Origin of the sequence: Nocardia sp. NPDC019219, from assembly GCF_040632645.1 — a bacterium.
GTDB lineage: Bacteria > Actinomycetota > Actinomycetes > Mycobacteriales > Mycobacteriaceae > Nocardia > Nocardia sputorum.
On record NZ_JBEYCG010000010.1, the window covers coordinates 172739 to 229928 of the forward strand.

Here is a 57190-nt window from a genome sequence, read left to right on the forward strand (position 1 = left end):
CTTGACTTCCGCGCCGTCGGAGGCGGGCGGCTCGTACCGGAACACGCCGTCCTCGCCCTGCGTGCCGAAGCTCTTGGCGAACCCTTCGAGTGCTTTGCCGAAGTCGCTGGGCACCAACCACACCTTGTTGGCGTCACCGCGCGCGACCATGGGCAGCGTCTGCATGTATTGATAGGCAAGCAGTTCCGGCGTCGGTTTGCCGGATTTGATGGCGGCGAAGACCTTTTCGATGGCCTTGGCCTGGCCTTGCGCCTGCAAGTAGGCGGCGGCGCGCTCACCCTGCGCCCGCAGGATGCGGCTCTGCCGTTCACCTTCGGCGGCCAGGATCGCCGACTGCTTGGCGCCCTCGGCGGACAGGATCTGCGCCTGTTTCGAGCCCTCGGCCGTCTTGATCTGCGATTCGCGCTGGCCCTCGGCGGTGAGGATCATGGCGCGCTTCTCGCGGTCGGCCTTCATCTGCTTCTCCATCGATTCCTGGATCGAGGGAGGCGGATCGATGCTCTTCAGCTCGACCCGCGCGACGCGCAGACCCCAGCGCCCGGTCGCCTCGTCCAGCACGCCGCGCAGCTGGCCGTTGATCGCGTCGCGGGAGGTCAGGGTCTGCTCGAGCGTCATGCCGCCGACCACGTTGCGCAGCGTGGTGACCGTCAGCTGCTCGACGGCGGCGATGTAGTTGCTGATCTCGTACACCGCCGCCTGCGGGCTGGTCACCTGGAAATAGACCACGGTGTCGATGTGCAGGGTCAGGTTGTCCTCGGTGATCACCGGCTGCGGCGGGAACGACACCACCCGCTCCCGCAGATCCACCTTGGCGCGGACCCGGTCGGCGAACGGCACCAGGAATGTCAGCTGGCCGGACACGGTCCGCGAATACCGGCCCAGCCGCTCGATCACCGCCGCCTCGGCCTGCGGCACCAGCGCGATCGACTTGAAGACCACCACCACGACCAGCAAGACGAGGACGGCGGCAACGATCAGTACAGCCATCAAGGCCCCTTCCAGACGACGGCGGTAGCGCCGTCGATCTTCATGACATACACGGTCGTACCCGGTTCATAGACTTCGCTCGTATCCATCGGCCGCGCGGTCCAGACCTCCCCGCCCAGCTTCACCTGACCGGAGTGCTCCGCGACCCGTTCGAGCACCAGGGCGGTCTTCCCCGGCAGGGCGTCCACGTTCGTCGGCGTCGGCGGCGGAGTTCCGAAGCGACGCCGGATGATCGGGCGCACGCCGAGGAACAGCACCGCCGAGACCACTGCGAAGACGATGGCGTCCACCACCAGCGAGGTGTCCGCCGCCGCGCTGACGCCCGCGGTGCCCAGCGCGGCGACACCGAGCATCAGCAGCGTGAAATCGCCGGTGAGCATCTCCGCCGCCGCGAGCAGAACGCCCGCGACCAGCCAAAAAATTGCGGCCACACGACCACTGTAGTGCGCCGATCATGATATCGGGCGCGACCTCGGCGAGTACTCCGGAGGAATTCCGCGAGCGGACGCGCGGTCACCCGGGTGCGGCGAAAGCCATAGCGGCGGTGCTAGCTTCAGGCAGGTGAGCGGGCGTGACAGGTATGGCGACATCTTCTCCGGACATCCTCGATCGAAGAAAAGGGCGGTGCCCACGGTCACCGCGGAACGCGACCTGGTCGTCGAAGACGCCGCGACCGGATTCTGCGGCGCGGTGGTCGGATTCGATCGCAGCTACGACGGCGAGTTCGTGAAACTGGAGGACGCCCGCGGCGCGGTGCGCCTGTTCGCACTGCGCGAGGCCGCGTTCCTCATCGACGGCGAGCCGGTGACGCTGGTGCGGCCGGCGGCCGCCCCGCCGAAGGCGCCCACCCGCTCCGCCTCCGGGTCCACCCGGGTCGAGGGCTTGCGCGCCCGGGTCGCCCGCGGCAGCCGGATCTGGGTGGAGGGCGTCCACGACGCCGCGCTCGTCGAGCGGGTGTGGGGCCACGATCTGCGCGTCGAGGGGGTGGTCGTGGAGCAATTGGAAGGTCTGGACAACCTGGCCGCGCGCCTCACGGAGTTCGAGCCGGGCCCGGGCAGGCGGGTCGGCGTCCTGGTCGACCACCTGGTGACCGGATCGAAGGAAACCCAGCTGACCACCGGCCTCGGCCCGCACGTCCTGGTGACCGGTCACCCGTTCGTCGACGTCTGGCAGGCGGTGCGCCCGGATACCCTCGGCATCGCCCGGTGGCCGCAGGTGCCCCGGGACGAGGACTGGAAGACCGGCGTCTGCGCCCGTCTGGGCTGGGGCACCCCGCAGGACGGCTGGCGGCGGGTGTACGGCGCGGTGACCTCCTTCCGCGATCTGGAGGCTCCGCTCATCGGCGCGGTCGAGCGCCTCATCGATTTCGTCACCGAGCCGGACCAGCGCGGCAGGCACGGTTAGCCGCCGGGCGGTATCCGCGCGGACCCGCTCCTCGCCGACGGCGCGGCGCCCGCGGTTTCCGCGCTGCTCACCAATGCCCTTGCGCATGGATGCCCACCGGTAGCGCCCACCCCTTATGCTCGATAATTATGTGCTCTCCAAGTGCGACGCTGACGGTGTGGGCGAGCTCCTGGCTGGCCGGCCGCAGTGCGCCCGACGACGTTTTGGCCGCCTTGCACGCATGGGCGCCGAAGCACACGATCGCGGCGGGCGACCCGCTCACCGGCGGACGCACCGACCTACCCTGGTCCGCGCACGGTAACCTGCCGGGCAGCGGAGTCATGGCGTTGCTCAAGGTGATTCGCGAGACGATGGCCCAGCCGGGGGCACAGTTGCGGTTGGTGCTCCCCGTCCCCGGAGACGTGCGTGGAGTTCCCGCGGGCACGGCGTTCGCCGCCGACGCGATCGAGGCGGAGGAGGGCATCCTGATCGGCGTGCCGGGCGCCGACGGCACCGGACTCATCCCCCGGTGGACCGACGACGACACCCTGCAGTGGACCGTCTACAGCACGCCCATCCCGGCGGAGCCCGGGCCCGACATGTCGCTCGGCGAGGCCGAATACGCGATGCGCGAAGCGGTCCGCGACGCCGCCGACGCGTTGATGAAACTGCACACGACCTCGCTCGGCACGATCGATTCCGATCCGCGCGAGCTCATCGAAGCCGAGCTCGCCGACTACTCGCGGCACGACTATCCCGAGTCGATCCCGCTGCGGGCCAGGCGCATCCTGGACACCGCCGATCATGTCGCGGCCATCCTCACGGTGGCGCAGCGAGAGCCCGCGTCCGCACCCACCTCCGCCAGCGCGATCGGCGCGCAGGAATCGCTGCTGCGGCCGCTGTGGGACGCGATCCGCGCCGCGCGTCTGGTCGCCGTGCACGCCTCCGCGCGCGGAAGTCGCTGACCGATGTCTCGGGCGGTGTGACATGCGCTTTTCCCGTCGTCGCCGCACGGCCGCCCTCGCTGTTCTGCTCGGGCTGACGCTGCACGCCCCGGCGTCGGCGATCGTGGGCGGCGCCGACGCGACGACCGCGGAGTATCCGTGGCTGGCGGCCATCGGCACGCCGTTGTTCCTCACCCGCGCTTCCGGCCAGTTCTGCGGCGGCGCGCTCATCGCGCCGGATCAGGTGATCACCACGGCACACTGCGTGGCCCTCGCGCAGCCGCTGGCGCAGACGCTCACCGCCACCTTCGGCCGCGACGACCTGCGCGGGCGCGAGGGAAATACGGTGCACGTCAAGGACATTCGCATCCATCCGGATTTCCGGGCGACCGTACTCGACGTGACGACCGCCTATCAGAACGATATGGCGATCCTCGTTCTGGACGAGCCGCAGCCCGGTCCCACGATCCCCGTCGCGGCCGCCGCTTCGGGCACCGGAACGATCCTGGGCTGGGGCGCGACCTCGGAAACCGACGAAGCCAACACCCGGTTGCGCGCCGCGAACGTCCCACTGGCCACCGACGGCGAGTGCGCCGCCGCCTATGGTCCGGCCTTCGACCCGCACACCATGCTCTGCGCGGGCACTCCGGCCGCCGACACCGCCCAGTACGACAGCGGCGGACCGCTTCTCGTCGACGGGCGGCTCGCCGGTCTCACGTCTTGGGGCGTCGGCGCGGCGCGCCCCGGGTTCCCCACGGTTTACACCCGGGTGACCGCCACGAATTTCTGAGTGGCCGGCACGGCGGGACTCAATGCTGCGGCGGTTGGTACTGCTGCTGCGGAGGATACTGCTGCTGTTGCGGGTACTGCTGATACTGCGGTTGCTGCTGCGGCTGGTAAGGCTGCTGATATTGCGGCGGGGCAGGGTACTGCGGCTGCCCTGGAAGACCCTGCTGTGGAGGATAGGGCTGCGGATACTGTTGCGCCTGCGGATACTGCTGGTGCTGCTGTTGCTGGGACTGGTTCTTGCCTCGCTTGCTCAGCCAGACGATCAGGCCGATGACGACGGCAACCACCCCGACGCACAACAGCAGACCACCGATGGAGAAGCCGCCACCGCCTCTGCTGCGGCTGCGGCGCCTGGCCTCGGTGGTGTCGAGAGCCACGGTCCATACGTTCGCGTCGGACCAGGCATGCGGATCGAGCACGGCGGCGTTGGTCAGCACGTCGGCATAAGTCATAGAGAGTTCTCCCCCCGGAGAAGTCGATTCGGCTAAAGGTCGCAGGCGATGCTACCGGGCCTGCTTCCGTTCAATTCCCAGTGCTGGGACGGCGCGGCACCGCGCAACAGCCGACGACGCACGGGGCGCCGTCGCGCGTGCAGCCGTAACCGGGGACCGCTCCGAGGCGCCGCGGTTCGGCGCCGCGCAACTGCTCGGAGACCAGTTCGACGACCAGCTTCGCGAAACGTGGGTCGCTTCCCGGCGTCGCGGCCCGCGCGAAGCCCATACCGAGTTCCGCGGCCTTCTGTGCGGCCTCGTTGTCCAGGTCCCAGATGACCTCGAGATGATCGGAGACGAAGCCCACCGGGCAGACGACCACGGCCTGCACACCCTTCGCGGCGAGATCGTCCAGGTGGTCGATGATGTCCGGCACCAGCCACGGCACCTGCGGCGGCCCGGAACGAGACTGCCAGACGACGTCGTAGTCGGTGAAACCGGTTGCCGCGGCGCACAATCGGGCAGCCTCGGCGACCTGGCGGCTGTAGAGCCTGCCGCCGTCGGCGGGCGGTCCCGCGGCGGCGTCGGCCGACAGCGGGACGGAATGGGCGGTGAACACCAGTCGTGCGGCGGCGCGCTGCCCGGCCGAGAGCCGCTCCAGCGCAGCGCGTATGGCGTCGGCGAACGCCTCGATCAGCAGCGGATGGTCGAAGTACTGGCGCAGCTTCAGCAGCTCCGGCGCGCCCGCGCCGAATGCCGCACGCGCCCTGGCGATGTCCTCGTGGTACTGCAGGCATCCCGAGTATCCGCCCCACGCCGACGTCGGGAAGACCAAGGCGGACTCGACGCCGTCGGCGGCCATCCGCGCCACGGTGTCCTCCACCATCGGATGCCAGTTGCGGTTGCCGAAGTACACCGGCAGTTCCAGGCCCGCGGAGGCCAATTCGGTCTCGACCGCCGCGATGATGGCGCGATTGAGCGCGTTGATCGGTGAGACACCGCCGAAGTGCAGATAGTGCTCGGCGACCGCTTCGAGACGCTCGCGCGGCACTCCCCTACCCCGGGTGACGTTCTCCAGGAAGGGCATCACATCGTCGGGACGCTCCGGACCGCCGAAGGACAGCAGCAGCAGCGCGTCGGCGGTCCGGACCACGGTATCTCCCATCCGATCGGCTCAGTTGATCGCCATGTTCTCCGGGAACCAGGTGTTGTGGCTGGCTCCGCCGTCGACGTAGATGATCGAGCCGGTGGTGCCCGGCAGCCAGTCCGACAGCAGCGCCACGATCGACTTCGCCACCACCGTGGGGTCGTCGACATCCCAGCCGATCGGCGAGGCGCCGTCCCAGTAGGTGTTGAGCTGGTTGAGCTTGGCCGCGTCGTCCGTCGCGGTGCCCGCGATCGCTTTGGCGGCCAGCGTCTTGATCGGGCCTGCCGCGATGAGGTTGGAGCGAATCTTCTTGGCGGTGCCCACTTCCCGCGCGACGTACCGGTTCACCGATTCGAGCGCCGCCTTCGCCACACCCATCCAGTTGTAGTAGGGCATCGCGGTGCGCGGATCGAAGTCCATGCCGACGATCGAGCCGCCCTCGTTCATCACCGGCAGCACCGCGCGCGACAGCGACGCGTAGCTCCACGCCGAGATCTCGAACGCCTTGGCCGCGTCGGGGCCCGGTCCCTCGAGGAACGGCCGGGCCTCCGGACCCATCAGGGTGCGGGGCGCGAACGCGATCGAGTGCAGCACTCCGTCGATCCCCTCGGGAGCCAGTTCCCGCAGCTTGTCGGCGAGACCGGCGAGGTCCTCTTCGCTGGTGACGTCGAGCCCGATGGCCGGCGGGACCTCCTGGGGCAGGCGCTTGGCGATCCGGTCGATCAGCCGCAGCCGCTCCGGGATGCCGGTGATGATCACCTTCGCGCCCTGCTCCTGCGCGACGGCCGCCGCGCGGAACGCGATCGACGCATCGGTGATGATGCCCGTGACCAGGATGGTCTTGCCTTCGAGCAGTCCGCCCATGAGTTCTCGGTTCTCCTGAAATTCGAATGTGGGGTTGGCCGCGGGCGGCCGGGAGCGGCCGCCGCGCTACGCGTTCGGAATGGTCAGTGGCCCATGCCCATGCCGCCGTCCACGGGGATCACCGCGCCGGAGACATAGGCGGAATCCTCGGAGGCGAGGAAACTGACGACGGCCGCGATGTCTTCCGGCTGTCCGAGCCGCTGCAGGGGGATGAACTTCTTGGCCATGTCGCGCATCTCGTCGGGCAGGTCGGCGGTCATGTCGGTCTCGATGAAGCCCGGCGCGACGACATTCGCGGTGATCGAGCGCGAGCCGAGTTCGCGGGTGATCGAGCGGGCCAGACCGATCACACCGGCCTTCGAGGAAGCGTAGTTGATCTGGCCCGCTTGCCCGCTCATGCCGACCACCGAGCCGAGGAAGATCATCCGGCCCCAGCGCGCACGCAACATGGCGCGGTTCGCCCGCTTGGCGCACCGGAACGCGCCGGTCAGATTGGCGTCGAGCACCTTGGTGAACTGCTCCTCGGTCATCCGCATGAGCAGCGTGTCGTCGGTGATGCCCGCGTTGGCCACCAGCACCTCCACCGGACCCTGGTGCGCCTCCACCTCGGCGAAGGCACCGTCCACCGACTCACCGTCGGTCACATCGCATTTCACACCGAACAAGCCGTCCGGCACCCCCGACCCACGATGCGTGACGGCCACCTTGTGACCGTCGGCAAGCAGACGCTGCGCGACCGCGAGTCCGATGCCGCGGTTACCGCCGGTCACCAGGACCGACCGGGATGTGAGGTTCGACATGGGGTTCAACCTACCTGGTCGGATCGATCGCTCACGAGCGGGCTGCCCCCTCTGTCGAACCGACACCGAGGTGCCGGAGCATTGGTGAAACGCCACAACGACACCACGACTCGACGCCATGAACGCCGACCGGCCGGGACCACCCACGAAGGGAGGCCACCGACCGGACGATGGTCCTGCGCGATCCGTGCCGCTACGGCAGCCGCTGGCGATACAGCAGGCCGGTGATGACGCCCGTCGCGATCACCAGCAGTCCGAGCAGCAGCCACGGGCGGCTGGCGTCGCCTCTGGTCAGCTCGTACCCGATCTGCTGCTCCAAGGTGTCGTAGACCTTGGTCAGCTCCTGCAGCGACGAGGCGGTATAGAACTCCCCGCCGGACAGCCGTGCGAGCTCGCGCATGGCGTCGTCGTCCACCGCGACGCGCACCCGGTCCTTGCTGCCGTCTTCCCGCGGGATCTCGACTTCGCCCCAGCTGGTGCCGAACGAGATCGTCGAGATGGGGACGTTCTTGGTCTTGGCCAGCCGGGCCGCGACGTACTCGTGGCGCGGATTGTCCACGTCCTCGAACGCCGGGACCGTCTGCTTCCCATCCGACATCAGCACGATGCGCGCAGGCGGCGGCTCCTGCGCACCGCCCAGCACCGTCGCGAGCGTCTCGATCGCCTGCAGCGCGGTGAGGATGCCTTCACCCGTCGCCGTGCGTTCGGCCAGCCGGACGTTGTCGATCGAGGCCTTCACGCCCTCGTGATTGGTCGTCGGCGACACCATCACCGAGGCGGTGCCTGCGAAGGTGACGAAACCGATGTTCACGCCTTCGGGCAGTCCGTCGACGAACTCCTTGGCCGCCTTCTTGGCGACCTGGATGCGGCTCGGGGCGACGTCGGTCGCCTCCATCGACAGCGACACGTCCATCACCAGCATGACGGTCGCGCGGTTGCGCGGCACCTTCTTGACCGCGGTCGGTCCCGCGGCGGCGACGGTGAGGAACACCAGGCCGACCAGCAGGAGCGCGACCGCCACGTGGCGGAACGGGCTCGGGCGCGACGGAGCCACCTTCTCCAGCAGCTCCATGTTGGTGAACTTCAACATGTGCTTGCGCCGGTTGCGCTGCACCAGCACATAGCCGAGCGCGATCAGCGCGATGACGGCGAGGAATCCGAGCCAGATCTGTGCGGTGAAATGCGAAATACTCACTGACGTGGCACCCGCCCGGTCGGGGCGCCGAAGCTGTGGCGCCGGGTGGACACGAACCGGACCACGTCGGCGATCCAGTCCCGATCGGTTCGCAAGGTGAGCACCGGAGCGCCGCAACTGCGCAGGGCCTGCTCGACCTGCTCACGGTGGCGCTGCGCGGCGGCCGCGAAATCGGCGCGCAGCGTGGCGGTCACGCTGAACTCGCGGGTGCGCCCGGTCTCCGGGTCGTGCAGCACGACGTCGCCCATGTCGGGCAGCGACAGGTCGCGCGGGTCGAGCACCTCGACCGCGAGCAGGTCGTGCCTGGCCGAGATCGCGCGCAGCGAACGCTGCCAATCGATGTCACCCAGGAAATCGCTGATGATCACCGCGAGTCCGCGCTTGCGCTGCGGGCGGCGCAGCGATTCGATGCCGCCGCGCAGGTCGCCGCGCACACCGTCGCGCGCGTGCGGCGTGGTCGCGATGCTGCGCAGCAGCGACTGGGCGTGGACGCGCCCGCCGCGCGCGGGGATGCGGGTCAACCGTTCGCCGGTGGCGACGACCGCGCCGATCCGGTTGCCGCCGCCGCTGGTCAGGTGGGTGATCGCGGCCGCGGCGGCGATGGCGAGATCCCGCTTCTGGCAGGCCGCGGTGCCGAAGTCGAGGCTGGCCGACAGATCGACCACCATCCAGGTTTCCAGTTCCCGGTCGGCGATCATCTGCCGCACGTGCGGATGGGTGGTGCGGGCGGTGACCGACCAATCCATCTGGCGCACGTCGTCGCCGGGCTGATAGGCGCGCGCCTCGCCCGGCTCGGAGCCGGGTCCGGGGATGAGACCGAGGTGATCGCCGTGCAGCACGCCGTCGAGCCTGCGGCGCACGGTGAGTTCGAGGGTCTTGAGCGCGACGGTGAGCCTGGGGTCGGTCAGCTCCCCCGCGTGGAAGGACGGCGGTGCGTGGGACGGCGACATCGACACTGGTGCGACCGGATCCGAGGCCGAGGTCACTTCGGCGGGAGGGTGCCCGCGGGCTGCGACTGCTGCCCGTTAGGCGGCTGGGGAACGGCCTGCTGTTGCGGCGGCTGCGGAACCTGCTGCGGCGCGCCCTGCGCCGGGGCGGCGGGCACGCCGGGCGCGACGGCCTGCGGGGCGACCTGGGGCAGCCCGACGGTCTGCAGAACGCGCTTGATGACGTCCTCCGGGCTGATCTCGTCGGCGAGCGCGTCGTAGGACAGCACCAGACGGTGGCGCAGCACGTCCGGGATCACCTCGACGACGTCCTGCGGCACCACGTAGTCGCGGCCGCGGATCAGCGCGACCGCACGGGCCGCGGCGATGATGCCCAGGCTGGCGCGCGGCGAGGCGCCGTAGGAGATCCAGCTGGCCACGTCCTGCATCCCGAACTCGGCCGGTTTGCGCGTCGCCGCGATCACCCGGACCACGTAGTCGACGAGGGCGTGGTGCACGAAGGTGTTGGCCGCGACCTTCTGCAAACGGATCAGATCCTCCGGCTGCAGGATGCGGCTCGCCTCCGGCGGGGTGACGCCCATCCGGTAGATGATCTCGCGCTCCTCCTCCACCGAGGGGTAGTCGACGACGACCTTGAACAGGAAGCGGTCGCGCTGCGCCTCGGGCAGCGGGTACACGCCCTCGCTCTCGATCGGGTTCTGCGTCGCCATCACCAGGAACGGGTCCGGCATCGGGTAGGTCTTGCCGCCGATCGACACGTGCCGTTCGGCCATCACCTCGAGCAGCGCCGACTGCACCTTGGCGGGCGCGCGGTTGATCTCGTCGGCGAGCACGAAGTTCGCGACGACCGGACCGAGCTCGGTGTCGAACTCCTCGCGGCCCTGCCGGTAGATGCGGGTACCGATCAGGTCGGTGGGCACCAGGTCGGGCGTGAACTGCACGCGGGCGAACGAGCCGCCGACCACCTTGGCGAAGGTCTCCACGGCGAGGGTCTTCGCGATGCCGGGAACGCCTTCCAGCAGGACGTGACCACGCGCGAGCACGCCGACGAGCAGTCGTTCGACCAGGCGATCCTGGCCCACGATCACCCGCTTGACCTCGTAGATCGCCTTCTCCAGGGTCTGGACGTCACGCTCGAGGGTGCTGGGCGTCGAGACCGGCGTATCCTTCGCCGAGTTCGCTCCGCTCACACCGTCCGTCGAAGTCACCAACATCCCCGCTTTCGCCTTGGTCCTGTGCGTGCTGCCACAACTATTCCAGGTAATCACGGCCGATGCCGCAACCGGACCCGACAGAATGGGAATTCGACGGTCCGGAGCCCCCGGCTCGACACCCGGAATGTCCGCCGATCAGTCGACGATGCGCACCGCGAACGGCATGATGCCGCCCTCACGGACCGGGGACACCTTGACCACGTCGCCGCTTTCCGGCGCCTCGACCATCTGCCCGTCGCCCAGATACAACGCCACGTGCTGGCTGCCGTTCGGTCCCCAGAACAGCATGTCGCCGCGCTCACGGTCGCCGACCGGCACGCGCGTGCCCGCGTTGTACTGGTAGCCGCTGTAGTGCGGCAGCGCGACTCCGATGCCCGCGAACGCGTAGACCATCAGGCCGGAGCAGTCGAAGCCGACTTTGCTGTAGTCGCCGTGGCTGTCGGCGACGCCGCCGTCGCGGATGCCGAGGGTCGGACCGTCTTCGTCGCCGCCGCCCCAGGCATAGGTGACGCCCAGCTGTGACATGGCCCGATCGACCACGATCTCGATTGCCGACGAGCCCCCGACCGGGGGCGATTTCGGTCGCGGCGCGCTGCGGCGCGGCGGCGGCGCGTCCTCCAGCTGGGTGTGCGGGCGTTTGCCGGTGCCCAGTTCGGCGGCGCGGTCGAGCGCGGCGCGGTCGGCGGCCGCGCGGGCAGCGGCCGCGGCGGCAGCGGCCCGCACCGCGGCCTCCTCCGCCTTGCGCATCGCGTCCCAGGCCAGGAACGCGTCGCGCTGGCCCCGCAGACCCGCCACGTTCTGCCGCGCCTGATCGAGCCGGCCCTGCGCGTCCTGGCGTCGTCGCAGCAGGTCGTCGCGCTGGGCGGCCTGCCGGTCGAGTTCGGCCTTGGCCGCGGCGACGGCATGCTCGGCGTCGGTCTTGCGCGCGGCGGCCGTGGCGGCGGCCGCGTCGGCGTCCGCCTTCGCCCGCCGGGCGGTGGAGTTCTTGTTGCCCTGATCGATCTGGGCGCGCCGCAGGCCGTCCAGCACCTGCTGACGGTTCTTGGAGACCAGATCGAGCAGCTGGGCCCGATCCAGCGCGACCGCAGGGGTGGCCCCCGCGAGGTAGGTGACCATGGAGTCGGAGCCAGGGCGGGTGTAGACCTGGGTGGCGAACTCGTCGAAATCGCGGCGCGCCTGGCCCACCCGGACCGCGGCGTCGGCCAGGGCCAGCTGGGTGTCGACCACCACGACAGCGGCCGCGTCGGCGGCGTCGCGCGCGGTCTGCAGGTCCACCAGCGCCTTGTTGACGTCTTCCCGGCGCTGCGCGACGGCCTCGTCGAGCCGCCCCAGCTCGTGGTCGGCCACGGCGACCTGGTTGATCAGGGTGCCGATCTCGGCGACCCCGGCGTCGACCTGCGCGCCCGCCTGCGCGATCTGCGCGTCGCTGGGATTCGGCGGAGGAGGGGGCACAGCAGCGACCGGCCCGGTCGTGACCACTACGGCGACCAAGCTCAGCAACCCCACAGCGATCGATAGTCGGCGCCGGTGGGTCAGCCCGCCGATGTTGCGCATCACACCTCCAAGGGACCGGATTCCGGCAATCCTCTACGGCATCAGGCGAACCATCACGCACTGTGGTCGACAGATGGCCTCTGGAAACACATATTCCCCATCAGGGACCATTCGAACCGTATGACACTTACGTCACCGACGAAACGGCATCAAGCAGGGGGACGCGCGCAATTCTTCGTTTGCTTGAAATTTGCTACATTGAGCACCGGCTTCCCGGCCGCATAAGAGACCAACCGCCCCGGAAGTTGGCTACGTAGATACCATCGGCCCGTTCACCCCCCAGGTGGGGTGCCGTGCGTCTTCGCATCCAGCGAAGGCGCGTTCCCGTCCCACCAGCGCCGGGTACGCGGCGCCGCTACGGCAACCGCGCTGCCTCGAGAATCGAATCGGCCGGGAGCGACGTACAGAAGTGGCGTCGCGCGAGCTCAGAGAGTGCGGGCGTCGGACGATTCGCCGTCCGGGGCACGCCGATCACTCCCCGTACGCAACGCACCCGTGCCGTCCCCCGCCCGCCGGGTTTTGACCCAGTACAACCCGGCGATGACCGCCACGGTCCCGCCCAGCAGCGCGCAGGTGATCGCGGTCCAGGACATCGTCTCCGGCGTCTCCAAGCGGGCCGCGAAGATGCTCGCGGCCTCTCCGCTCCGGCCCTGTGTGCCCTTGGCGGCGTCCTCCGCCCATTCCAGCCGCACGCGGCTGATCGAGTCGCTGTAGGTGCCGACCCAGTCGTCGCTGAAGACGACCACGGTGCCGTGCTGCGTCTTGCCCACCTCGGTGGCCAGGTCCCGTAGGCTCGAGTCGTGTCCTGGATTGCCGGGGACGACCACGATGCTCAACGGAATTCCCTGCGAGCGCGCCTCCGCGGCGATGGCCGCCAGTTCCGCTTTGTTCTTCCCGGTCAGCGTCGCGACGTGATCGTCGGCCAGATCGGCGTTGAGCGAGCGCACGGTGTCGGTGGTGACATTCGGTGGCAATTCGGCGGCCATGGGGGTGAAAACCGAGTTGAGCGGGGCGGTCATCTTCCATCCGGTCTGTCGAGCCGCATCGGCAACCGAAGCGACGGGCATCCAACACTGCAGGGCGAGCAAGACCCCCCTTGCTGGCTCGAAAGCACAGTACGCGACGGAGTGTCGCATCCCGCGCGCACGGCACGCCGAACCGGCCCCCTGGCGTTTCACAGGACAAGCGTACTGTTAAGGTCGTAGGCGCGAGGAACCGGCGCTCGAGCGGCGCCGGAGCACCTCCGAAGACTCGGCCGCCGGCACAGCCCCGCCGGTGGCCGCCCTCACAGACGAGTGGAGCTGACGTGACGACAAGTATCGATACTTTCGGCGCCAAGGGCACCCTCGAGGTGGGAAGCAACTCCTACGAGATCTTCCGCCTCAACGCCGTGCCCGGCACCGAGAAACTCCCGTACGCACTGAAGGTCCTCGCGGAGAACCTCCTCCGCACCGAGGACGGCGCCAACATCACCGCCGATCACATTCGCGCCATCGCGAGCTGGGATCCCTCGGCGCAGCCGAACACCGAGATCCAGTTCACGCCCGCCCGCGTCATCATGCAGGACTTCACCGGCGTGCCGTGCATCGTCGACCTGGCCACGATGCGCGAGGCCGTGGCCACCCTGGGCGGCGACCCGGACAAGGTGAACCCGCTCGCTCCCGCCGAGATGGTCATCGACCACTCCGTCATCATCGACGTCTTCGGCCGCGCCGACGCCTTCGAGCGCAACGTCGACATCGAGTACCAGCGCAACGGCGAGCGTTACCAGTTCCTGCGCTGGGGCCAGACCGCGTTCGACGACTTCAAGGTCGTCCCGCCGAGCACCGGCATCGTGCACCAGGTCAACATCGAGCACCTGGCCCGCGTCGTCATGGTCCGCAACGGCCAGGCCTACCCCGACACCTGCGTCGGCACCGACTCGCACACCACCATGGTCAACGGCCTCGGCGTCCTCGGCTGGGGCGTGGGCGGCATCGAGGCCGAGGCGGCCATGCTGGGCCAGCCCGTCTCGATGCTGATCCCGCGCGTCGTCGGCTTCAAGCTGACCGGCGAGATCCAGCCGGGCGTGACCGCGACCGACGTGGTGCTCACCGTCACCGACATGCTGCGCAAGCACGGCGTGGTCGGCAAGTTCGTCGAGTTCTACGGCAAGGGCGTGGCCGAGGTGCCGCTGGCCAACCGCGCCACCCTGGGCAACATGAGCCCCGAATTCGGTTCCACCGCGGCGATTTTCCCCATCGACGACGTGACCGTCGACTACCTGCGCCTGACCGGCCGCTCCGACGAGCAGGTCGCGCTGGTCGAGGCGTACGCCAAGGAGCAGGGCCTCTGGCACGATCCCGACACCGAGCCCGCCTACTCCGAGTACCTCGAGCTGGACCTGAGCACCGTGGTGCCGTCCATCGCGGGCCCGAAGCGCCCGCAGGACCGGATCCTGTTGTCTGAGTCGAAGATCGCGTTCCGCAAGGACATCCACAACTACACCAACGACGCGGAGAGCGGCCCCGCCGCCGACACCCCGCACAGCAAGCTGGACGAGGCCGTCGAGGAATCCTTCCCGGCGAGCGACCCGGCGGTGCTGTCGTTCGCCGACGACGGCGCCGAGCCGCTGGTGTCGGCCGCCAACGGCGCCGAGGGCCGTCCGTCCAAGCCGGTGACGGTGCGCAGCGAGGAGTACGGCGACTTCGTGCTCGACCACGGCGCCGTCGTGGTCGCCTCGATCACTTCCTGCACCAACACCTCCAACCCGTCGGTCATGATCGGCGCGGCCCTGCTCGCCCGCAACGCGGTGGAGAAGGGCTTGGCCCGCAAGCCGTGGGTGAAGACGTCCATGGCGCCGGGTTCGCAGGTCGTCAACGGCTACTACGAGAAGGCCGGCCTGTGGCCGTACCTGGACAAGCTGGGCTTCAACCTGGTCGCGTTCGGTTGCGCCACCTGCATCGGCAACACCGGCCCGCTGCCGGAGGAGATCTCCAAGGCGGTCAACGACAACGACCTCACCGTCACCGCGGTGCTGTCGGGCAACCGTAACTTCGAAGGCCGTATCTCCCCCGACGTGAAGATGAACTACCTGGCCTCCCCGCCGCTGGTCATCGCCTACGCGCTCGCGGGAACCATGGACTTCGACTTCGAGAACGACCCGCTGGGCAAGGACACCGAGGGCAACGACGTCTTCCTGAAGGACATCTGGCCCTCGCCGCAGGAGATCCAGGACACCATCGACCGGGTCATCAGCCGCGACATGTTCCTCGAGGACTACAAGGACGTGTTCCGGGGCGACGAGCGCTGGCGCAGCCTGCCCACGCCGGAGGGCAAGACCTTCGAGTGGGACGCCGAGTCGACCTACGTGCGCAAGCCTCCGTACTTCGAGGGCATGCCGCAGACCCCGGAGCCGGTCACCGACATCAAGGGCGCCCGGGTGCTCGCGCTGCTCGGCGACTCGGTCACCACCGACCACATCTCCCCGGCGGGCAACATCAAGCCCGGCACCCCGGCCGCCCAGTACCTGGAGGCCAACGGCGTAGAGCGCAAGGACTACAACTCCTACGGCTCGCGCCGCGGCAACCACGAGGTGATGATCCGCGGCACCTTCGCCAACATCCGGCTGCGCAACCAGCTGCTCGACGACGTCTCGGGTGGTTACACCCGCGACTTCACCCAGCCCGGTGGCCCGCAGGCGTTCATCTACGACGCCTCGCAGAACTACCAGGCCGCGGGGATTCCGCTGGTCGTGCTCGGTGGCAAGGAGTACGGCTCGGGCTCCTCGCGCGACTGGGCCGCCAAGGGCACCAGCCTGCTGGGCGTGAAGGCCGTCATCACCGAGTCGTTCGAGCGCATCCACCGCTCCAACCTCATCGGCATGGGCGTCATCCCGCTGCAGTTCCCGGCGGGCGAGTCGGCCGCGTCGCTGAAGCTGGACGGCACCGAGACCTTCGACATCGAGGGCATCACCCAGCTGAACGAGGGTGTCACCCCGAAGACGCTGAAGGTCACCGCCACCAAGGAGAACGGTGACAAGATCACCTTCGACGCGGTGGTGCGGATCGACACCCCCGGTGAGGCCGACTACTACCGCAACGGCGGCATCCTGCAGTACGTGCTGCGCAACATGATCGGTGCTTGATCGCGCCACTTCGGCGGCGCGGGTCCGCGCCTCCGAGGTCTAGTGTTCGCGAGAACCCCCGCATCGGTGGACCGCCGATGCGGGGGTCCGTGTTTCCCCGCTGGAGGATTCCGTGCCCAAGGTCAGTGACGATCACCTCGCCGCCCGGCGCAGCCAGATTCTCGATGGAGCACGCCGTTGCTTCGCCGAGTACGGCTACGACGGCGCAACCGTGCGCCGCCTCGAGGAGGAGATCGGGCTATCCAGGGGCGCCATTTTCCACCACTTCCGCGACAAGGACGCGCTGTTCTTCGCCCTCGCTCAGGAGGACGCCGAACGCATGGCCGACGTCGCGGCCAACCAGGGCATCGTGCAGGTGATGCGCGACATGCTCGCCCACCCGGAGCAGTTCAACTGGCTCGGTACGCGTTTGGAGATCGCGCGACGGCTGCGCACCGACCCCGAGTTCCGCGCGGGCTGGACCCAGCGTTCGGCCGAACTCACCGCCGCCACCCTGGCCCGCCTGGAACGCCGCAAGGCCGCGGGCGCGCTGCGCGACGACGTGCCCACCGACGTTCTGCTCGGTTACCTGGACCTGGTCCTCGACGGACTCATCGCCCGGATCGCCTCCGGGCACACCAACGAGAACCTCTCGGCGGTGCTGGATTTGGTCGAGGCGTCGGTCCGTCGCAAGCAATGAGCGCTGCCCCGCCGCCGCGGGTCCTCGGGTGGCGGAAGGTGCTCAGTACGTCGTATTGATGTACTCGGCGGCGTGCGTGGTCCACGGGACGTTCGTCCCGGGCATGTGCTGATGGTTGTAGAGGACGTGCTGGCCGTAGGGCCACGGGGTGAGGTAGCCGACGACGCCGCGGACCGCCGCGGTGTAGCGGTCGAGGTTGCCGATCGGGTCGCGCAGCAGGATCTCCAGCAGTTCGGCGAAGATCAGCGGCGCGACGTCGCCGATGCGGGCGCCCTCCACGAAGGAGAACGGCGAGATGCCCACGTCGATGACGCGCAACGGCGAATTGCCCGGTGACGCGGTGATGATGTCGCCCGGATTGGCGTACTCGCGCACCGCGACCGAGGCGGGCCACGCGCCGCGCTGCCCGTGCAGGCCGAACGTATTCGCCGGGCAGAGATTCGCCACCGACTGCCCGGCGCGGCGCAGGGGGTTGGCGATGTTCACCACGAAGGCGATTTCCAGCGGCGTGCCGTCGGTGTTCTTGTACTTCCCGGACTGGACACCCTCCAGGATGCGGCTGGCGCAGATGCCGCCGAGCGAATAGCTCAGCAGGCCGCAGACGTTCGGCGAGTCCTGGATCGCCTTCACCCCGGCGGCGACTCCGAGCCGTACCGAGGTCTCCAGCGAAGGTCCCCACGCCTCCGGGACAGGGCCGACAGAAGCGGGCCAATCCGGTTCGAAGCAGCTGAATCTGCTGGTGTCGAGCAGTTTCGTGACGTCGTGCAGCATGCCCGCGGGCGTTCCGCCGGAGTTGCGCGGCTCGCCGGTGCCGCGGAGCGTGATGATGTCGATCATCGTGTCCTCCTTGCACAACCGCGCCGACCCCTTCGGCACGGAATCCCAAGGTAGACCCGCCGCGGCGCGTTGACACGAGTATCGGGCTACCTCATCGAGGCACGAGTTCTCCCATGTAGAGCGCGATTCAGTGCGGAGACGGGTGCGTGAGCTATCGCGATTACGCGCCCGGTTCCATGCTGCTGAGCAGGATTCGCGCGATTCGGTCCAGTTCCCGGCGTTCGCTCGCGGTGAGCACCGACAGCAGCCGGGTCTCGTTCGCGGTGTGCTCGGTGACCACGGTGTCGACCAGTTCGCGCCCCGGTTCGGTCAGGGCGACGCGCACCGCCCGGCGGTCGTGCGCGTCGGCCACGCGCCGCACCAGCCCCGCCGACTCCAGGCGATCCAGCCGTCCGGTCATGCCCGCACGTGACAGCATCAACGTGTCGGCGAGGGCCGAGGGGTTGAGTTCGAACGGCTCGCCCGAACGGCGCAGCGCGGCAAGCACATCGAACTCGCCGCGTTGCAGGCCGTGCTTGCCGAACACCGCCTCGATCTCCCGCTGGGCCACCACCAGCAGCCGGCCCAGCCGTCCGACCACGGCCATCGCCTCGAGATCGAGGTCGGGGCGTTCCCGTTCCCACTGCGCCACGATCGCGTCCACGGCGTCCGTCTTCCGCTCGGTCATGGACAAGATTCTATTCGGTGGGATATAGTTCGGTATCGAATTATCAGCGGACGAACTAATGGAGACCCCGATGCACACCCCCACTGCTCGCAAGGACGTCGCGATCCGCCAGCCGCAGGACGCGGAGACCCTGCGCACCACATCGGTCACCCTGCGCCTGCTGATCGACGCCGAGGAGGCGGGCGGCGGCCTGAGCACACTCGAGGTCAGCATGGATCGCGGCGCGGACGGGGCGGCGCCGCATTACCACACGCGTTCCGACGAGCTTTTCTACGTCGCCGAGGGGGAACTGCAACTGCTGGCCGGTGACCGCATCGTCACCGTCGGCGCGGGCGGGTCGATCGTTGTCCCGAAATTCATGCCGCATGCCTTCGGCGCCGCGCCCGACAGCACGGCGCGCATCCTCATCGCGCTCACCCCGGGCGTGCAGCGATTCGAGTACTTCCGGCTGCTGGAGCGGATCGCCGCGGGAGAATCCACGATGACCGAACTCGCCGCCGCGCAGGAAGAGTTCGACAACCACTTCATCGACGCTCCCGCCTGGTGGGCGGAGCGCAACGCGAACCGGGGCTGACTTCCAGCGAAGCTCGGAACCGCGGACACACAACCGGATTCGGGCAAGCCGATCAGACGCGACGCAGATCGGGGCGAAGGACATACGATGCCGTGCACACCCGGCCGCCATGACCCCACCGAGCTGCGCGAATGTACAGATGCACAGCCGCCAATATCGGGCTATGGACACCGTCCGTGCACCGCGTGCGAATAGCTCCTTGATTGCGCTGGAGGTATTTCCAGCCTACCGGAAATCTTTCGGCCCTCGCCGCTTTTGGATCGGAATTCGGTTTGCCACGGGCCGGGAAATCTCGCGATCCGAGCCGGTAGCGCCCCTCGCCGCGATATGATCGCTCACACGCTTGGGGGTCGTGGCAAATCGTGAGCAGATCGGAGAAACGGCTATGACCGACGCAATCCACCCTCCCGGTACGACGCCGAAGGCTGACCGCGTTCCTCCGCTCCAGGGCCTGCTGGTCGCGGAATCCGACCGGCAGATCAGCGTGCGCGTCGCCGAGGGAACGTGGACCTTCAGTCGGTCCGATGTCCTGCGCGTGATCGATTCCGCGGCGCCGCACGCCGATCAGGACGGCCGCCCGGTGCTGGTGGACATCCGGGCGGGCGCCACCGCCGATTTCACCCGCAGGCTGCGCATCGATCTGGTCGATCGGCCGATGACCATCCCGGAGTCACCGTCGGAGGCGCTCGGCGACGAGCAGCTGCGTCAGCTCACCGAAACCTGGGCCGACCGGCTGCAACTCGTCGATTCTCCGGGCGCGGGCGGGGCGACGTTCACCTACTGCCAGACCAAGACGATCAACGGCAGCGACGACGGCATCAACTGCGACAGCCTCGACTGAGCGGCAGGCCGATGGCCGCACGCCGGCGCGGTTCGGTCCTGATCGTGTCCGAATCCGATGATCTACACGCCACCGCGATGGCGGCGACCCTGCGAGAACACCACGGGCTCGGCCCGATCCACCTCGACCTGCGTGATTTCCCCCGGGAGTCCGGCAGCTTCCGGCTGGACCGGCTCGGCACCACGCGGTCGCTGTCGCACCTGATCGGCCTCGACGACGTCCGGTCGGTGTGGTGGCGGCGCCCGCACCCCGCGCGGGTACCCGCGAGCGTCCGCTCCTCGGACAACGATTTTCGCCAAGCCGAGTGCGACGGATTCATCCAGGGCCTGCTCTGGTCCATCCCGGCTTACTGGGTCAACGACCCGGGCGCCGACCGCACCGCGGGACGCAAGATCGTGCAACTGGAGACGGCGTTGCGGGCCGGGTTCGCGGTGCCGGAGACTCTGATCACCAATGATCCGGACGAGGCGCGCAGCTTCGTCGAATCCCGTCCCGGCCCGGTCGTTTACAAGCGCACCGGCACCAGCCGAGCGGAGTTCGCCGAGACCAGGATCATCTCCAGGGACGATTTCGGCAGGCTGGCCGCGATCCGTTCGGCGCCGACCACCTTCCAGGACTACGTCGACGCCACCTGCGATCTACGCGTGGTCTGGGTCGACGGCGTCGAATGGACCGTGCGCATCGACTCGCAGGCGGGCGTCGGGAAGGTCGACTCCCGCCTGGACACGTCGGTCGATTTCGTGCCCGGCCAGCTGCCCGCCTCGGTGAGCAAGTCGCTGGCCACCCTGATGGGCGCGCTCGGATTGTCCTTCGGCGTCCTCGACATTCGGCTCGGCCGCGACGGCGAGTACTACTTCTTGGAGGTCAACCCGCAGGGCCAGTTCGCCTACCTGGAGATCAAAACCGGACTGCCGATCTTTCGCAGCCTGGCCAACCTGCTGGTGGACGGTGACGGCATGGTGGCGGGCTACTGAGCACAACCGCCATCCCGCGCCGTCGGCAGCGGAAACCCCGGTAGGCGAGATTCATTCATCGCGTCGAGGCAGGACTCCCGCGCTGCCCCGGCACGCGCCGACACGGTCACCGGCTTACCCGGTTGCCCTTCAGGCGAACAACGCCGACGGCAAGTCCGCGCCGACCCGCCGGGCGGCCGCCTCGGCGGTTCCTAGGGGAACGGACGGCGGAACCATCATCCGTGACAGCGGGCTCCGCACCGCGAGGCCCCTTCCGCCGGCCACGTGTACGGCACCGTGCGACGGGTTCCTCGCGGCGCGAATTCCGCGCGCCGTGGCGGTGCTATTGACCCTTGCGGCGATTGGCTCCGCCCCGGCTGCGGAGCTGCACATGCGACTCCACGAGCACGTTGTGGATGAAGCCGTAGGAGCGGCCGGTGGACCGCGCCAATGACCGGATGCTCGCACCCGCCTCGTATTGTTTCTTCAGCTGGGTCTGTAGGCGGTCGCGTGACTTCCCGGTGACGCGTGTGCCCTTACCCAATGTGGCCTTGCTTTGTGGCCTGTCGCTCATGGCTTCCTCCGAGTCGCCGAGCAGCGTCTTTCCAGGCTAAGCACTCAGCAGGCCGTGATCAACGGGTTCCTGTGATGAAACTCACGCGAGCTGAATAAGTTCCAGGTATTCGGCCGACCAATGGTCTTCTGTCCCGTCCGGAAGCAGGATCACGCGTTCCGGAGACAGCGCCTCCGCTGCGCCGGGGTCGTGGGTTACCAGCACCACCGCGCCCGCGTAGGTGCGCAGGGCGTCGAGCACCTGCTCCCGCGACACCGGGTCGAGGTTGTTCGTCGGCTCGTCCAGCAGCAGCACGTTCGCCGCCGAGGAGACCAATCCGGCGAGTGCGAGCCTGGTCTTCTCACCACCCGACAGGGTGCCCGCCGGCTGCTCGAGTTGCGGACCGGAGAACATGAAAGCGCCGAGCAGGCCGCGCAGATCCTGCTCGCCCGCGTCCGGCGCGGCGTGGCGGATGTTCTCCCACACGGTGGCGTTGTCGTCCAGGGTGTCGTGCTCCTGGGCGAAGTAGCCGATCTTCAGGCCGTGCCCCGGCACCAGCCCGCCCGCCGTCGGCTGCTCGACGCCGGCCAGCAGGCGCAGCAGCGTCGTCTTGCCCGCACCGTTGAGTCCGAGGACGACCACCCGGCTGCCGCGATCGATCGCGAGGTCGACGCCGGTGAAGATCTCCAGCGAGCCGTAGACCTTGGTCAGGTTCTCGGCCATCAGGGGGGTCTTGCCGCAGGCAGCGGGCTCGGGGAACTTGATCCGGGCGACTTTGTCGGCCACGCGCACGTCGTCGAGCTCCGCCAGCAGGCGATCGGCGCGCTTGGCCATGTTCTGCGCCGCAGTCGCTTTGGTGGCCTTCGCGCCGAGCTTGGCCGCTTGGGCGCGCAGCGCACTGGCCTTCTTCTCGGCGTTCGCGCGTTCGCGGCGCCTGCGCTGCTCATCGGTCGCGCGCGCGTCGAGGTACTTCTTCCAGCCCATGTTGTAGACGTCGGCCTCGCCGCGCACCGCGTCCAGGAACCACACCTTGTTCACCACGTCGGCGAGCAGGTCGACGTCGTGGCTGATGACGATCAGTCCGCCGTCGTGGTTCTGCAGGAAGCCGCGCAGCCAGGTGATCGAGTCGGCGTCGAGATGGTTGGTCGGCTCGTCCAGCAGCAGGATGGTGTCGGAGCGCCCGCCGCTGCCGTCGGAAGCGGCGAACAGGATGCGCGCCAATTCGATTCGGCGCCGCTGGCCACCGGAGAGGGTGCGCAACGGCTGGCCGAGGACCCGGTCGGGCAGGCCGAGACTGTGGCAGATGCGCGCGGCCTCGCTCTCGGCGACGTAGCCGCCGAGTGCCGAGAAGCGCTCCTCGAGCCTGCCGTACTTGCGGACGGCCTTCTCGCGCTCCTTGTCGTCGGCCACCTCGGCCATCAGCGCCTGCTGCTTCTCCATTTCCCGGATCAGCGTGTCCAAGCCGCGGGCGGACAGCACCCGGTCGCGAGCCAGCACGTCCAGATTGCCCTCGCGCGGATCCTGCGGCAGGTAACCGATGTCGCTGGAGCGAAGGATCTTCCCGGCGTACGGCTCACCCTCACCGGCCAGGATGCGCAGCGTGGTGGTCTTCCCCGCGCCGTTGCGCCCGACCAGCCCGATCCGGTCGCCCGCCTGCACCCGCAGCGCCGGTCCCGGAGCGGACAGCAGGGTGCGGACTCCGGCCCGGACCTCCAGGTCGGTCGCGGTGATCACAAACTTCTCCTCGCGGATCGTGGTGCTGGACGCGTGCTCGATTGTGCGACCCGACGCGCACAAGAACCACCGATTTTACCTGGGACCAGTGGTGGTGCCCCATCCCAGCACCCCGCATGTGACGGCGGTAACGGCCCGTACGATCGCCTGCGCTAGCGTGCGATGCCATGAGTACCGATCTATTGGGCAAGAGCGCTCTGGTCACGGGGGCCAGCCGTGGCATCGGCAAGGCGGTCGCGGCGGAACTGCTCGGCCGCGGCGCGAACGTGCTGATCACCGCGCGGAAGAAGGATCCGCTGGAGGAGGCCGCCGCGGAGCTGCGCGAACTGGGTCACCAGGGCCAGGTCGTCGCCCTGGCCGGCAACTCGGGTGTCGCCGCGGATCGGGCGGCCGCGGTCGAGCGCGCGGTCACGGAGTTCGGTTCGCTGGACGTGCTGATCAACAACACCGGCATCAACCCGGTCTACGGCTCCCTGATGGACGCCGACCTGGACGCCGTGCGCAAGATCTTCGACGTGAACGTGGTCGCGGCTCTCGGCTACATCCAGGAGGCCTACCGGGCGTGGATGCGCGACCACGGCGGCGCCGTGGTCAACGTGGCCAGCGTGGCGGGCATCCGCTCGACCGGCGTGATCGCCGCCTACGGCGCGTCCAAGTCCGCGCTGATCCATCTCACCGGCGAACTCGCCTGGCAGCTGGGGCCGAAGATCCGGGTGAACGCCGTCGCCCCCGGCGTGATCAAGACCAAGTTCGCCGACGCGCTGTACTCGGCCGACGAGGAACGCGCCGCGAGCGTGTACCCGATGAAGCGGTTGGGCAGCCCGGAGGATGTGGCGCGCTTGATCGGATTCCTGGTTTCGGACGAGGCTGCGTGGATCACCGGCGAGACGGTGCGCGTGGACGGCGGATTGCTCTCCACCGGCGGTATCTGACCGGCGACAGCGCCGCTACCGGAACGCCAGCGCGCCGAGCGTGTCGGCGTGCCGGTAGCGCAGGTATTTCTCCACGGTTGGGGCGTCGACCGCGCCGGTGGCCGTCGCCAGCGTCACCACCACGAATTCCTTCTCGGTGCCGTCCTTCCACTTGCCGGTCGCATAGCCCTTGATGTACGTGCCGGGACGCAGGGTGAGGTCCGCGTCGGTGAACCGGTCTTTCGCCGCGGCCGCCTTGCCCTGGTCGGCCATGCCGAGGACGAACTGGGTGAGCATGAGCGCGCCGCCCTCGGCGCGATACACCAGCTCCGCCGCGTAGACGCAGCCGAGGCCGGTGAGCTTGCCCGCCGCTTCGATCGGATGGCAATCGGCGTGATCACGGCCGTCGACCCAGTCGGCGTGCAACTCGACGCGATCGAACCGGAAGTCCCAGTCTTTCGCGTATTCCGTGTAGCTCAGCCTGCCCGACGAAGGGCGCGTACCGCCCGGCGTGGGCCGCGCGGGTCGAGTGCTGGTGACGCCGCCCGCGCGGGTGGTCGCCTCGGCGGACGTGGCCGCGGCCTGCGCGTGCCCCGGCACCCGCGAATGCGCCGACACGCCGATCCCGACCGCCACCAGCACGGCGACCACGCCGACCGCCAGCGCGACGATCACGCCGGTTCCGCGCCTGGGCGGCGGAGGTAGGGGCGGCGCCTCCCACGCCTGCATCGGGTACGCGCTCGGCGGGGACATGCTTCCCCAGTCCGGCGCGTGCCGCGCCTCGTCCGATTTCCCGTAATCCGCTCGGCCGCCGCCGAATCCGGAACCGGACGGGTAGGTCATCGCGGTCGCCCTCCACATTCCCGGCAGCCGTCCCACCCCGTGTGGGCCTCCCCGGAGCTGCCGGACCGACCCTACCGGATCGGGCTCGTCCGATCGTCGCGGCTCAGAGCCGCGCGGGCTGGAGCCAGTCCTCCCGTCCCGCGACCGGGGGAGCGGCAGGCTCCTCGTCGATGCCGAAGCGCCGGTGCAGTGCGCGCAACGGGCCGGGCGCGTACCAGTTCCAGTGGCCGAGCAATTCCATCGCCGCGGGCAGCAGGAAGCCGCGCACCAGGGTCGCGTCCACCAGGACGGCGAGCGGAAGCCCGATACCGAACGCCTTCATGAAGGTGATGTCGGAGGCCAGGAAACCGAGGAAGACCAGCGAGATCAGGACCGCCGCGGCCGTGACGATCCGGCCGATGCGCTCCAGCCCGGAGGTGACGGCCAGCGCGTTCGATCGGGTGCGCTGGTACTCCTCCCGAATGCGCGCCAGCAGGAAGACCTGGTAGTCCATGGCGAGACCGAACGCGACGCCGAACAGCATGACCGGAACCGTCGGCGGCAGGTCGCCGGTGACGGTGAAACCGAGCAGCCCGGACAGGTGCCCGTCCTGGAAGATCCAGACCAGCGCACCGAAGGTCGCGGTGAGGCTCAGGAAGCTGAGCACGACCGCCAGCAGCGGGAGCACGACGCTGCCGGTGAGCAGGAACAGGACCACCACCATGATCAGCACGACGAAGGCCAGCGCGTAGGGCAGCGCCGAGATCACCGAGCCGATGGCGTCCGCGTTGGCCGCGGCAACGCCGCCGACCAGCACCGGCGAGGCGGCGGGCGTCGCGCGCACGTCATCGGCGATCCGGTCCAGCACCGTGGGATCGGTGGTGTCCGGGACCACCGTGAGATAGGCGGCGTTCGCGGCGCGGAAGCGGCCGTTGGCCTCGGTGGGCGCGGCGAGCAGCCCGCCGTGGCTGTAACTGCCGGTGGCGGTGTCGACCCGGCGGACGTTCTCGATCTCCGACAGTTCCCGGGCGTAGGCGTCCAATCCGGCGGCGCTGTAGGCGCTTTCGGGCAGTACCGCGAACAGACCGTTCTGCTCGGTGGCGGAGAAGTCGCGCTGGATGGTCTCGGTGACCTGGCGATTGTTCATCGACTCCGGCAGCGACCGTTCGTCGGGGAAGCCGAGCTGCACGCCGAGGAACGGCGCGCCCAGCACGAGCAGCAGGGCGGTCACCGCCAGGCCGATGGGCACCGGCCGCATCATCACGAACCGCGCCAGGCGGTGCCAGGCGCCCTCGCCGGGCGCGGGGCGAGCGGCGCGCAGGAACCACCACAACTGGCCGTTGTCGATCTTGGTGCCGAGCAGGAACAGGATCGCCGGCAGCACGGTCAGCGACACCGTCGCGGCGATCACCGCGACGGCCAGACCCGCGTAACCCATCGACCGCACGGCCAGCAGCGGGAAGAACAGCAGGCCCGACAGTGCGACCGCGACGGTGACGGCGGAGAACAGGACGGTCCGGCCCGCCGAGCGCATGGTCGCCGCCACCGCGGCGCCGGGCTGCTGACCGGCGACCAGTTCGTCGCGGTAGCGGCTGATGATCAGCAGGCTGTAGTCGATCGCCAGGCCGAGCCCGAGCAGGGTGGCGACGTTGGTCGCGGTGGCGGCGAGATCGGTGACGCTCGCGATCAGCCACAGCGCGCCCATCGTGATCATCACCGTGATCATCGCGACCACCAGCGGCAGGCTGGCCGCGACCAGGCCGCCGAACACGAGCAGCAGGGCGACCAGCGTGATCGGGAAGGCGATGGATTCGCCCAGCACGACGTCCTTCTCGCTCTGCTGCACCGTCTCGTGCAGCAGCATCGCGTAGCCGCCGACCCGCACCTCGAGCGGGCCGCGCGTGCCGCCGAACCGGTCGGCGAGGTCGCCCACCCGCTTGTCGACCTCGGCCTCCTCGCCGAGGATGCTGGCCACGATCAGGCCCTTGGTGCCGTCGGTGCTGCGCAGCGCGGGCGATTTGTCGGTCCAGTAGGACGTGACGCCCGCGACGCCGGGCTCCGACTTCAGCTCGGTGGCCAGGTTCGTCGCCGCGGTGGCCGCGGCGTCGTCGTCGACCGATCGGCGAGTCTGCACCAGCAGCACGAAATTCGGGGTGGCCTCGCCGAAGGTGTCGCGCAGCACGGCGGTCGCCCGGCTCGATTCGCTGTCGGGGTCGATGTACCCGCCGCCCTGCACTTTGTCGAACAGCGTCGCGCTCAGCGTGCCCATCGCCAGTGCGAGCACCACGAACACGGCGAGGATCCACCGGCTGCGCCGCCTGGTCAGTTCGAACACTGCGTCTACCCCTAACTCGTTCCGGTCGTGCCGCTTTCGCTCTCGGACGCCAGCGGTCGCCGGTCGGCAACCTGCCCGGCGCGCCATCCGCGGCGCACCGGTGCGCCGACACCTGACACTCGGCACCGGAGCCGGATGCGTGCGCCAGCGCCCCGGCATCCTAGCAACGCGCGACAAACTACGGTGAGCGCGAACACATTCCATCGGCACACGGCCCGGCCACGACCGGTCCTGCCGAGGCGCGGCCGCACTCCCGGGGACGCTCGGCCCGCACCGACCGGCCGCGCGGGTGCGCGTCGAAGTCGCCCCCTCTTCGTGGTCACCGACTGCGGTCTGGACACCGATCCGCGCCGGTCACGTTTCGGCACGCGGGCTTGGCACTCCGGAGCACCGCGAAGCCGGATCCTCCGCCCCTTCCCGTGTGGGCGGTACCCGCGTCGAGTGCGCAGATGAGAGGCTGCCACCATGCCTCGCATCGCATCACCGCGAACCTCAGGCCCGTGACGTGACACCCGACTTGGTCGTCTGCGGTCTCGGCCCGGCCGGTCGCGCCCTCGCGCACCGCGCCGTGGCGCGCGGGCTCACGGTCACCGTGGTGGATCCCGCGCCGGAGCGCAGGTGGACCGCCACCTACGCGGTGTGGGCCGACGAACTGCCGGAGTGGCTGGCGCCGGATGTCGTCGCGGCGACGGTGCCCCGGCCGCTGGCCTGGGGAACGCGCGCGCACCGGGTGGACCGCCCCTACGTCGTGCTGGACACCGGTAGATTGCAGACCGCGCTGGGGCTGGCCGACGCGAACGTCGTCACCGACCGCGCGGCCCACATCGCTCCCGAACGGGTGACCTTGGTCTCCGGTGCGACGATCACCGGCGCGAGGGTGATCGACGCGCGCGGCCTGGCCCGCTCACCCGCCCGGGCCGAGCAGACCGCCTACGGCGTCATCGTGGACGCGGAACGCTGCGGCGGACTCGACCCGCTGTTCATGGACTGGCGGCCGGACAACGGCGCCGCGCCCGGCGCGCCGCGCTCGTTCCTCTACGCCGTCCCGTTGGACGCCGAGCGGATGCTGCTCGAGGAAACCTGCCTGGCCGGTCGTCCCGCGTTGACCGGTGCGCAACTGCGCGCGCGCTTGCGGCACCGGCTCGATGCCAGGGGCATTCGATACACCGGCGAGGAGCCCGTGGAACACGTCCGATTTCCGGTGCAGGGCGGCCGCCCCGGGCCTCGGAGATTCGGGGCGGCGGGCGGATTCCTGCACCCTGCGACCGGGTACAGCGTCGGCGCCACGCTGGCTTCCGCCGACGCGGTGGCGGCGGGACAGGACGTGTGGCCTGCCGCAGCACGCGTCGTCCACCGGCTGCGCGGTGCCGGGCTGCGCGCCCTGCTCGCGCTGCCGCCCGATGATCTCCCGCTGTTCTTCGACACCTTCTTCGCGCTGCCCCCGGCGACCCAACGCGCGTATCTGTCGGGCCGCACCGACCTCGCGGGCACGGCCAAGGCGATGAGTGCGCTCTTCGTGGCGTTGCCGGGGCGGCTACGGCGGCGCGTCGCGGCCGCGACACTCGGGGTTCCGGTTCCCGCGCGAGGTCGAGGGGCTTCGGCCATGATGGGTGTATGAGATCGATCTGGAAGGGCTCGATCGCATTCGGGCTGGTGAATGTTCCGGTGAAGGTGTACACCGCCACCGAGGACCACGACATCCGGTTCCATCAGGTGCACGCCAAGGATGGAGGCCGGATCAAATACGAGCGCGTCTGCACCGTGTGCGGTGAATCCGTCCAGTACACCGAGATCGACAAGGCCTACGAGTCCCCGGACGGCGACAAGATCGTCCTCAGTGACGAGGACTTCGCGAAACTGCCGGTGGCCGAGAAGCACGAGATCCCGGTGCTCCAGTTCGTGCCGTCCGAGCAGATCGACCCGATCCTGTTCGAGAAAAGCTACTACCTGGAACCGGATTCCAGCACGCCGAAGGCCTACGTCCTGCTGGCGCGGACGCTGGAGAAGATCGAGCGCACCGCCCTGGTGTATTTCACGCTGCGGCAGACGACGCGGCTGGCCGCGCTGCGCGTGCGTGAGGGCGTTCTGGTGGTCCAGACGCTGCTGTGGCCGGACGAGGTCCGCTCCGTCGACTTCGAATCCCTCGACGGTGTCGCCGACCCCAGGCCGCAGGAGATCAAGATGGCCGAGACGCTCGTCGAGGCCATGTCCGACGACTTCGATCCGGAGCAGTTCACCGACGAGTACCAGATCGAATTGAAGCGCTTGCTCGACGAGGCGATCGCCAGCGGCACCGGCAAGGTGCCCGAGCAGCCGGAGCTCGCGCCGAGCGGGATGGACGCCGAGGTGGTCGACCTGGTCGCCGCCCTGCAGCGCAGCCTGGAGGCGAGCGGGCGCAGGACCGCGGGTGGCGACGGCGCGGAGCCGAAGAAGACCGCGAGGAAGGCCGCGGCCAAGAGCGCCGGAGCCAAGAGCGCCGGAGCCAAGAGCGCCGCCAAGAGCACCGCGTCCAAGAGCGGCGCCTCGAAGAGCGCGGCCACCAAGAGCACGGCGAAGAAGATGCCTGCGAAGAAGGCGGCAAAAAAGGCCCCGACGCGCAAAGGCGCCTGACGACCGCGGAGCGGAACCGCAGTGCGGCGGCGCGTCAGCCCTCCGCCGCGAGCTGCCTGCCCTCTTCGAAGAACTCCAGCAATGCCGCGACGGTGTTCACCGCGCCGCGCGGCCTGCGCGCGCCGAACGGCGCGTTCCAGAAATCGCCGGTCCGTGGCGTCCATGGTCCGATGTAGGCGTACGGGCCGGGATGGGCGTCGTCTCCCGGCGAGACCCCGTAGTTCACCTCGTCGAGCGTGCTCGACAGATCGAAATGCTCCGGCCACAGCACCGGCGTCACGCCGGAAGCCAGGCAGCGCAACGCCTTGTCCCCTACCGCGAGCCAGTCTTCGATCAACCCGGCCGCCGAGGGATCCACCTCGATCGTCGCATCGGGGTCTACGCCCGTGGTGTCCGCGTACACACCCTCCGGCGGCCCAGGTTCGAAACCCGCAGCCCGGGCGAGTTCTCGATAGGTTCCCTCCAGCAGGACCCGCCCTTCCGGCCAGACCAATTCCGCTCCGACAACCGAGACCGGCCACCGCACACCCCCGAAGCCTCCCCGCACGACGCCCAACCGGATGGTGCCGAACTCCCGGAATTGCGGCCCAGCGATCAACAACTCCGCGACCGCGTGCAACCCGGCGCGCGATCGCCGATACGTCACCTCGTCCACCACCGCATCATCTCCGCTGTCCCATACCTCGCGCAGGGGTTTCCGACGGGTGGCGCCCGGCTTCGCCCATTCACTCTCGGATGCCGGCACGCTTGCGATTCTCAGCCAGAGGCGAAGGCGTTCGGCAGCACCAGCGGAGCGCCCGGGATGTGCGACGAACGAAGCAATTCGGCCTTGTCGGCTTGATCGGGTGGTCTCAGTCGACAAGTGCACCGCCCGACAGATTGACAACGGTTCCGGTCATGACTCCAGCGCGATCTGAAGCAAGGAAAGCGGCAGTCTCTGCGACTTCGGAGAGCGTGGGCAGCCTTTTCAGGAGCGTCCCCTGCGCCATCGCCCCGCCTTCGAGCAATTCCTGGACCGATTCCCCCGCCGCTGCCGCGGTCTGGACGAAGAGATCCTTGGTGTAGGAACCCGCCGCCGGGGCGTCGACGACAGCGTGTGGACGGATGTCGATGACCCAGATGTTGCGGGGTGCCAGCTCCGCGGCCAGACCCCGCGCGAATGCTTCCTTGCCGGCCGCGCTCACGGCGTGCCCGAGGATGCCGCCCACGGCCAGTTTGGCGCCGGGCTCGGACAAGGTCAGAATGACGCCAGGACGCTCGCGACCCATGTGCGGTGCCACAGCCTTGCTTGTGATGAACAGCGTCCGCAGAAAGCCGTCGATCGGCCGCATGAACTCCGCCAGCGAGAGGTTCGCCAGCACCGTCCCCTGGTCGTGCATCACGCTCACGGCATTGAGGGCGATGTCGATGCTCCCGCCCGCCGCCGCGATCGCGTTGGCGTGGTTTTCGACCGCCTGTTGATCGAGAACGTCGACTCGCGCGGTCTCGACGGTCCCGCCCGTGGCGGCGATATCCTCCGCCACGGCGTCGAGCTTCGCCTGCGTTCGCCCGGCGAGGAAGACCCGCGCGCCTTCTCGGGCGAATACCCGTGCGATAGCGCCGCCGATTGCGCCCCCGCCGCCATAGATCACAGCGTTCTTGTCCTCGAGCAGCAATCCACTCATGTGTGTCCTCCGGAGTTCTGCAGCCGCACCACGAATACCAATACGCAACCATTGGTTGCGCATAACCGTAACCGACGCACCCGACGATCCGCAACCTCTTGTTGCGCAATGGTCGCGCGCGGGCTGTGGTAGCCGCCCGGCGGATCGGCATCACGGGCTCCCGGCCACAGAGATGTCTCGCCGGCAACGCGGGCGCGGAAGCCGGCGTGAAGGCGTCCTGATGGTCAGGAAGGCCGGGTGATGCCCTCGCTGCCGCCGAAGCTGGCTTCCTCGTGGCTGACGAGTCCGAGCAGCGCCAGCGGCCGCGGTGTCACCGCGATGGTCAGGTAGGAGACCGTGATCGCCCAGCGGTTCACGGCTCTCGGCACGGCGAAGGTGTGATAGGCGCGCGTCACCGCCTTGGCGGGCAGACCGGAGAGGCGGATGCCCATCGGGTTGGCGACGGCGAAGCCCGGCCCGAGGTCGACGACCAGACCGAGGTCGCGATGCTTGTAGTCCACGGCAGTGCCGATGCCGAGACTGGCGGCGACGTTCCTGGCCAGCGTCTTGCCCTGCCGCGAGGCGTGCTGCGCCGTGGGCGGCGTGATCCGGCCCGGCTTGGTGAGGTCGGGCACGGCCGCCGCGTCCCCGCCCGCGAAGACGTCCGGATGGCCGGGCACGGCCAGTTTCGCGTCGACGACCAAGCGCCCCTTCTCCAACGGCAGGCCGAGCGTGCCGAGCACCGGCGCGCCGGTCACGCCCGTCACCCAGGCGACGGTGTGCGTCGGAACCACCGTGCCGTCGGTGAGCACGACCGAGTTCTCGTCGAGTTTCTTCAGCGAGGTCTCCAACCGGATCTCGATACCCCGTTTCCGCAGCACCTTCAGCACCTTGTCGCTGAGCCGCTCGCCGACTTCGGGCATCACCCTGGGGGCCATGTCCAGCAGAAGGAAACGCACTTCGGCGGGGTCGAATCCGCGCCGGGCGGCGTACGCGTCGGCGAGGGCGCGCAACTGCGCGATCAGCTCGGTACCCGCGTACGACGCCCCCACGACGACCACGGTGCGGCGGGCCCGCCGTACTTCGGCGTCCTCTTCGTCGTCGGCGAGTTCGAGCTGGCGCAACAACTGCTCACGCAGGTACAGCGCCTCGGCGACGGTCTTGAGCCCGCGCGCGTGCTCCGCCAAGCCGGGTATGTCGAACAGCCGGGTGACCGATCCGGGCGTCAGCACCAGCCGATCCCAGGACAACTCCCGGGGCGGGTACTGCTCACCGGCCACCGTGATCGTCTTGTTCTGCAGGTCCACCGACCGGACGTTCGCGACCACGAGCCGGACCCGCGGCAGCGAATCGGCCAGGGAGATGGCGACGAATCGGGGGTCGATCAGTCCGCCCGCCACATCCGGCAGCAGCGGGGTGTAGAGCATGTAGTCGTTCGGGGTGACGAGGACGATTTCGACGTCCCGTTTCGCCTTCGCCACGATGCGGCAGAGCTTCTGGGCGCAGGTGAACCCGGCGAATCCACTCCCCACGATCACGACCCGCTGCGGGCTCGCGGTGTTCCCATCCGACACGGAGACCTCCTCGACGTCAGCTCTCCGACGCGATTCCCGCCCAGACCGTCCCGAAACCGCGCTACCGGCCGCTCGTGACTCGGCGAACTCCGCCGAACCGGCATTCATCGGTGGTTTGGCGTGCCGGGAGGGTGGTAGTGCGTCGGTGTCAGCTGCTCGAATCGGCGATTGCGCGAAAGGAGCACAGCATGGGCCAGGTCAATCCGATCCAGGTGCAGAAGTACCTCTCCGGTCTCGACTATCCGTGCGACCGCGAGGGCATTGTCTCGGCAGCCCGGGACAACGGTGCGGACAAAGACATCCTCAACGCCCTCGAGGCGATCCCCGACCGGACTTACGACGGCCCGAACGCGGTCAGCCAAGCCGTGTCGTGAACGCCCGCGACCACGGATCCCGGCGGCTACGGCCGGACCGGATCCGCGGTCGCTCGCGCCACCCCCTGAGCCCCGCACGCTGCAACCGGGCAGCGGACCCGCATGGCCAGGCACTCGGAAGGAGAACGCAGTGGACGCATTGACATTTCTGCGCACCGACCACGAAGGCGTACTCGGGATTCTCGAGTCCCTGGAACGTGGCCGGGGCAGCGGCGACGCAGAGGTCCGCGCTCGTGGTGATCTGGTGACCACCCTGGTGATCGCGGAATCGCAGCACGAGGCGATCGAAGAGCAGTTCTTCTGGCCGGAAGTCCGGCGGACGGTCCCGGACGGCGACGAACTCGCCGATCGGGCGATCGGCCAAGAGGACCGGGCCAAGAAATTGCTCCAGCAGCTGAAGAACTCGCAGGCGGGCAGCTCCGAGTTCGAGCAGGCGCTGACCGAGTTCATTCCCGCCGCGCGCGCCCACATCGAGTTCGAGCAGTCCGAGGTATGGCCGGTGTTCGCGGACGCGATACCACCGGAGACGTCCAACGAACTGGGGCGCAAGATGGCCGCGGCGAAGGCCATGGCACCGACCCGGCCGCATCCAGGCGCGCCGTCGAGCCCCGGCTATCTGAAGACCATGGGCATGGTGTCCGCGGTCGTGGACAAGATCCGCGACCTGATCAGCGGCAGGCGCTCCCACTACCCGCCGACCGCACCCCCGTCCTGACTCCCGGCGCAAAAGCGCCGACGTGCCCGCGACCGGCGGTCGCGGCGACTCGGCGCGCTGACTTCCGGAACCGGGACTCCAGGGCGAGCAGGGGTCGGCGGCGACGGTCTCGGCGACTTCGCCTCGGTCTACGGCTACCAGTGCTTCGACTGGCAGGTCACGCTCGTCGCGACGCGGATCATCATCGCGGGCATGCAGGGCATCAGCTCTTCGGCAACTGGTTGGCCCGGAAGTATTGCGCCGCTGAGCTATCCGGCGGTCGACGTGCAGGCGGTCAATCGCACGCTCGCAGCACGGGGAATCGCGCTGCCGAGATCGGGGAACGGCGGAGCGCTGGGACCGAGGACCTCGATGGCCCGGCGTTCGGCTTCGGCACGGGTGGCGCCCCACGCCCATCCGTGTCTGCCGTCGGCGCCGCGCACCACGGACCCGCAGGCGTTCCAGAACTGCACCACCGTCCGGCAGTCGGCGACACCGCATTGAGCGCGAGCCGCGGTGTCCGCAGCGGCGGCGCTCGCATAGTCCACCGCCGAAGTGACGGCGCCTGTGCTGGAGGAAAACGCCAGCGCGCCATAGTAGGTCGCCGCACGCGCTTCACCCGCAGGAGCGCCGACCACGGCGCAGGTGGCGGCCGACACCGCCGCGAGCCCGAGGGCAGCCTTGTGCGGCACCGACATGTGAGGATCCTCCCCGTCTCTCGTCTGTGGGGTCAGATCATCGCCGGACTCGTACGCTTTGTCCAAAAGCAAGCTTCCCACCGTGGGCAGGTCCGTGATACCGGCGCGGTAGGCGCTCGTCTGACGAAAGCCTTTCGCGCCGAGCAGCGGTCGGTGCGGCCGTGCGGATGGGTAGTGACCGGTAAGGGTCGCCGGTGACCGGACCACTACCACTGCACGCGGCAGATATGACGCAGCCGCCGGAGCACCTTGTTCAGGCACTGCCCGGCGGCTGCTACCAGCTCTGGCGATTACACCGTGAACCCGAGGGCGCGCAACTGCTCGCGGCCGTCCTCGGTGATCTTGTCCGGCCCCCACGGCGGCATCCAGACCCAGTTGATCTTCAGGTCTTCCACCAGCCCGCTGCGCACCAGCGCGTTGCGGGACTGGTCTTCGATGACGTCGGTCAGCGGGCAGGCCGCCGAGGTCAGCGTCATGTCGAGGACCGCGATGTTCTCCTCCTCGACGCGCAATCCATAGACCAGGCCCAGGTCGACGACGTTGATGCCCAGTTCCGGGTCGACGACGTCGCGCATCGCCTCTTCGATGTCCTCGAGCAGCTTGATGTCCTCCGCGGACAGCTCGGCCGGTTCGGCGGCCGACGCGGCCGGTTCGGTCGTGTCGGTGGCCGGTGTGTCACTCATGACGCTTCCCCGTTTCCCATCGGACGGTGTCAGTTCTCTTCCGCGGCGCCGGCGGGCTGCTCGGGGCCGATCCTGAGGACGGCGTCCTTGAACGCCATCCACCCGAGCAGCGCGCACTTCACCCGCGCGGGGTACTTCGAGACACCCGCCAAGGCGATGCCGTCGCCGATCACGTCCTCGTCGCCCTCGATGGTGCCGCGGCTGGAGATCATCTCACTGTAGGAGTCGACCACCTTCAGCGCCTGTTGCACCGGCAGCCCGATGACCTGGTCGGTGAGGATCGAGGTGGCGGCCTGGCTGATCGAGCAGCCCTGCCCGTCGTAGGAGACGTCGGCGATGTCACCGTCGTCGTCCAACCGCACGCGCAAGGTCACCTCGTCGCCGCAGGTCGGGTTCACGTGGTGCACCTCGGCCCCGAACGGCTCGCGCAGCCCCCGGTGATGCGGGTGCTTGTAGTGATCCAGGATCACTTCCTGGTACATCTGCTCCATGCGCATGTCTTATGCAACTCCGAAGAAGCTCTGTGCCTTCCGCACGGCGGCGACCAGCGCGTCCACCTCGGCCACGGTGTTGTAAACCGCGAAGGAGGCACGCGCGGTGGCGGCGACGCCGAAACGCCGGTGCAGCGGCCACGCGCAGTGGTGGCCCACGCGGATGGCGACGCCCTCGTCGTCCAGGATCTGCCCGACATCGTGGGCGTGGATGCCGTCGACGACGAACGCGACCGCACCGCCGCGATCGACGTTCTCGCCGGGCCCGATCACCCGCACGCCGTCGATCCCGGCCAGTCCTTCCAGCGCCGCGCCCACCAGCGTGTGCTCGTGCGCCGCGACCGCGTCCATGCCGATCTCTTCGAGATACCGCACAGCCGCGCCCAATCCGACCACCTGCGAGGTCATCGGCACACCGGCCTCGAAACGCTGCGGCGGCGGCGCGTAAGTGCTGTGGTCCATGAAGACCGTCTCGATCATGGAACCGCCGGTGATGAACGGCGGCATGTCCTCCAGCAGCGCGCGGCGACCGTAGAGCACGCCGACGCCGGAGGGACCGAGCATCTTGTGACCGGAGAACGCGGCGAAATCGACACCGAGGGAACGGAAGTCGACCGGCATGTGCGGCACCGACTGGCAGGCGTCGAGCACGACCAGCGCGCCCACCGCCTTCGCCCGGCGGACCAGCTCCTCGACCGGAGCCACCGCGCCGGTGACGTTGGACTGGTGGGTGAACGCGATCACCTTGGTGGCGGGCGACAATTCCAGCGAGTCCAGGTCGATCCGGCCGTCGTCGGTCACGCCGTACCACTTGAGCGTGGCGCCGGTGCGACGGGCCAGCTCCTGCCAGGGCACCAGATTCGCGTGGTGTTCCAGCTCGGTGACGACGATCTCGTCGCCCGGCCCCACGTGGTGCGGAAACCGGTCGTCGGCGAACGCGTAGGTCACCAGGTTCAGCGACTCGGTGGCGTTCTTGGTGAACACGATCTCACCCGCGTCGACGCCGACGAACCGCGCGATGTCGGCCCGCGCGCCCTCGTAGGCATCGGTCGCCTCCTCGGCCAGCTGGTGCGCGCCGCGGTGCACCGCCGAGTTGCTGGTGATCAGGAAGTCGCGTTCGGCTTCGAGCACCTCGATCGGCCGCTGCGCGGTCGCGCCGGAGTCCAGATACACCAACGGTTTCCCGTCCCGGACCGTGCGGTTCAGGATCGGGAAGTCGGCCCGGATGCGGGCGACGTCGAGGGTGCGGACCGTAGCGGTCATATCAGGCTCCAGCGGTAGCGGTCTGAGTGAAGCGGACGTAGCCGTTGGCGTCGAGTTCCTCGGCGAGTTCGGGGCCGCCCTCGGCGACGATGCGGCCGCCGACGAAGACGTGCACGAACTGCGGCTGGATGTAGCGCAGGATGCGGGTGTAGTGCGTGATCAGCAGAACGCCGCCGTTCTCGCGCTCCTTGTAGCGGTTGACCCCTTCGGAGACGATGCGCAGCGCGTCGACGTCCAAGCCGGAGTCGGTCTCGTCCAGGATGGCGATCTTCGGCTTGAGCAGGCCGAGCTGGAGGATCTCGTGGCGCTTCTTCTCGCCGCCGGAAAAGCCCTCGTTCACGCTGCGCTCGGCGAAGGCGGCGTCGATCTCCAGTTCGCTCATCGACTCCTTCACCTCCTTGACCCAGTGCCGCAGCTTGGGGGCCTCGCCGCGCACGGCGGTGGCGGCGGTGCGCAGGAAGTTCGACATCGAGACGCCGGGGACCTCGACCGGGTACTGCATGGCGAGGAACAGGCCCGCACGCGCGCGCTCGTCCACCGACATCGCCAGCACGTCCTCGCCGTCGAGGGTGATCGAGCCGGAGGTCACCGTGTACTTCGGGTGACCGGCGATCGCGTAGGACAGCGTCGACTTGCCCGAGCCGTTCGGGCCCATGATGGCGTGCGTCTCACCGGATTTCACCGTGAGGTTCACGCCCTTGAGGATCTTGATGGGCTCGCCGGACTCGTCGGGGTTGGCGACCTCGACGTGCAGGTCCTTGATTTCCAGGGTGGTCATCGAATTCGGATTCCTTTGCCAGGTATGGGGGTCGTTGATCAGGCGCCGATGGCGGCGAGTTCGGCCTCGATGGCCGCCTCCAGCCGCTCCCGGACCTCGGGCACCGCGATCTTCTGGATGATCTCGTGGAAGAAACCGCGCACCACCAGGCGGCGGGCAGCGTCCTCCGGGATGCCGCGGGCGCGCAGGTAGAACAGCTGCTCGTCGTCGAACCTGCCGGTCGCGGACGCGTGCCCGGCGCCGACGATCTCGCCGGTCTCGATCTCCAGGTTCGGCACCGAGTCCGCCCGCGCGCCGTCGGTGAGCACCAAGTTGCGGTTCACCTCGAAGGTGTCGGTGCCCTCGGCGGCGGCGCGGATGAGCACGTCGCCGACCCACACGGTGCGGGCGTCGCCCTTCGGCGAGTTCGGGTCGCCTTGCAGCGCACCCTTGTACAGCACGTTCGACTTGCAGTTCGGCACCGCGTGGTCGACCAGCAGGCGCTGTTCGAAGTGCTGGCCCGCGTCGGCGAAGTAGAGGCCGAGCAGTTCGGCGTCGCCGCCGGGTCCGTCGTAGCGGACGTTGCCGGTCAGGCGCACCAGGTCGCCGCCGAGGGTGACCGAGGTGTGCCGCAGCGTGGCGTCGCGGCCCAGCTTGGCGTGGTGGGCGGTGGCGTGCACGGCGTCGTCGGCCCAGTCCTGCACGGCGACGACGGTCAGCGAAGCCGAATCACCGAGCACGAATTCGACGTTCTCGGCGTAGGTTCCGCTGCCGCGCTGGTCGATGACCACGGTGGCCTTGGCGAAGCGGTCCAGCCGGATCTGCAGGTGGCCGTAGGCGGTCTTGTCCTCGCCGGGGCCGGTGATCGTGACGGTCACCGGTTCGGCGACCTCGACCTCCTTGCCGACCGACACGACGGTGGCTTGCTCGAAGCCCGAATACGCCTGCGCGGCAACGCGATCGGACGGCACGCCGCCTTCGCCGAGCCGGGTGTCGGCGCGGTCGACCGTCTCGACCGTCACGCCCTCGGACGCGGCGACCTCGACGGTCGCGCGGCCGTCGCGGACCGCGCTGCCGTCCTGCAGTCCGCGCAGGCGGCGCAGCGGGGTGAACCGCCACGCCTCGTCCTTGGCGGAAGGCACCTCGAAGGCGTTGACGTCGAACGAGGTGAAGACCTCGCCCTTGTTGATCGCGGGGGTACGAGCCTCGGCGGCTTCGGCGACGTTCTCGACGGCCATCAGCCGACGGCTCCTTCCATCTGCAGTTCGATCAGGCGGTTCAGTTCGAGGGCGTACTCCATCGGCAGTTCCTTGGCGATCGGCTCGACGAAGCCGCGCACCACCATCGCCATCGCCTCGTCCTCGGTGAGGCCACGGCTCATCAGGTAGAACAGCTGGTCCTCGGAGACCTTGGAGACGGTCGCCTCGTGACCCATGGTCACGTCGTCCTCGCGGATGTCGACGTAGGGGTAGGTGTCCGAGCGGCTGATCGTGTCGACCAGCAGCGCGTCGCACTTCACCGTCGACTTCGAGCCGTGCGCGCCCTTGTTCACCTGGACCAGGCCGCGGTAGGAGGCCCGGCCGCCGCCGCGCGCCACCGACTTCGACACGATGGTCGAGGAGGTGTGCGGCGCGAGGTGCAGCATCTTGGCGCCGGTGTCCTGGTGCTGGCCCTCACCGGCGAACGCCACCGAGAGCACCTCACCCTTGGCGTACTCGCCGGTCATCCAGACCGCGGGGTACTTCATGGTGACCTTGGAGCCGATGTTGCCGTCGATCCACTCCATGGTCGCGCCCGCCTCGGCCTTGGCCCGCTTGGTGACCAGGTTGTAGACGTTGTTCGACCAGTTCTGGATGGTGGTGTAGCGGCAGCGGCCGCCCTTCTTCACGATGATCTCCACCACCGCGGAGTGCAGCGAGTCGGACTTGTAGATCGGCGCGGTGCAGCCCTCGACGTAGTGCACGTACGCGCCCTCGTCGACGATGATCAGGGTCCGCTCGAACTGGCCCATGTTCTCGGTGTTGATCCGGAAGTAGGCCTGCAGCGGGATGTCGACGTGCACGCCCGGCGGCACGTAGATGAACGACCCGCCCGACCACACCGCGGTGTTCAGCGCGGAGAACTTGTTGTCGCCCGCGGGGATGACCGAGCCGAAGTACTGCTGGAAGATCTCCGGGTGCTCTTTGAGCCCGGTGTCGGTGTCCAGGAAGATCACGCCCTGGGCCTCCAGGTCCTCGCGGATCTGGTGGTACACGACCTCGGACTCGTACTGCGCGGCGACACCGGCGACCAGCCGCTGCTTCTCCGCCTCGGGGATGCCCAGCTTGTCGTAGGTGTTCTTGATGTCCTCCGGCAGCTCGTCCCAGGAAGCGGCCTGCTTCTCGGTGGAGCGGACGAAGTACTTGATGTTGTCGAAGTCGATGCCATCGAGGTTGGAGCCCCACAACGGCATCGGCTTGCGATCGAAGATGCGCAGGGCCTTCAGCCGCTGTTCGAGCATCCATTCCGGCTCGTTCTTCTTCGCCGAGATGTCGCGGACAACCGCCTCGGACAGACCTCGTTGCGCGCTGGCGCCGGCCACATCCGAATCGGCCCAGCCGTAACCGTATTTACCCAGCGAGGCGATGGCCTCTTCCTGGGTGAGCGGTTGCACCTGGTCGGTGGTCGTCGTCATTCGGCACTCCTTCCGGAGTCGTTCGTTCGTACCGCTGCGGGCTGTGCAGCGGTTGGTGCTGACGTTCTGGTGCGGTCGGCGGGCAGCACGAGCAGCGGCACATGCGTGGTGCACGCGCAGTCGCCGTTGGCGATCGTGGCCAGCCGCTGCACGTGGGTGCCGAGCAGCTCGCGGAACGCCTCGAGCTCCGCCGCGCACAGCTGCGGGAACTCCTCGGCGACGTGCGCCACGGGGCAGTGGTGCTGGCAGATCTGCACGCCCGCGCCCACCTTGCGGGTGGTGGCGGCGAACCCCGCGTCGGTGAACGCCTCGGCGATCTCCTCGGCCTTGGCCTCGGTCTGTTCCGTGGTGTGCTCGCCGACCGGTTCGATCCCGGCCACGATAGTGCGTGCTCGTTTGCGGGCGAACTCGGTGATGGCCTGTTCGCCGCCGATCTCCCCGAGCTGCCGGATCGCGGCCCCCGCCAGATCGTCGTAGGCGTGACCGAGCTGGCCTCGTCCGGCGGCGGTGAGCTGGTACTGCTTGGCCGGACGGCCCCGGCCTTTCTGCTGCCACGGTGCCGATCGACCTGCTCGCGCCTGACCGGACTCGATCAAGGCGTCCAAATGCCTGCGCACACCCGCCGGTGCCAGGCCGAGCCTGTTCCCGATCGCGGTGGCGGTGATCGGTCCTTCCTCCAGCAGCAGCTGGACGATGGCCGCTCGGGTGTGCCCTTCGCCGCCGACCGTCGCGGGGGCAGCAGCCGACCCGGCGCCGGTCCGGCGACCAGCCCCTTCGTCGTTCCTCCGCAAACCCACGGTTTTCACAACATCAGTGTGGCGGAATTCGTTCCCGAAATCTAATAAGGGTGCCCTGAGTCAGCGGCCCGATCGACCTGCGGGTATTCCGGCGCCGTGGACAGTCGCGCGCGGACAGCCCGGACAAGTGTCCACCCTCGAAACGCCGGCTCCGCACCCCTCTCCCCCGGCTGACCTGCGCAGAGAAAATGCCGAGCGGAACCGAGCGGGGGGCGGGCGCGGGAAGCCCCGGCTTCCGGCACCGCAGCCGCGGCGTGGTCGACGTAGGGCGGCGGCGGCCCGCAGTGCTGTTCGTCACAGGCGCTCAGCGCACCGCGACCAGTTTCATCGGCGTCTCCAGCAGCGCGTCCACCGCCTCGTCCCACGCCGCCGTCGCGGTGGTGACCAGCGACGGATCGAAGCGACCGGCCGCGACGAGTTCGAGCACCTCGGGAATGACCGGGCGCACGTGCGCGCGGCCGGTGTGGAAGGTGCAGCAGCGGGTGTACATGTCCAGGATCGGCAGGGCCACGTCCTGCAACTGGACGCTGACGCTCGTGCACCAGCCGTCGTAAGCCGTGGCATCGATCGCCGCGCGCAGCGCCTTGGCCCCGCCCGCCGCCTCCACCACGATCGGGAAACGCCCGACCCGCGCGGCGCGTGGGCCTTCGATCGCGTCGGCCCCGAAGGATTTCGCGATATTCAACCGCTCGACGGAGTCGTCGAGATAGACGACGCGGGCGGAGCCGAGCGCCACCGCGAGCCCGGCGGCGTACAGACCGATGGACGGCGCGGCTGGGCCGCCGATCACCAGCACTTCGGCGGCGGGATCCGCCGCCAATTGCGGTCCGACCGAGCGGTAGGCGTCGGGAATGTTGTCGCTGGCACTCGCCACCGCGGCCGGGTCGACGCCGGAAGGCAGCCGCACCAGCATGGCGTCGGCGTGCGGCACCAGCGCCAGGTCCGCCCACAGCCCGCCCCAGTCCAGCCCGCCCATGGGGCCGAGACCGAAACTGGACAGGCGCGGATGGCTCGCGCAGTTCCCGGTCCGCCCGCGCGCACAGGACCGGCACGCGCCGCAGGAGATCTGGAACGGCACCACCACCAGGTCGCCCACCGCCACGCCGCGGACTTCCGGCCCGGCCTCGACCACTTCGGCCACCCCTTCGTGCCCGAACGGATACGGCCCGGGCAGCGGGAACGCGCCGCGCAGGACGGCCGGGTCCAGGTCACAGGTGGCCAGCGCGACCGGCCGCACCAGCGCCTGGCCGGGTCCGCTCAGCACAGGTTCCGGATGTTCTTCCCAGCGCATCGCGCCGGGACCGGCCAGCATCAGACGCTTCATCGTCCGAGTGTCGCTAGAACGTTCTTTCTAGTCAACGGTTTCACCCGCATCGCCCCGCTGTGCGGCCATTTCCGGAAAATTTCCGGATGAGGTCGCCCTGCCGGGCTCACTTTCGACCGAACCATCCCCCGCCGCGACGGCGCCGCCGATCCCCGCCGCCGCGAACGTCGACCTGATGAGCCGCTCCATCGACTTCGCCACGGTGCGCAGCGGAGCGTCCGACTGCCGGATGCGAGCCAGGATCGTCGCGCCCTCGTAGGCGGCGACCACCGTGGCGGCCAGCTCCGCCGCCTCCTCCCCGCGGAGTCCGAGTTCGGCGAGCAGTCCGGCGAACGCCTGCTCCATGGTGTCGAAGGCGCGCACGCACGCCGAGCGCACCGCTTCCACGTCACTGCCGCCGTCCAGCGCGGGCGTCCCGATCGGGCACCCGTCGGTCCATTCCGAGTCCGCGAGCTTGCCCGCCATGAATTCGAACAGCGTGGCCAACGTGGCGAACACGTCGGTCGGCGCCTGCCGGATCATCCGGCCGGTGAGCACGCCCGTCCCGGTGATCGCCGCGACCGCGATCTCCTCCTTGCCACCCGGGAAGTGGTGGTAGATCGAGCCGTACGGCAGTTCGGCCGCCTCGCTCAACGCCTTCAAACCGAACCCGTGATACCCGTGCCGCGCCAGCAGCCCGGACGCGGCCACCTCGATCCGCCGCCTGGACTCCGAAACCATGCGTCGATTGTGCCGCGTGCGCGGGACGGGTCCGGGCGGAACGAGCGGGGTCCGTTCGCGGTGGAGGAGCCGAGCCGCCTACAACTGCTTTACGACGGCGCCTTGTTCGTCGAGGATGGCGATGGATGGTGTGCCGTCCATAGCTACGCGCAACCGTATTCGCGGCCGCCCTTGCGGATCGCACAACGTCAGCCCGGTGCCGTTCTCACTGTCGGCGAACAACCGCAGACCCATGGCATGAGTCGCCAGGTGGATGGCATCTCCGTTCGGGTAATCCGACGAGGCCTGAATATTGCCTGCCGCGCAGCCGTTTACGCGCTGTCGACGAGGTCGCGCTCAGTGGGCGGCGGATGCCTGCAGGACCGAAGCAACTGGTTCGGCGGGGCGCTGGAGCAGGGTTTCCAGCTCGCTTGCGGTAGCGGCGAATTCCCCGCGGCGCGCGGCTCGGAACATGCCGAGCAGCATGGCCGCCCGGTCCTCGGGGACACCGTGAGCGACCAGGGAGGCGGCCCATTCGGCGTCCTCGACGACGACGCGGCGGATCGTTCGTCCGGTCCGTTCGCCGAGGAGGGCGGCGATGTCGTCGAGGTCGAGGGCGTCCGGGGCGGTCAGGGGCGGAGTCGGCCCGTCGAAGCGGCTCTCGTCGGCGAGGATGATCGCCGCCGCTTCGGCGAGGTCGGCATGGGTGGTCCAGGAGACGGGGCCATCGGCCGGGGCACGGAGTTCACCGGTGTCCAGCGCAGTGCCCAGCAGGAGCGGGACGGTGGCGGCGTAGAACCCGTTGCGCAGCGCGGTGAACGGTGTGCCGGTCGTTGCCAGATACCGCTCGGTCGCGGCGTGGTCCGGCATGGGGGCGAACAGCGAATCGGCGGCGGCGGCCTGGTGGCTGGTGTACAGGATGCGCCGGGCGCCCGCGGCGCATGCGGCGTCGATCGCCGCGACGTGCGCTGCGACGGCCGCCTCCCCGGTGAGGTCGGCCGAGACGATCAGCACTCGGGTCGCGCCTTCGAATGCCTCGGCCAGGGATCGCGGGTCGGTGAAGTCGCCGCGCCGCACCCGCACTCCGCGGGCGGCCAGGTCACCGGCCCGGTCGGTGTCGCGGACGCTGACGCCCACTCGATCGGCCGGTACCCGTTCCAGCAGCCGCTCGACGATCTGGGAGCCGAGGAGTCCGGTGGCTCCGGTAACGATGATCATCACTTCTCCTTATCAACGTTATTATCGTTGTTAGCAACAGCGATAGTAGCAGCGGTTAGACTTGCCGCATGGCGGAGTCGAGATCGAGCGGCGCGAGCAGGCAGGAGACGCGGGAACGCATCGTGGAGGTGGCGGCGCGGCTGTTGCGGGAACAGGGTCCGCACGCTGTCACCACCCGCGCGGTCGCCCACGCGGCCGGCATGCAGGCGCCGACCATCTACCGGTTCTTCGAGGACAAGGACGCCTTGCTCGATGCCGTCGCCGAACACGTTTTCGCCACATACGTGGCCGGCAAGACGCTCGTCGAGCAGGAGGACGACCCGGTGGTCGATCTTCGCGCCGGATGGGACATGCACATCGACTTCGCCCTGACCAACCCGGCGGTCTTCGCGATGCTCGCCGATCCGCAGCGCGGGAGCGCCTCACCGGCGGCGGCCGCCGGGCTGCGGGTGCTCCGCGATCGCGTGCGCCGCGTGGCGGCGGCCGGTCGGCTCCGGGTCGGCGAACGCCGCGCCGTCGAGCTCGTCCACGCCGCCGGGACCGGCGCCGCGCTGGCCCTGTTGTCCGTCCCGCCACAAGAGCGTGACCTGGGGCTTGCCGAGGCGATGTACGAGGCGGTGACCCACGTAATACTGACCGAAGACCCCTCCCCCGCCACGCGCGACACCACCGCGGCCGCGCTGTGCGGCGCACCCGAATTGCCGATGCTCACCGACGCCGAACGCGCCTTGCTAGCGGAATGGCTGCGACGCCCCGAGGAGGACTCCATCAGCACCGCCGACCCGCGTCATCCCCGCTGACATCGACACGACAGACCGGGATGCGCGCACCCACTAGGCTGCGTTGCGTGGCGGTACTGGAGGGCGCGCGGCGCAGGACACTGGCTTTCGGGCGCCGGGCACTCGGACTCGACGTGCCCGCGGCCGATCACACGATCGCGGTGCTGCACCGCGACGAGTCCGAGGTGCCCGGTCTCGATCGCAAGGAGCTGGCGCAGCTCGACCGGATCCGCCTGATGGGCGCGACCGGCACGGTGCTGATGGCGATCAGCGCACTGGGCATCGGCGCGCAGCCGGTGCACCAGAACCCCACCTCCGGCGTCCGCGTGCTCGGCATCTTCGCCCGCGCCCACACCGGCTCGCTGGCCATGTGCATGACCGGCACCGTCGTGGTCGTGCTGGCCTGGCTGCTGCTGGGCCGGTTCGCAGTCGGCGGCATCGGCGGCTCCCCCGTCCACCGGCTGACCCGCTCGCAAATGGATCGCACGCTGCTGCTGTGGCTCATCCCGCTCAGCGTCGCTCCCCCGCTGTTCAGCAACGACGTCTACTCGTATCTGGCGCAGAGCGAGATCGCCGCGCGCGGCATCGATCCCTACGAGGAAGGGCCGGTCGCGGGACTGGGGATCGACAACGTGCTCACCAACAACGTCCCGACCATCTGGCGCGACACCCCCGCGCCCTACGGTCCGCTGTTTCTCTGGATCGGCCGGGGCATCGCCGAACTGACCGGGGACAACATCATCGCGGGCGTCTGGGTGCACCGGATCCTCGCGCTGGGTGGCGTCGCGCTGATCGTCTGGGCGCTGCCCCGGCTGTCGGCGCGCTGTGGCGTCGCGGCGGTGAGCGCGCTGTGGCTCGGCGCGGCGAACCCGCTGGTGCTGTTCCATCTGGTGGGCGGCGTGCACAACGACGCGCTCATGCTCGGCCTGATGCTGGCCGGACTGGAGTTCTGCCTGCGCGCCATCGAGGACACCCACCCGTTCGACGGCCGCGCCTACGCGTGGCTGATCGGCGGGTCGATCATCATCACGCTGTCGTCGTCGATCAAGTTCACCTCGATCATCGTGCTCGGGTTCGTCGGGATGGCGTTGGCGCGGCGCTGGGGCGCTTCGCTGCGCACGGTCGCCATCGCGGCCGCCATGCTCGGCGCGATCGCCATCGGCACAACGCTGTTCATCAGTTCGGTGAGCGGACTCGGATTCGGCTGGATCTACACGCTGAACACCGCGAACGCGGTGCGCAGCTGGATGTCGCTGCCGACCGCGCTCGGCATCATCACCGGGTTCGGCGGTGTGCTGCTCGGACTCGGCGATCACACCACCGCGCTGCTGAGCATCACCCGCCCGATCGCGGCGGTGGTCGCGGCCTTCTTCACCGTGCGCATGCTGGTCGCCACCGGCACCGGGCGGCTGCATCCGGTCGGCGCGCTCGGCGTGGCGCTCGGCGCCATCGTGCTGCTGTTCCCGGTGGTGCAGCCCTGGTATCTGCTGTGGGCGATCGTACCGATGGCGGCCTGGGCGACCCGGCCGGTGTTCCGGGTGCCCGCGGTGGCGTTCTCGGGGATCGTCAGCGTGATCCTGATGCCGCGCGGCGCCGATCTCGAAGTGTTCCAGATCGTGGGCGCCGCGATCGCCACCGTGATCGTCGGCGTGCTGTTCATCGTGATCACGCGCAATTCGCTGCCCTGGCGCGGGCAGACGGGGGTGTCGGCTCCGTCACAGGCGCCCACCTCCTACGGTGTGACATCGTGAGCGCACCCTCCGGACCCGCCGTCAGCGTCGCCGGCGTCGTCAAGCGTTACGGCGAGACCACGGCGGTGGACGGCCTGACCTTCGAGGTGGAGCCGGCGCGGGTGCTCGCGCTCCTCGGCCCGAACGGCGCGGGCAAGACCACGACGGTCGAGATGTGCGAGGGATTCGCGACGCCGGACGCGGGCTCTGTGCGCGTGCTCGGCTTGGACCCGGTCGCCGATTCCGAACGCCTGCGCCCTCGAATCGGCGTCATGCTCCAGGGCGGCGGCGCGTATCCCGGTGCGCGGGCGGGCGAGATGCTCGACCTGGTGGCCGCCTACTCCGCGGATCCGCTCGACCCCGACTGGTTGCTGCGCACCCTGGGTCTTCAGGACAACCGCCGCACGCCCTATCGCCGCCTCTCCGGCGGCCAGCAGCAGCGCCTCGCGCTGGCCTGCGCGCTGGTGGGCAGGCCGGAAATCGTGTTCCTCGACGAACCGACCGCGGGACTGGACGCCCAGGCCAGGTTGATCGTCTGGGAGCTGATCGATGCCCTGCGCCGCGACGGGGTGACCGTCGTGCTGACCACGCACATGATGGACGAGGCCGAGCAACTCGCCGACCAGCTGGTGATCATCGATCACGGCCGCATCGTCGCCTCCGGCACCCCGGCCGAGGTCACCGCGCACGGGGCGGCGGGGCAGCTGCGGTTCTGCGCGCCGCCCAAACTGAATCTGGAATTACTGGCCAACGCCCTGCCCGAGGGGTTCGCACCCCGGGAGACCACCCCGGGCACGTATCTGGTGGAGGGCGAGATCAATCCGCAAGTGCTCGCGACCGTCACGGCGTGGTGCGCGCGTATGAACGTGCTGGCCACCGACATCCGGATCGACCAGCGCCGCCTCGAAGACGTCTTCCTCGAACTGACCGGACGGGACCTGCGCGGATGAGCGAGCACGACCGGACCGCCAACCGGTTCGCGCCGGGCACCTTCACTCCCGGCCCGCGCCCGAGCACCCGCGCCGCGATGCTGCTCGCGCAGACCAGGCTCGAGCTGATCCTGTTGCTGCGCAACGGCGAACAACTGCTGCTGACCATGTTCATCCCGATCACCCTGCTGGTCGGCCTGAGCCTGCTGCCGTTCGGTGATCTCGGCACGCACCGGGTGGACAAGATCGTGCCCGCGGTGATGATGGTGGCCGTCATGTCCACCGCCTTCACCGGTCAGGCCATCGCGGTCGGCTTCGACCGGCGCTACGGCGCGCTCAAGCGGCTCGGCGCGACGGCGCTGCCGCGGTGGGGCGTCATCGCGGGCAAGAGCGCGGCCGTGCTGATCGTGGTCGTGCTGCAAGCCGTCCTGCTCGGCCTGATCGGCTTCGCGCTGGGCTGGCGGCCGGAACCCGTCGGACTGCTGCTGGGCGCGGCGGTGATCGCGCTCGGCACCGCCACGTTCGCGGCGATGGGCCTGCTGCTGGGCGGCACCATGAAGGCCGAGGTGGTGCTCGCGCTGGCGAACATCCTGTGGTTCGTCATGCTCGGCGTCGCCAGCATCGTGTTCGCCGCCGACGACCTGCCCACGGTGGTGAGCGTGCTCGCCCGCCTGGTGCCGTCGGGGGCGCTGGCCGAAGCGCTGGAGAGCGCGATGCACACCGGCGTCGACTGGTTCGGGATCGCCGTACTCGCGGTATGGGGCGCGGTGTCGGGGGTCGCGGCCACCCGCCTGTTCCGCTTCCACTGAAGCACAACGACGAAATGTAGTAGACCGGGTGAAGTCGCCGGATCCGGCCCGGCTACCATTTTCGACGTGCTGTATCGCGCGTTCTTGCGACTCGTCGACAAGCTGCCGCTGCCCTCACTGCGAGCGCAGCGCCTGATCGCGCTCGCGGTCATCCTGTCCCAAGCCGGCATCTCGGTGACCGGCGCGGTCGTGCGCGTCACGGCGTCCGGGCTCGGCTGCCCCACCTGGCCGCAGTGTTTCCCCGGCAGCTTCACCCCCGTGGCGGTGTCGGAGGTGCCCGCCCTCCATCAGGCGGTCGAGTTCTCCAACCGGCTGCTCACCTTCGTGGTCACGCTGTGCGCGGCGGCGATCGTGCTGGCGGTGACCAAGGCGCGCCGCCGCCGCGAAGTGCTGGTGTACGCGTGGCTGATGCCCGGCGGCACCGTCGTGCAGGCGATCATCGGCGGTATCACGGTGCGCACCGGGCTGCTGTGGTGGACCGTCTCGACACACCTGCTCGCGTCGATGGTGATGGTGTGGCTCGCGGTGGTGCTGTACGCGAAGATCGGCGAACCCGACGACGGCATCGACGCCGTGCAGGCTCCCGCGCCGCTGCGCTGGCTCACCGTGCTGGTCGGGATCGCACTCGCCGCGGTCCTGGTCGCGGGCACCTTGGTGACCGCCGCCGGTCCGCACGCGGGCGACAAGAGCATCGAACGTCCGGTCGAGCGCTTGCAGGTCGAGATCGTCACCCTGGTGCATCTGCACTCGCAGCTGCTGGTCGGCTACCTCGCGCTGTTGATCGGCTTGGCGTTCGGCCTGTTCGCGGTCGGCATCACGCCCGCCGTGCGCACCCGCCTCTTCGTGCTGCTGGGGCTGGTCTGCGCCCAGGCGCTGGTCGGCGTCGTGCAGTACTTCACCGACGTCCCCGCGGCGCTGGTCGTCGTGCACGTGGGCGGGGCCGCGGCGTGCACCGCCGCCACCGCCGCGCTGTGGGCTTCCCTGCGCACCCGGGAACGGGTCGCCGCCCCGAAGCAGGACCCCGCCGCGCAGGCCGCCTGAACTACGCGCGCGTCCCGCTCGCCGACCAGCCGGGCGGTGCGCCGCGCTCGACGGTAGCCTGGTCGATCGTGTCCACGCCCGACTCGCAATCCGATGCGCCGCAGCCCTTTCCCGATATCGAGCCATACGCCCACGGGCTGCTCGACGTCGGCGACGGTCAGCGGATCTATTGGGAGACCAGCGGTAATCCGTACGGCAAACCGGCGCTGGTCGTGCACGGCGGGCCCGGCGGCGGCGGAAGCCGCCGATCGCGCCGAACCTTCGATCCGGCGGCCTACCTGATCGTCCTGTTCGACCAGCGCGGGTGCGGCGAGAGTCTGCCGCACGCCTCCGATCCGGCGGTCGACCTCGCGCACAACACCACCCAGCACCTCATCGCGGACATGGAACGACTGCGCGAACACCTCGGCATCGACCGCTGGTTGCTCTTCGGCGGTTCCTGGGGCTCGACGCTGATCCTCGCCTACGCGCAGCGCTATCCATTGCGGGTCAGCGAGATCGTGCTGGCCGGGGTGACCATGACCCGGCCGGAGGAGATCGACTGGCTCTACCGCGACGTCGCCCGGCTGCTGCCCGAGCAGTGGGAGACCTTCCGCACCGGCGTCCCGCTGGCCGACCGCCACGGCGATCTGGTCGACGCCTACCGGAGGCTGATGGAAAGCCCCGACGCGCCGCCCCGCGAGGCGGCGGCGCGGCGGTGGTGCGCGTGGGAGGACGCCGTGATCGCGCACGAGAACCAGGGCAGCCCCGGTCAGTACAGCGCGAAGCCGGACGCCGCCCTGCTGGCCTTCGTGCGGATCTGCACGCATTACTTCGCCAACGCCGCCTGGCTGGAGGACGGGCAGCTGCTGCGCGACGTGCATCGGCTGACGGGCATTCCCGGCGTGCTGATCCACGGCAGACTCGACCTGAGCGCCCCGCTGTACACCGCCTGGCAGCTGGCCCAGGCATGGCCCGACGCGGAGTTGCAGGTCATCGATGATGCCGGGCATACCGGAAACCCGGCCATGGGCGCCGCCGTCCGGCGGGCGGTCGCCCGGTTCGCTCGGTAGCCCGCTCCGTACTCGTTCCGGGAAGCTCGCCCGGCGAAGGTCTTAGGTCCCCACCATCAGGGGTCAACCGCCCCCGGCGCGGAGGGCGCGGTCGCTGCGAATGTGGAAGTCGACCCTGTCACAGCCGCATCGGAGACGACATGAGCGCATCAGCAGATCGTCGGTCGATCATCGTCGGAATCGACGGCAGCCCGACCGCTGTGGCCGCAGCGCGCTGGGCCGGAGCCGTCGCGAATGGGCAGCATGCCCCGCTGATGCTGCTCGGCGTCGTTCCCGCGCTCGACCACCCGATTACCTCCTCGGCCTTGGCCGAGACCAACCTATTACCCGAACTACGAGCGGCGGCGAAGCAAAAAGTCCAGGAGGCGTTCGAAGCCCTACACGCCGAACAGCCGGACTTGGAGATCCGGCGGGTCGTGGAGGACGGCTCGCCCGCGCGGGAGTTGATCCGGCACAGCGCGGCCGCGCGCATGGTCGTCGTCGCGGCGAAATCCCAGGACCGGCTCTCCACGCTGCTGCTGGGGTCCACCGCGCTCACGGTCGCGAACAGGGCGACATGTCCGGTGACTGTCTGGCGGGGCAGGCTCGACCGGCCGCTGCCGGACGAACGGCCCGTGCTGGTCGGCGTCGACGGCAGCCCCGGCGGTTCCGCCGCGGTGGGCGCGGCGCTCGAGCTGGCGTCCACGCTGGGTGTCGAAGTGACCGCCCTGCACGCGTGGAACGACCCCGACCTGTTGCAATGGACGCCGGTGCCCGACGCGTGGGACACGCTTGCCCAGCAGGAGGAGGAACTGCTCTCCGAACGCATGGCCGGATGGTGCGAGAAATACCCGGACATCACGGTCACGAAAGTGGTCGAGAAGGCCACGCCCGCACAGGCGCTGCTCGAACACGGCGAGAAGGCACAGCTGATGGTGACCGGCAGTCGCGGACACAACCGCCTCACCGGCCTCCTCGTCGGATCGACGAGCCAGAGTCTGCTGCACCACGCGCCGTGCCCGCTGGTCATCTGCCGTGAGCGGTAGGACACCGGACGCGGCGCCCGCCTGGGCCGGTGTGCTGGGGAGGCGAGCATCGGCGCCATCCGCGACAGCTGAGTCGTGCGTCAGCGCGTGGTTTCCACCGGTCTCCGGACCACCCGCTGGAGCGCGCGCAGGTCCGCGTCGAGCGTCCGGTACAGCCAGTACACGGCGACGAACGCCAGTCCGCCGACGGCGCACAAGCCCAGCACCGAATCGCGCACCAGCGGAAGTTCCTCGGGTTCGAGCAGGCTGAATCCGGCGAGCACCCCGACCAGCGGCACGGACGCGGTGATCGCGAGGTAGATCGTGGTTCTCCGGCGCAGCGTGCGGATGACGCCGGAGTCGTGCGCCGTCGTACGGCTGTAACGGAAGTAGAGCGGATAGACGCAGCGGACGATGTAGAACGTCGACAGGAAGAACGTGTACGCGACGGAGATGACGGCCGCCATCAAAACGGTCGTCGCCGCGTGGACCACCAGGCGCGCCGGTAGGTCGGTGAGCCAGAGCAGCAGCATCACCCCGACCACGGTCGCCGAAACACCGGTCTGAAAGGTGTTCAGCGCGCACATGTCGCCCCAGAACAAGGTGCGCGATCGCACCCGCGCGAGCAGCGCCTCGTCGTAGTGTCTGCCCGCGCGCAAGCCGCGGGGAACCGCGAGCAATTCACGCGACATGGATGCGTAGATGACGATCGACAACGGACCGGCGATGAGGATGAAGACGAACACCCCCATGTTGAGCTGCCAATTCGTGTGATCGGACAGGCGTTCCCTGATCAGTTCCTGGACGTGCACGGCCATATAGATGGTCGCCAGGCCGACGCCGACCAGCGAGGACAACCACAGGATGGGCGTGGGCCTGCGCGCGAGACGTGCGCGCCAGCTGCGCGGCGGCGGATAGACGAGATCGCGGGCCCGCTGCTCCAGGCACAGGTCGAGTTGCTGCGCCAATTCCGAACCGGAGGAGTAACGGTCGGCCTGGTCGGGCGACAGGCACTCGAGCAGGACCCGGCGTAGTGCCATGGGGCAGTCCGGCGGGAGATCCGACAGGAACGCCGGATGGATGGGTCTGCGCCGCAGTTCGATCATCCGGGCCAGCGACGTCTGCGAATCGCCCGCGGATGTCTCGTCCGCGAAGGGACGGCGCCCGGTGAGCAGCTCCCACAGCATGACGGCAAGCGCGAAGATGTCGCTTCGCGTATCCAGTTCCGCGGCGGTCCCGGGTAGGTCGGGGTGGCAGGCTTCGAGCTGCTCGGGCGACATATACGCCAGCGATCCGCCGAAGTACGCCAGCGGGCTGGTGCCCCGCACCCGGTTGCTGAAGCTGACGTTGAAGTCGGCCAGTTTCGGAATCCCCTCGGCGCTCAGCAACACGTTCGCGGGTTTGATGTCGCGGTGCAGCACCCCGCGTTCGGACGCGTGCTGCAGCGCCTCCGCGAGCCGGCGCCCGAGCCAGACGACGGTCTCCGGCCAGGTCAGTCCGGCGATCCGGAGCCGGACGGCGGATTCCGTCGGCCGGACCTCTCCTTTGTCGGCGAGTACCTGGTCGATGGCGTCGAGCAGCAGTTGCCCACCGCGCCGCTCCTGCGGCGTCAGGCGCGACAAGCGCAGCACGTCGAGCAGTGTCCCACCGGGCAGGTACTGCATATAGAGCAGTTTCAGCTCGCCGTCGGCGATGAGCCGCTGATCGAAGATGCGCACGATGTAGTCGTGGTCCAGCTGGGCCAGCGTCTGCGGCTCGTTGCCGTGGTTGTGCGAGATCTTGACCGCGACCAATCGCTGCATCGACTGCTGCCGCGCGAGGTACACCTGGGCGAAGGCGCCGACGCCGATCCGCATCAGCAGGTCGAAATCATCGACCCGATCGCCGACATCGATGGCGTCGAGCGCGACTTGGGCGCTCGGGCGAGCGATCATCGTGCTGCGGTAGTCGCTGGTGACCCGGTCGGGCGCGGAACCGGCCGCCGTGGCGGTGGCGGTCCCGGCCATATCGGTGGCGTCGCTGCCGCGATCGCTGCGGCGCATGGCGTGGAATTCCTCGTAGACGAGATCGGCCGGAAACGGACCGTCGCGTAGATCGGGGAATTCCGCACGGTAGTCGATCAGCCGCTTGGGGAAGTCGAAGCGCAGCCAGCGGAATTCCAGATCGACCTTGATCAATTCGATCAGTGTCGTACGCCGCTCGGCTTGCTCACGGGGCAGGAAGGCGGCCAGATCGGGCGGGGACCCGGACGCCCAAGCCTCCGAGAATCGCGCCACGGCGGCGGCGAGCGCCGCGCGGGTTCGTTCAGCGGAATCGGCAAGATCGATCGGTTCACGCATCGGTAGCTCGGAATCAGCCCGGGCCGGTCATACGGCGGCTACCCACGATGCGACCGTGTCTCGCAGGTCTTCCACATCAGCTCCTCGACGTCGAATTACCCAGTTCAAGGGTATCGCCCCCGGAGCCCGCGATGCTGCATCGGCGCGAGACGCAGAGGACAGTTGCTTTGCGGCCAGTTCGCCAGTTCGCTGATCTCGTCATATCAGGCCGATACCCGACTCGTGCTCCAGCGATGTCCGATCGCCCGTGCACGTCTGCCGACCGCTTACCGCCACCGGGCCGGTGCGCGAGGAAGGATCGCTGGTGTCCGCGCAAGGTCGAACTTCGGCAGTGCCGCGCACACCATGACGCGACCATCGCGGCGAACAGATCGCCGAAGTACAGCGCTACCAAGGCTCGCAGCGCGGGCAGGCGACGCGCCGTACCCGGCGGACTTCCCGCGAGCCCAGTCGCGGCGCGCGGACGCCATGGGCATCCGCCCCACCGCCGCTCACGGGTCGAGGAACAACCGCTCGTTCGGCAGGCGGGGTAGTCCGGTCGGATCGTCCGACAGCACGGTGACCGCGTCCTCGTAGTGACGGGCGCGCCACTCCTGGACGAACAATTTCGCGGCGGTCGCGCAGGCCGCGAAATCCAATCGCACATCGTGGAATTGGACGGACAGATGCACATCCCGCTCGTCCGGTCGCGGCGACCGGTGCTCCGGCCCGGTCACCCTCGGTGTCCCGCGCGGAGACGAATCGCCGCTACCACGACCGAAGCCGACGGACGGAACGTATCGCGGGGCGGTTCTACCCACACCCGGAAGCACGGCGACCGGTCGGCGGGCGACGGCAGCGCGATCTGCGCACCGTAGCGGGCCACCGACACGTTCAAGCGGAACAGTTCGGCGAACAAGCCGACTTCATCGGGCAGGTCCGGCCGCACCAGATAGGTCCAGCGTCCCGAGCGCGGATGCGAGATGATCGGCCCGAGCGCGCGGCGCCGGACCTGCATCAGCGCCTTCACCTCCTGTCCCAGCCGAGCGGGCATGGTGATCGCACCCACCCGTCCGGCGGGCACGACGATGCGCCCGAGTTCGGGTTGCACGGCCGCCGCGAGCCCGCACTGCCGGTAGAAGAGGCACCGGCTCGCCGGGGTGTCTGCCGCCGGAAGGCATGGTTCGCTCACCGCGTGGTCTCCCCCGCTGCCGCGCCGGGATGCTGGCGCGAAGCCGGTCTGCGCGAGTTACGTCCGCACGGCAGTAGCTCCGCCAGCGCGCCGAGCCGAGCGGGACACCGCACGATTTCCGCGCGAAAACTGCAGCGAGCCAATCGATTCGCCAGGGGTAGCAGCTGACCGATTCCGAGCACTATCGGCACGCGGACCGCGCCGAACGCAGATCGGTCACCAGTCGCCCGCACCGCGATCGCCGCACCGCGGCGCGTCCCGGCCGCATCCGGGCGCGCGAAACCAATTGCCTTTCCCCGCATCATGTTTGCCTTCCCCTGCTCATCGCATCCTGAGCACCCGAGGGGAGGGCACGACCGGCTGTCGCACGCATGGTCGCGCCCCGTCCCGACGGCGAGTGCTCGCAACAGCTTGGCGGGCCGCCGGACCGGCGCTGTCCCGCTGCGGGACACCTGGCGAGGGGTCTAGCATGAGGTTTCGATCAGCATCCGGCGAGGGAGAGCCGATGAGCGAGGATCCGGGGAAAGACGAGGGCCGGTACATCGGCCGACAGGTGCGCGCCATTCGCGCGCGCCGTGGCATCTCCCAGCAGGTGCTGGCCGACCGGGTCGGCGTCAGCCGGGGCGCGATCGCCAAATACGAGAACGGCGAGCGGCCCATCGATTCCCGCCGGACCCTGCACGCCCTCGCCCAGGCACTCGGCGTCATGGTCGGTGATCTGACCGGCGATCAAGACGACCGGTTCGACCCGTCGTCGGCCGGATTCCACGCCGCGGTGCCCGACATCGAAACCGCGCTTTGGACGCACGGGAACACCACGAAAGCCGGTCCACCGCGAAGCCTGGACGAACTCACGGGCGCGACGAAATACGCGGCCGAACTCAGGCGAGCATGCGACTACGCGAGGCTCGGGCCGCTGCTCGCGCCTCTACTGACGGACTGCTATCGGCATACTCGGGACGCGACCGGCATCGACCTGGACCGCTCCTGGGACACGCTGGCAGCGGCGGCCTATCTCACGGCACAGTCGGCGTCGCGTCGCGGATATCCGGCGCTGGCGTGGACAGCGGCGCAGGAAATCGAACGCGCCACCCAGAACCTCGGTGGCACATCGGGTCCGGCGACAGCGGCCTACACCCGGAGTCAGACACTCCTGGGCCGCCCTGGAACTCTGCCTGCCGCACTCCAAGACGCCGAGACCACCGCCGAGCGGCTGGCACCGGACGTGCGCTCGGTCGAGGAGATCGAAACGTACGGCATGCTGCATCTGCAAGCCGCGCTCGTCACCGCCGCACTTGGCGGCGACCCGGCCGACCACCTGAACGAAGCGGACGAGCAGGTCGCTCGACTCGAGCACGCCGACGCCGACAACGCCCTGCTGCGCAACCCCACCTTCAACGCGACGAATGTGATCCTGTGGCGCATGTCCGCAGCGATGGAACAACGCGAACCAGGCCAAGTCCTCCAACTCGCCTCCACCCTCAACCCCCGAACCATCCCCGCCCAAGGCCGCCGAGCCCAATACTTCGTCGAAATCGGCCGCGCCCACG

General features: G+C 69.2%; 55 protein-coding genes and 1 pseudogene (2 of these 56 cut by a window edge). 22 read left to right on the forward strand and 34 right to left on the reverse strand.

All coding sequences use genetic code 11. The features are described from left to right. A protein-coding gene (locus ABZ552_RS20005) for an SPFH domain-containing protein (RefSeq protein WP_281879199.1) crosses the window boundary here: on the reverse strand, positions 1-987 show its 5' portion. It extends 291 nt beyond the left edge of the window; only the first 987 of its 1278 coding nucleotides appear in the window; the start codon lies at positions 985-987; its stop codon lies off the left edge, out of view. Beyond that, a complete protein-coding gene (locus tag ABZ552_RS20010; RefSeq protein WP_281879198.1) occupies positions 987-1418 on the reverse strand; it encodes an NfeD family protein in 432 nt (143 codons plus the stop codon). Before ABZ552_RS20010 ends, ABZ552_RS20005 begins: the two co-directional genes overlap by 1 nt. Before the next feature lie 130 nt (positions 1419-1548). Here ABZ552_RS20010 and ABZ552_RS20015 point away from each other — a divergent pair, with 130 nt between their 5' ends. The 3 genes from ABZ552_RS20015 to ABZ552_RS20025 all read left to right on the forward strand — a co-directional run bounded on the left by ABZ552_RS20015 (position 1549) and on the right by ABZ552_RS20025 (position 4104). Continuing rightward, positions 1549-2391: a DUF3097 domain-containing protein gene (locus ABZ552_RS20015; RefSeq protein WP_281879197.1), complete on the forward strand. Its 843-nt coding sequence runs from the start codon at positions 1549-1551 to the stop codon at positions 2389-2391. Between the two features lie 128 nt (positions 2392-2519). Next, a complete protein-coding gene (locus ABZ552_RS20020) occupies positions 2520-3335 on the forward strand; it encodes a hypothetical protein (protein WP_357438937.1) in 816 nt (271 codons plus the stop codon). Positions 3336-3357: 22 nt separating this feature from the next. Continuing rightward, the gene (locus ABZ552_RS20025) at positions 3358-4104 is read left to right on the forward strand and encodes a serine protease (RefSeq protein WP_281879194.1); all 747 of its coding nucleotides are present in this window, start codon (positions 3358-3360) and stop codon (positions 4102-4104) included. A gap of 19 nt (positions 4105-4123) precedes the next feature. Here ABZ552_RS20025 and ABZ552_RS20030 read toward each other — a convergent pair whose 3' ends face one another. The 9 genes from ABZ552_RS20030 to ABZ552_RS20070 all read right to left on the reverse strand — a co-directional run bounded on the left by ABZ552_RS20030 (position 4124) and on the right by ABZ552_RS20070 (position 13274). Next, entirely contained in the window at positions 4124-4555 is a 432-nt protein-coding gene (locus ABZ552_RS20030) for a hypothetical protein (protein ID WP_281917964.1), read from the reverse strand. A gap of 70 nt (positions 4556-4625) precedes the next feature. Next, a complete protein-coding gene (locus ABZ552_RS20035) occupies positions 4626-5699 on the reverse strand; it encodes a ferrochelatase (RefSeq protein WP_357438940.1) in 1074 nt (357 codons plus the stop codon). Between the two features lie 9 nt (positions 5700-5708). Further along, a complete protein-coding gene (gene inhA, locus ABZ552_RS20040; protein ID WP_281879188.1) occupies positions 5709-6545 on the reverse strand; it encodes an NADH-dependent enoyl-ACP reductase InhA in 837 nt (278 codons plus the stop codon). An 83-nt stretch (positions 6546-6628) separates the two neighbouring features. Further along, the gene (gene fabG1, locus ABZ552_RS20045; protein ID WP_357438942.1) at positions 6629-7345 is read right to left on the reverse strand and encodes a 3-oxoacyl-ACP reductase FabG1; all 717 of its coding nucleotides are present in this window, start codon (positions 7343-7345) and stop codon (positions 6629-6631) included. 193 nt (positions 7346-7538) lie between these two features. After that, positions 7539-8540 carry a VWA domain-containing protein gene (locus ABZ552_RS20050; protein WP_159837553.1) on the reverse strand — a complete coding sequence of 334 codons (1002 nt, stop codon included), beginning with the start codon at positions 8538-8540 and terminating at the stop codon, positions 7539-7541. Then, complete coding sequence (locus ABZ552_RS20055; RefSeq protein ID WP_281879184.1) at positions 8537-9490, reverse strand: DUF58 domain-containing protein; 954 nt, start codon at positions 9488-9490, stop codon at positions 8537-8539. The genes ABZ552_RS20050 and ABZ552_RS20055 overlap by 4 nt, the downstream gene beginning before the upstream one ends. Positions 9491-9522: 32 nt before the next feature. Then, positions 9523-10701, reverse strand: a complete 1179-nt coding sequence (locus tag ABZ552_RS20060; protein ID WP_281879182.1) for a MoxR family ATPase — start codon at positions 10699-10701, stop codon at positions 9523-9525. A 135-nt stretch (positions 10702-10836) separates the two neighbouring features. After that, complete coding sequence (locus tag ABZ552_RS20065; RefSeq protein WP_357438946.1) at positions 10837-12255, reverse strand: NlpC/P60 family protein; 1419 nt, start codon at positions 12253-12255, stop codon at positions 10837-10839. A gap of 425 nt (positions 12256-12680) precedes the next feature. Beyond that, complete coding sequence (locus ABZ552_RS20070; protein ID WP_281879180.1) at positions 12681-13274, reverse strand: DUF6676 family protein; 594 nt, start codon at positions 13272-13274, stop codon at positions 12681-12683. 287 nt (positions 13275-13561) lie between these two features. On the opposite strand from ABZ552_RS20070, the gene ABZ552_RS20075 reads away from it, so the two are divergent. Further along, on the forward strand, positions 13562-16381 hold the full coding sequence (locus ABZ552_RS20075; RefSeq protein WP_281879179.1) for an aconitate hydratase: 2820 nt from the start codon (positions 13562-13564) through the stop codon (positions 16379-16381). Between the two features lie 112 nt (positions 16382-16493). Continuing rightward, entirely contained in the window at positions 16494-17060 is a 567-nt protein-coding gene (locus ABZ552_RS20080) for a TetR/AcrR family transcriptional regulator (RefSeq protein WP_067801764.1), read from the forward strand. Between the two features lie 42 nt (positions 17061-17102). On the opposite strand, the gene ABZ552_RS20085 is transcribed toward ABZ552_RS20080, so the two are convergent. Continuing rightward, complete coding sequence (locus tag ABZ552_RS20085) at positions 17103-17897, reverse strand: hypothetical protein (RefSeq protein ID WP_281917962.1); 795 nt, start codon at positions 17895-17897, stop codon at positions 17103-17105. Positions 17898-18057: 160 nt separating this feature from the next. Beyond that, a complete protein-coding gene (locus tag ABZ552_RS20090) occupies positions 18058-18564 on the reverse strand; it encodes a MarR family transcriptional regulator (protein ID WP_281879177.1) in 507 nt (168 codons plus the stop codon). A gap of 160 nt (positions 18565-18724) precedes the next feature. Here ABZ552_RS20090 and ABZ552_RS20095 point away from each other — a divergent pair, with 160 nt between their 5' ends. From ABZ552_RS20095 to ABZ552_RS20105, 3 genes are all read left to right on the forward strand, one after another. Continuing rightward, complete coding sequence (locus tag ABZ552_RS20095) at positions 18725-19138, forward strand: cupin domain-containing protein (protein ID WP_281880899.1); 414 nt, start codon at positions 18725-18727, stop codon at positions 19136-19138. A 385-nt stretch (positions 19139-19523) separates the two neighbouring features. Beyond that, positions 19524-19979 (forward strand): hypothetical protein, encoded by a 456-nt coding sequence (locus ABZ552_RS20100; RefSeq protein WP_281879175.1) that lies wholly within the window; start codon positions 19524-19526, stop codon positions 19977-19979. Between the two features lie 44 nt (positions 19980-20023). Beyond that, entirely contained in the window at positions 20024-20953 is a 930-nt protein-coding gene (locus ABZ552_RS20105; RefSeq protein ID WP_281879174.1) for a hypothetical protein, read from the forward strand. A gap of 322 nt (positions 20954-21275) precedes the next feature. Here the strand turns inward: ABZ552_RS20105 and ABZ552_RS20110 are convergent, their stop codons facing one another. Both ABZ552_RS20110 and ABZ552_RS20115 read right to left on the reverse strand, forming a co-directional pair. Further along, positions 21276-21506 carry a helix-turn-helix domain-containing protein gene (locus ABZ552_RS20110; RefSeq protein ID WP_040867425.1) on the reverse strand — a complete coding sequence of 77 codons (231 nt, stop codon included), beginning with the start codon at positions 21504-21506 and terminating at the stop codon, positions 21276-21278. Between the two features lie 81 nt (positions 21507-21587). Beyond that, the gene (locus ABZ552_RS20115; protein ID WP_357438950.1) at positions 21588-23219 is read right to left on the reverse strand and encodes an ABC-F family ATP-binding cassette domain-containing protein; all 1632 of its coding nucleotides are present in this window, start codon (positions 23217-23219) and stop codon (positions 21588-21590) included. A 167-nt stretch (positions 23220-23386) separates the two neighbouring features. On the opposite strand from ABZ552_RS20115, the gene ABZ552_RS20120 reads away from it, so the two are divergent. Next, positions 23387-24151: an SDR family oxidoreductase gene (locus tag ABZ552_RS20120; protein ID WP_281879172.1), complete on the forward strand. Its 765-nt coding sequence runs from the start codon at positions 23387-23389 to the stop codon at positions 24149-24151. A 15-nt stretch (positions 24152-24166) separates the two neighbouring features. Here ABZ552_RS20120 and ABZ552_RS20125 read toward each other — a convergent pair whose 3' ends face one another. After that, positions 24167-24973, reverse strand: coding sequence for a hypothetical protein (locus ABZ552_RS20125; protein WP_357438953.1), 807 nt, complete (start codon positions 24971-24973; stop codon positions 24167-24169). Positions 24974-25076: 103 nt separating this feature from the next. After that, complete coding sequence (locus tag ABZ552_RS20130; RefSeq protein ID WP_357438955.1) at positions 25077-27287, reverse strand: MMPL family transporter; 2211 nt, start codon at positions 27285-27287, stop codon at positions 25077-25079. Between the two features lie 505 nt (positions 27288-27792). On the opposite strand from ABZ552_RS20130, the gene ABZ552_RS20135 reads away from it, so the two are divergent. Both ABZ552_RS20135 and ABZ552_RS20140 read left to right on the forward strand, forming a co-directional pair. Next, complete coding sequence (locus ABZ552_RS20135; protein WP_357438958.1) at positions 27793-28905, forward strand: lycopene cyclase family protein; 1113 nt, start codon at positions 27793-27795, stop codon at positions 28903-28905. Then, positions 28902-29897 carry a Ku protein gene (locus ABZ552_RS20140; RefSeq protein WP_357438960.1) on the forward strand — a complete coding sequence of 332 codons (996 nt, stop codon included), beginning with the start codon at positions 28902-28904 and terminating at the stop codon, positions 29895-29897. Before ABZ552_RS20135 ends, ABZ552_RS20140 begins: the two co-directional genes overlap by 4 nt. 34 nt (positions 29898-29931) lie before the next feature. On the opposite strand, the gene ABZ552_RS20145 is transcribed toward ABZ552_RS20140, so the two are convergent. The 3 genes from ABZ552_RS20145 to ABZ552_RS20155 all read right to left on the reverse strand — a co-directional run bounded on the left by ABZ552_RS20145 (position 29932) and on the right by ABZ552_RS20155 (position 33114). After that, on the reverse strand, positions 29932-30642 hold the full coding sequence (locus tag ABZ552_RS20145) for a hypothetical protein (protein WP_281879165.1): 711 nt from the start codon (positions 30640-30642) through the stop codon (positions 29932-29934). A 106-nt stretch (positions 30643-30748) separates the two neighbouring features. Next, positions 30749-31561, reverse strand: coding sequence for an SDR family oxidoreductase (locus tag ABZ552_RS20150; RefSeq protein ID WP_357438963.1), 813 nt, complete (start codon positions 31559-31561; stop codon positions 30749-30751). A 224-nt stretch (positions 31562-31785) separates the two neighbouring features. Further along, positions 31786-33114 carry an NAD(P)/FAD-dependent oxidoreductase gene (locus tag ABZ552_RS20155; RefSeq protein ID WP_281879162.1) on the reverse strand — a complete coding sequence of 443 codons (1329 nt, stop codon included), beginning with the start codon at positions 33112-33114 and terminating at the stop codon, positions 31786-31788. Between the two features lie 188 nt (positions 33115-33302). Here ABZ552_RS20155 and ABZ552_RS20160 point away from each other — a divergent pair, with 188 nt between their 5' ends. The 3 genes and pseudogenes from ABZ552_RS20160 to ABZ552_RS20170 all read left to right on the forward strand — a co-directional run. Next, entirely contained in the window at positions 33303-33488 is a 186-nt protein-coding gene (locus ABZ552_RS20160; protein WP_281879161.1) for a DUF2795 domain-containing protein, read from the forward strand. A gap of 130 nt (positions 33489-33618) precedes the next feature. Continuing rightward, complete coding sequence (locus tag ABZ552_RS20165) at positions 33619-34203, forward strand: hemerythrin domain-containing protein (protein ID WP_281879160.1); 585 nt, start codon at positions 33619-33621, stop codon at positions 34201-34203. An 87-nt stretch (positions 34204-34290) separates the two neighbouring features. Continuing rightward, positions 34291-34436: pseudogene (locus tag ABZ552_RS20170) on the forward strand (ABC transporter permease); the annotation flags it as partial. 15 nt (positions 34437-34451) lie between these two features. On the opposite strand, the gene ABZ552_RS20175 reads toward ABZ552_RS20170, so the two are convergent. The 11 genes from ABZ552_RS20175 to ABZ552_RS20225 all read right to left on the reverse strand — a co-directional run bounded on the left by ABZ552_RS20175 (position 34452) and on the right by ABZ552_RS20225 (position 44786). Next, a complete protein-coding gene (locus tag ABZ552_RS20175; protein ID WP_159837591.1) occupies positions 34452-34880 on the reverse strand; it encodes a DUF4189 domain-containing protein in 429 nt (142 codons plus the stop codon). 290 nt (positions 34881-35170) lie between these two features. Beyond that, on the reverse strand, positions 35171-35563 hold the full coding sequence (locus ABZ552_RS20180; RefSeq protein ID WP_357438967.1) for a metal-sulfur cluster assembly factor: 393 nt from the start codon (positions 35561-35563) through the stop codon (positions 35171-35173). Positions 35564-35592: 29 nt separating this feature from the next. Beyond that, a complete protein-coding gene (sufU, locus tag ABZ552_RS20185) occupies positions 35593-36060 on the reverse strand; it encodes a Fe-S cluster assembly sulfur transfer protein SufU (RefSeq protein ID WP_281879158.1) in 468 nt (155 codons plus the stop codon). 3 nt (positions 36061-36063) lie between these two features. Next, positions 36064-37317, reverse strand: coding sequence for a cysteine desulfurase (locus tag ABZ552_RS20190; protein ID WP_357438970.1), 1254 nt, complete (start codon positions 37315-37317; stop codon positions 36064-36066). Position 37318: 1 nt separating this feature from the next. Next, entirely contained in the window at positions 37319-38095 is a 777-nt protein-coding gene (gene sufC / locus ABZ552_RS20195) for a Fe-S cluster assembly ATPase SufC (protein ID WP_281879155.1), read from the reverse strand. A 38-nt stretch (positions 38096-38133) separates the two neighbouring features. Continuing rightward, positions 38134-39312, reverse strand: coding sequence for a Fe-S cluster assembly protein SufD (gene sufD, locus ABZ552_RS20200; protein ID WP_357438973.1), 1179 nt, complete (start codon positions 39310-39312; stop codon positions 38134-38136). Beyond that, positions 39312-40748 (reverse strand): Fe-S cluster assembly protein SufB, encoded by a 1437-nt coding sequence (sufB, locus tag ABZ552_RS20205; protein ID WP_043727016.1) that lies wholly within the window; start codon positions 40746-40748, stop codon positions 39312-39314. Before sufB ends, sufD begins: the two co-directional genes overlap by 1 nt. Further along, positions 40745-41545 carry a metalloregulator ArsR/SmtB family transcription factor gene (locus tag ABZ552_RS20210; protein WP_281880897.1) on the reverse strand — a complete coding sequence of 267 codons (801 nt, stop codon included), beginning with the start codon at positions 41543-41545 and terminating at the stop codon, positions 40745-40747. The genes sufB and ABZ552_RS20210 overlap by 4 nt, the downstream gene beginning before the upstream one ends. A 304-nt stretch (positions 41546-41849) precedes the next feature. After that, positions 41850-42869 (reverse strand): alcohol dehydrogenase catalytic domain-containing protein, encoded by a 1020-nt coding sequence (locus ABZ552_RS20215; protein ID WP_357438976.1) that lies wholly within the window; start codon positions 42867-42869, stop codon positions 41850-41852. A gap of 27 nt (positions 42870-42896) precedes the next feature. Beyond that, positions 42897-43589 (reverse strand): TetR/AcrR family transcriptional regulator, encoded by a 693-nt coding sequence (locus ABZ552_RS20220; RefSeq protein WP_281879151.1) that lies wholly within the window; start codon positions 43587-43589, stop codon positions 42897-42899. A 336-nt stretch (positions 43590-43925) separates the two neighbouring features. Further along, positions 43926-44786: an NAD(P)H-binding protein gene (locus ABZ552_RS20225; protein WP_281879150.1), complete on the reverse strand. Its 861-nt coding sequence runs from the start codon at positions 44784-44786 to the stop codon at positions 43926-43928. 68 nt (positions 44787-44854) lie between these two features. Between ABZ552_RS20225 and ABZ552_RS20230 the strand changes: the two genes are divergently transcribed. From ABZ552_RS20230 to ABZ552_RS20260, 7 genes are all read left to right on the forward strand, one after another. Then, positions 44855-45586 (forward strand): TetR/AcrR family transcriptional regulator, encoded by a 732-nt coding sequence (locus tag ABZ552_RS20230; protein ID WP_281879148.1) that lies wholly within the window; start codon positions 44855-44857, stop codon positions 45584-45586. A 47-nt stretch (positions 45587-45633) separates the two neighbouring features. Further along, the gene (gene mptB, locus ABZ552_RS20235) at positions 45634-47316 is read left to right on the forward strand and encodes a polyprenol phosphomannose-dependent alpha 1,6 mannosyltransferase MptB (RefSeq protein ID WP_281879147.1); all 1683 of its coding nucleotides are present in this window, start codon (positions 45634-45636) and stop codon (positions 47314-47316) included. Further along, on the forward strand, positions 47313-48245 hold the full coding sequence (locus ABZ552_RS20240) for an ABC transporter ATP-binding protein (protein WP_281879146.1): 933 nt from the start codon (positions 47313-47315) through the stop codon (positions 48243-48245). The genes mptB and ABZ552_RS20240 overlap by 4 nt, the downstream gene beginning before the upstream one ends. After that, complete coding sequence (locus ABZ552_RS20245) at positions 48242-49033, forward strand: ABC transporter permease (RefSeq protein WP_357438980.1); 792 nt, start codon at positions 48242-48244, stop codon at positions 49031-49033. The genes ABZ552_RS20240 and ABZ552_RS20245 overlap by 4 nt, the downstream gene beginning before the upstream one ends. Positions 49034-49099: 66 nt before the next feature. Continuing rightward, a complete protein-coding gene (locus ABZ552_RS20250; RefSeq protein WP_281917943.1) occupies positions 49100-50074 on the forward strand; it encodes a heme A synthase in 975 nt (324 codons plus the stop codon). A 68-nt stretch (positions 50075-50142) separates the two neighbouring features. Further along, a complete protein-coding gene (gene pip / locus ABZ552_RS20255; RefSeq protein WP_357438982.1) occupies positions 50143-51126 on the forward strand; it encodes a prolyl aminopeptidase in 984 nt (327 codons plus the stop codon). A 140-nt stretch (positions 51127-51266) separates the two neighbouring features. Then, positions 51267-52151, forward strand: a complete 885-nt coding sequence (locus tag ABZ552_RS20260; protein WP_357438985.1) for a universal stress protein — start codon at positions 51267-51269, stop codon at positions 52149-52151. Between the two features lie 80 nt (positions 52152-52231). Here the strand turns inward: ABZ552_RS20260 and ABZ552_RS20265 are convergent, their stop codons facing one another. From ABZ552_RS20265 to ABZ552_RS20275, 3 genes are all read right to left on the reverse strand, one after another. After that, entirely contained in the window at positions 52232-54469 is a 2238-nt protein-coding gene (locus ABZ552_RS20265; RefSeq protein WP_357438988.1) for a serine/threonine-protein kinase, read from the reverse strand. Between the two features lie 491 nt (positions 54470-54960). Beyond that, positions 54961-55140, reverse strand: coding sequence for a hypothetical protein (locus ABZ552_RS20270; protein WP_281917941.1), 180 nt, complete (start codon positions 55138-55140; stop codon positions 54961-54963). A 41-nt stretch (positions 55141-55181) separates the two neighbouring features. Further along, positions 55182-55640 carry a DNA-directed RNA polymerase subunit beta gene (locus tag ABZ552_RS20275; protein WP_281917940.1) on the reverse strand — a complete coding sequence of 153 codons (459 nt, stop codon included), beginning with the start codon at positions 55638-55640 and terminating at the stop codon, positions 55182-55184. Between the two features lie 505 nt (positions 55641-56145). On the opposite strand from ABZ552_RS20275, the gene ABZ552_RS20280 reads away from it, so the two are divergent. Further along, positions 56146-57190: the 5' portion of a helix-turn-helix domain-containing protein gene (locus tag ABZ552_RS20280; protein WP_357438990.1), read on the forward strand. It continues 188 nt past the right edge of the window; 1045 of the gene's 1233 nt are visible here — the first part of the coding sequence; the start codon lies at positions 56146-56148; its stop codon lies beyond the right edge, outside the window.

Coding starts and splice junctions, on each gene's coding strand:
- ABZ552_RS20020 (WP_357438937.1), top strand. CDS start 2,520: ATGTGCTCTCCAAGTGCGACGCTGACGGTGTGGGCGAGCTCCTGGCTG.
- ABZ552_RS20025 (WP_281879194.1), top strand. CDS start 3,358: ATGCGCTTTTCCCGTCGTCGCCGCACGGCCGCCCTCGCTGTTCTGCTC.
- ABZ552_RS20030 (WP_281917964.1), bottom strand. CDS start 4,555: ATGACTTATGCCGACGTGCTGACCAACGCCGCCGTGCTCGATCCGCAT.
- ABZ552_RS20035 (WP_357438940.1), bottom strand. CDS start 5,699: ATGGGAGATACCGTGGTCCGGACCGCCGACGCGCTGCTGCTGCTGTCC.
- inhA (WP_281879188.1), bottom strand. CDS start 6,545: ATGGGCGGACTGCTCGAAGGCAAGACCATCCTGGTCACGGGCATCATC.
- fabG1 (WP_357438942.1), bottom strand. CDS start 7,345: ATGTCGAACCTCACATCCCGGTCGGTCCTGGTGACCGGCGGTAACCGC.
- ABZ552_RS20055 (WP_281879184.1), bottom strand. CDS start 9,490: ATGTCGCCGTCCCACGCACCGCCGTCCTTCCACGCGGGGGAGCTGACC.
- ABZ552_RS20060 (WP_281879182.1), bottom strand. CDS start 10,701: ATGTTGGTGACTTCGACGGACGGTGTGAGCGGAGCGAACTCGGCGAAG.
- ABZ552_RS20065 (WP_357438946.1), bottom strand. CDS start 12,255: ATGCGCAACATCGGCGGGCTGACCCACCGGCGCCGACTATCGATCGCT.
- ABZ552_RS20070 (WP_281879180.1), bottom strand. CDS start 13,274: ATGACCGCCCCGCTCAACTCGGTTTTCACCCCCATGGCCGCCGAATTG.
- ABZ552_RS20085 (WP_281917962.1), bottom strand. CDS start 17,897: ATGATCGACATCATCACGCTCCGCGGCACCGGCGAGCCGCGCAACTCC.
- ABZ552_RS20090 (WP_281879177.1), bottom strand. CDS start 18,564: ATGACCGAGCGGAAGACGGACGCCGTGGACGCGATCGTGGCGCAGTGG.
- ABZ552_RS20100 (WP_281879175.1), top strand. CDS start 19,524: ATGACCGACGCAATCCACCCTCCCGGTACGACGCCGAAGGCTGACCGC.
- ABZ552_RS20110 (WP_040867425.1), bottom strand. CDS start 21,506: ATGAGCGACAGGCCACAAAGCAAGGCCACATTGGGTAAGGGCACACGC.
- ABZ552_RS20120 (WP_281879172.1), top strand. CDS start 23,387: ATGAGTACCGATCTATTGGGCAAGAGCGCTCTGGTCACGGGGGCCAGC.
- ABZ552_RS20125 (WP_357438953.1), bottom strand. CDS start 24,973: ATGACCTACCCGTCCGGTTCCGGATTCGGCGGCGGCCGAGCGGATTAC.
- ABZ552_RS20140 (WP_357438960.1), top strand. CDS start 28,902: ATGAGATCGATCTGGAAGGGCTCGATCGCATTCGGGCTGGTGAATGTT.
- ABZ552_RS20150 (WP_357438963.1), bottom strand. CDS start 31,561: ATGAGTGGATTGCTGCTCGAGGACAAGAACGCTGTGATCTATGGCGGC.
- ABZ552_RS20160 (WP_281879161.1), top strand. CDS start 33,303: ATGGGCCAGGTCAATCCGATCCAGGTGCAGAAGTACCTCTCCGGTCTC.
- ABZ552_RS20175 (WP_159837591.1), bottom strand. CDS start 34,880: ATGTCGGTGCCGCACAAGGCTGCCCTCGGGCTCGCGGCGGTGTCGGCC.
- ABZ552_RS20180 (WP_357438967.1), bottom strand. CDS start 35,563: ATGAGTGACACACCGGCCACCGACACGACCGAACCGGCCGCGTCGGCC.
- sufU (WP_281879158.1), bottom strand. CDS start 36,060: ATGCGCATGGAGCAGATGTACCAGGAAGTGATCCTGGATCACTACAAG.
- ABZ552_RS20190 (WP_357438970.1), bottom strand. CDS start 37,317: ATGACCGCTACGGTCCGCACCCTCGACGTCGCCCGCATCCGGGCCGAC.
- sufC (WP_281879155.1), bottom strand. CDS start 38,095: ATGACCACCCTGGAAATCAAGGACCTGCACGTCGAGGTCGCCAACCCC.
- sufD (WP_357438973.1), bottom strand. CDS start 39,312: ATGGCCGTCGAGAACGTCGCCGAAGCCGCCGAGGCTCGTACCCCCGCG.
- sufB (WP_043727016.1), bottom strand. CDS start 40,748: ATGACGACGACCACCGACCAGGTGCAACCGCTCACCCAGGAAGAGGCC.
- ABZ552_RS20215 (WP_357438976.1), bottom strand. CDS start 42,869: ATGAAGCGTCTGATGCTGGCCGGTCCCGGCGCGATGCGCTGGGAAGAA.
- ABZ552_RS20220 (WP_281879151.1), bottom strand. CDS start 43,589: ATGGTTTCGGAGTCCAGGCGGCGGATCGAGGTGGCCGCGTCCGGGCTG.
- ABZ552_RS20225 (WP_281879150.1), bottom strand. CDS start 44,786: ATGATCATCGTTACCGGAGCCACCGGACTCCTCGGCTCCCAGATCGTC.
- ABZ552_RS20230 (WP_281879148.1), top strand. CDS start 44,855: ATGGCGGAGTCGAGATCGAGCGGCGCGAGCAGGCAGGAGACGCGGGAA.
- ABZ552_RS20245 (WP_357438980.1), top strand. CDS start 48,242: ATGAGCGAGCACGACCGGACCGCCAACCGGTTCGCGCCGGGCACCTTC.
- ABZ552_RS20260 (WP_357438985.1), top strand. CDS start 51,267: ATGAGCGCATCAGCAGATCGTCGGTCGATCATCGTCGGAATCGACGGC.
- ABZ552_RS20265 (WP_357438988.1), bottom strand. CDS start 54,469: ATGCGTGAACCGATCGATCTTGCCGATTCCGCTGAACGAACCCGCGCG.